Genomic DNA, 56915 nt, shown 5'->3' on the forward strand with positions numbered 1-56915 from the left:
GATAGAGGACGGAACCATGCTCGTCTACCTGAGACAACGCATCATCTCCAGCCTGCTGCCGCTCGTCGTCGTCGTCGTCGGAGTCTTCGCCCTCGCACGGTTGACCGGCAACCCGGCGAGCCTGTACCTGCCGCTGAATGCGACTGAACAGATGCGAGCGGATTTCATGGCCCGCGAGGGCCTGGACCAGCCTCTGCTGGTCCAGATGGCGGACTACTTCGGGGGCGTCCTCCGGCTCGATTTCGGTGAGTCACTGCGCACGGGAGAACCCGCCGCGGCCATGGCGCTCCGCGCTTTCCCGGCGACCCTTCAGCTCGCCGCGACCACGATGGTGATCGCCATCGTGGCCGCGGTGCTGGTGGGCTGCTGGGCCGCCCTCAAACCCAATGGGGTCGCGGACCGCATTTCCAGCTTCGTATCCATGGCGGCGGCGTCGATCCCCGACTTCTGGCTCGCCATCGTCGGGATCTGGATCTTCGCGATCACCCTGGGGTGGCTCCCCACCTCGGGTGTCAGCGGCCCGGAGGCGTGGATCCTGCCGATCGCGACGCTCATGTTGCGCCCGTTCGGCGTCCTCGTCCAGATCGTGCGGGGTGCGATGGTGTCGGCACTGTCGGAGCCGTACATCAAGCTCGCCCGCAGCAAGGGTGCCAGCGATGCGCGGGTCGTGACCCATCACGCCCTTCGCAATGCCGCTGCCCCCGCCCTGACCGTGGCCGGTGACCTGGCGGTCGGCCTGGTCAACGGCGCCGTCGTCGTGGAGACGATCTTCGGCTGGCCCGGCATCGGCAAGTTGATGATCGATTCCATCCTGCAGCGCGACTTCGCCGTCCTGCAGGCTGCCGTCCTCATCACGGCGATCGCCATCTTCATCCTGAACATCCTCATCGATATCGGCTACGCACTGCTCGACGCCCGCGTCCGCCCGACAGTCAAAGCCTAGGAGGAACCATGGCTACGCCACTGCTGCAGCCCGAGGGCCACCAGCACTCCGAGATCGACCGGTCGGGGACTGCTGCGACCCACACCCCGGACGCCCGACCACTCGAGGCTCCTCCCGTGCAGGACCTCGGGGACAAGAAACTCTCGCTGTTCAGGCTGCTGCTGCGCGACAAGTTCGCCACCCTCGCCGCGCTGGTCCTGATGTTCGTGGGCCTCGTTGCGGTCTTCGGCCCGATGCTCGTCGGTGATCTCGCCACCCGGCAGGATCTGCTGGCGGCCAACAAGCCACCGTTCTCCCTGGACGACGGCTGGGGATACGTCCTGGGCAGCGACTCCCTGGGCCGCAGCATGCTCGGACGGCTCGTGGTCGCGACCCGCACCACCATCTCGGTGGCGCTTCCCGCCGTCGGCATCGCCCTGGTCATCGGGTCACTGTGGGGGGTCTGGGCCGGATACCACCGGGGGCTCCGGGAGACCATCTCCATGCGGATCGCCGACGTGATCATGAGCTTCCCCTCGCTCCTGCTCGCCGTCGTCGTGCTGTACGTGTTCAACCCCAGCCTGGGCAACATCGTCCTGATCCTCGCGATCACCCGTATCCCCATCTATCTCCGGACGGCACGCGCCGAGTCGGCGGAGCTGCAGAGCCGCACCTTCGTCGACGCGGCCCGGACCTTCGGCTCCAAACCGACCGCGATCATCGGTCGTCACGTGATCCCGATCGTCCTGCCGACCCTGCTGACCCTGGCGACGCTCGAGTTCTGCTACGTCATGCTCGCCGAATCCTCCCTGAGCTTCCTGGGCATCGGCATCCAGTCGCCCGACGTCAGCTGGGGCCTGATGGTGTCCCAGGGGCGCCAGTACCTGCAGACCGCGTGGTGGCTCTCGATCCTCCCCGGCCTGGCGATCGTCGTCACCACGATCGCGGCGAACATCCTCGCCGCGTGGCTCCGCATCGCGACGGATCCCGCTCAGCGCTGGCGCCTCTCGCTACCCCGCAAACGCGGGGGCCGGCGCTTCGGTACCGCCCTGAAGGGAGCCACCAAATGACCGCTGTCGCAGCCGCATCAGGCCGGAGCGCCACCCACGACGTCGTCCTGGAGGTGAAGGGACTCTCCGTCACCCTCCGGACACCGCGCGGGACCGTCCGGGCGGTGAACAACATCAGCTTCCAGGCCCAGGCCGGGCAGACCCTGGCGCTCCTCGGTGAATCCGGGTGCGGGAAATCCATGACGGCCAAGGCCATCGCCGGCCTGCTCGATCCCGTCGCGGACGTCGACGGCGGCCAGATGATCCTCAACGGGCAGGACCTGGCCACCATGAACGCGCGGCAGCGCCGGAAGGTCGCGGGGCCGCAACTCGGCATCGTCTTCCAGGACGCGCTCACTGCGCTCAATCCCGTGTACAAGGTCGGAACACAACTGGGTGAGGCCTTCCGCATCCACCAGAAGCTCTCCGCCCGTCAAGCGCGTGCCAAGGCGATCGAACTGATGCACAGGGTCGGGATCCCGGAGCCGGAGTCGCGGGTCGACGCCTACCCGCACCAGTTCTCGGGCGGGATGCGCCAGCGTATCCTCATCGCGATGGCCGTCGCGCTGAATCCGAGCCTGCTGATCGCCGACGAGCCGACCACCGCCCTGGACGTGACCATCCAGGCCCAGATCATGGCGCTGCTGAAGAGCCTGCGCGAGGAGAACAATCTCGCCGTCGTCCTCATCACCCACGACCTTGCAGTCGTCGCCGAGGAGGCGGACACCGTCGCGGTCATGTATGCGGGAAACGTCGTCGAGACCGGTCCGGTGGCGGAGGTCTTCACCAACCCGCGCCATCCCTACACCAAGGGTCTGCTCGAGTCCGTGCCGGTGGACGCCGTACGCGGTTCGACCCTGTCCTCCATTCCCGGGAACCCACCTGAGCTGCACAACATCCCCTCGGGATGCGTGTACCAGTCACGCTGTCCCCTCGTGCAGGAGGTATGCAGGACCACCCGGCCCGAGTTGCTGCCTGTCCGTCCGCTCACGGCCACGGACCTGCCGGCCGGCGGCAGTGGGGCGGACGTCCGTCCCGCCGGTGTCGTCGAGCGGGCCGCGGCCTGCCATTTCAGCAAGGAGCTCGCACATGTCTGATACCCAGGTCGACGCAGCACGCCACCAGGACCGGCCCCTGCTGGAGGTCAAGGACGTGACCAAGACCTTCCATGTCGCCAAGAGCCCGTCCGGCAACAACCGCCTGCGCGCCCTGGACGGGATCAGCCTCACGCTCGGCCGGGGCGAGACCCTCGGGCTCGTGGGCGAATCCGGGTGCGGCAAGTCGACCCTGGCGCGGACCCTGATGATGCTGGAGCGGCCCGACGCCGGGACGGTCCTGTTCGACGGCACTGATCCGTTCGAGATGCACGGCAAGGAACTGCTGGCCTGGCGCCGGCGGGTGCAGATGGTCTTCCAGGACCCCTTCGCCTCACTCAATGCACGCATGACAGCGGGTGAGATCATCTCGGAGCCGTGGCGGGCGCATCGGGACATGTACCGATCCTCGAAGGATCGCGAGGCACGGGTCCACGAGCTGCTGCATCTGGTCGGCATGCGACCCTCGGATGCGCGGAAGTCACCCCAGGAGTTCTCCGGCGGCCAACGCCAGCGCATCGGCATCGCGCGGGCGCTGGCCCTGGACCCCGATGTCATCATCCTGGACGAGCCCGTCTCCGCCCTGGACCTCTCGGTCCAGGCGCAGGTCCTGAATCTGCTCAACGAACTCCAGGACCGTCTCGGCGTCTCCTACATCTTCATCTCCCACGACCTGTCCGTGGTCCGCTTCGTCGCCGACCGGGTCGCCGTGATGTACCTCGGCCGCATCATCGAGACCGGGACCGCCGAGCAGGTGTTCGACAGCCCCCGCCATCCCTACGCCGCGGCGCTCACCTCCGCCTCCCCCCGATTGGACCGATCCTCCGGGGGGAGGGAGAAGATCATCCTCCGCGGCGAGATTCCCTCACCGCTCGATCCGCCGTCGGGTTGTCGCTTCCGAACCCGGTGCTGGCAGGCGCAGGACATCTGCGCCGAGAAGGTACCACCGACCGATCAGGCGCCGGGCAGCCCGCTGCACCTGTCGGAATGCCACTTCCCACTCGACACCATCCGGGTGCGGAGTGGGGAACTGACCCCGACCTCGTGAGTTCTGCCGACTACGTGCTCATCGGCGCGGTGGTGTTCGCGGCGACCGCGCTTCAGGCCTCCATCGGCTTCGGGATGGGCATGGTCGCGGCACCGGTGATCGCGCTCGTCGATCCGCACCTGCTCCCGGGCACCGTCATCATGCTCGCGCTCCTGGTCACAGTGCTCGTCACGATCCGCGAGCGGTTGGATCTCGACCTGCGCGGGGCCGGATGGGCCCTGGTGGGGCGGGTCCCGGGCAGCATCGCCGGCGTCTTCCTCGTCGTCGCCCTCCCCGGACCCGGCCTGTCTCTGATGGTGGCGTTGGCCGTCCTGTCGGGGGTGGGGTTCGCCCTGCTGGGCTGGACGCCGTCGCCGAAGCGGCGGAACCTCATCGCCGCAGGCGCGGCGTCCGGAGTGATGGGCACCGCCACGTCCATCGGGGGTGCTCCCATGGCCCTGATCTGGCAGAAGCTCGACGGTGCCCGGCTGCGCGGCACCATGAGCGCCTTCTTCATGGTCGGCAGTGCCGTGTCCCTGGGAGGACTGGCCCTCGCCGGCACGATCACGCAGGACATCCTGCTGCTCGCCCTCTGGATGGTCCCGGTGGTGCTGGCCGGATATGTTGCCTCACGCTACCTCAACCAGTTTCTTCACCGGGGTCGACTACGGCTGATCGCGCTCATCGTATCTGCGGTCGGTGCCGTGCTGCTCCTGGGTCAGCTCATCATCGGATGACAGGGGCGCCGGCACGCACCACGTTCGTCAAGGAGGTGCCGTCGGCCAGGCGCTCGATGTTCGCTGCGATGTCGGCGGCCCGCCGCTGGAAGGTCACCAGCGCGTGCCCGGAGTGGTGCGGGGTGAGAACGACGTTGTCCAACGATGCGAAATCGTACCGGGTCGGCGGCATCCCCGCGCCGGGGGGCGCGTCCCACCACACATCGATTCCCGCGCCGCCGATGGATCGCTCCTGCAAGGCGCCGAAGAGGGCCGTCTCGTCCACGACAGGGCCTCGTGCCACGTTGATCAGCAGTGCCGAATCCTTCATGGCGGACAGCTCGGGGGAGCCGATCATCCCTCTCGTCGCGTCGTTCAAGGGCACGGTGATGGCCACGACGTCGGATGTCGCCAGTAACCGGGGCAACTCCGTCGTCGATCCGACCCAGTCGACGGCCAGGCCCGTCGGCGGTGGACGATGCGGATTGTCACGCACTGCTTGTACCCGCATGCCCAGTGCCGCCCCGAGGCGTCCGACTTCGGCCCCGATGGAGCCGAGCCCCACCAGGCCCAGCACTCTCCCCTCCAGCGTGGGATGGAACGGGACGTCCGGAGACGTCGCAATCGTCCTCCAGACACCCGAACGCACCTCCCGGTCCACCGACAGCACCCTGCGCGTCAGCATGAGCGCCACCATCAGGACGTGCTCAGCGATAGGGCGCGCATGATGGAAGGTATTCACCACCGTTGCTTCCGGCCGCAGTGCGTCGAGTGCGATCTTCTCGAAGCCTGCGCCCGTGACATGCACCATCTTCACGCTGCGGGCCGCGGAGGCCAGCTCCGCGGGCAGGCGGGAGCAGACGACCACATCCGCCTCCCTCAGGGCCTCGCGCTGCTGGTCAGCATCCCAGTCGGCCGCCCAGATCCATTCGTGCTTCCCTGCCGCCCGCAGGATCGCGTCGAACCGGCTGATGATCGGATCGGTCACCACGACTCTCAGCGGTGACGTGCGGTCGTTCACCACCGCGGACTCGCAAGCTCGTACTCCGGGTACAGGCTCTGCATGTACCCGGTATCGTCGCGGCTTCGCAGGCCGCACTCCAGGTACTGCTGGTGCAGGCGTTGCAGCGCGTCGTGATCGAGCTCGATGCCGAGCCCCGGCAGGGTAGGGACGGCGATGGCCCCGTCGACGAACTCGAGGGTGCCAGGGCGGATGACATCTTCCTCCGGATCCTTCCACGGCCAGTGCGTGTCACATGCATAGTCGAGATTCGGCGTCGCCGACGCGAGGTGGACCATCGCCGCCAGGCTGATCCCGAGGTGCGAGTTGGAGTGCATGGACAGTCCCAGACCGAAGGTCTCCGTGATCGAGGCCAGCCCCTGGGAGCGCCTCAGGCCGCCCCAGAAATGGTGGTCCGACAGGATGACGTCCACGGATCCCGCCGCCACGGCGGGCGCGACATCCGCGAAGCTGACGACGCACATGTTGGTCGCCAGCGGCATGGGAACCCGCCCTCGCACCTCGGCCATACCGGGAATCCCGGGGGTCGGGTCCTCAAGGTACTCGAGAACGCCCGCTAGCTCGGTGCCGACCATGACCGAGGTGTCGACGGACCAGGCGGCGTTGGGGTCGAGGCGGAGAGGCAGATCCGGGAACTCGGCGCGCAGGGCCCTGATCGCCGCTACCTCCTGTTCGGGTGCGAGGACGCCGCCCTTGAGCTTCAGCGCCTTGAAACCGTAGGTGTCGACCATGGTTCGTGCCTGCCGGACGATGCCGTCAGGGTCCAACGCTTCACCCCAGGAATCCGGGGCGGCTCCAGGGTGGTTCGCCCACTTGTAGAACAGGTACCCGCTGAACTCGACGTCGGTGCGGATGGCGCCGCCGAGCAGGTCGCTCACGGGGCGGCCGAGCAGCTTGCCCTGGATGTCGAGGGCGGCGACGTCGAAGGGAGACAGGACGCGGTCCGCGGTGCTCGATCCGGTGACCATTCCGCTCATGCCATGGCCACCCGTGGTGGTGTCCCTGGAGAGAGACGTCGCTACGCGGGCGCGCAGGTCGTTGATGTTGAAGACGTCGCACCCGACGATCGCCTCCGCAGCACGGTGAAGTCTGGCGAGATGTGCCTCATCCCCGTAGGTCTCACCGAGGCCGGTGACTCTTGCATCGGTGGTGACCTGGAGGATGGCGCGCAGCGCGAAGGGCTCGTGAACTCCGACCGTATTGAGCAGCGGCGGGTCCTTGAAGGCCACCGGGGTGATCTCCACGTGGGCGATGGACACCCGCCCGAGACGGGTTTCCTGGGGGATGTGCTGACTCACTGGGTCTCCTACCGATCGAAGCGACGCTGCTGCCCTGCCTCGACGCTAGGGCACGTCATCCATGCGCGTCCAAGCTAAGCTGAGCACCACCCGATGCGGAAAGGGTATCGATGTTCACGCTCATCCAACTCCAGTCGTTCGTCGCCGTGGCGGAGGAACTGCACTTCGGGGCGGCCGCCGATCGGCTGAACATGACCCAGCCTCCGCTGAGTCGCCAGATCCAGATTCTCGAGAGGGAAGTGGGGTCGCAGCTCTTCGATCGCAGCAGCCGTCGGGTCGAGTTGACGGCGGCGGGCAACGCGCTGCTTCCGAGTGCGCGGCAGATCCTCGACCTTGCCGCCAGGACCGAACTCGACGTCCGGCGGGTCGCCGACGGCGACGCCGGATCCGTGACGATCTCCTACACGGCCATCGCAGGCCAGACGGCCCTGCCACAGCTCCTGCGCCGGACGGCCGAGGAGCAGGCCGGGGTGTCCCTGGTGCTCCGGGAGCTGGTGTCGACGGATCAGATGGACGGCCTGGTGAACGGGAGTGTGGACATCGGCCTCCTCCGGCCCATCGTCGTCCGGCCCGGTGTCCGAAGCCGGCCGATCATGCAGGACCGCCTGATCATCGCCACACCGGCCGACAGCGGCTTCGCGCCGGAGGGCGAGTCCCTCCCCTTGGTGGCCTTGAAGGACAGCCCACTCATGATGTACTCGACCGCCGAGGCGCGCTATTTCCATGACCTCGTCCTGAGGCTGTTCTCCAGTGCCGATGTCCAGCCCCGGATCACCCAGTACGCAAGCCAGGTGCCGGCGCTGCTGGCGTTCGTGCAGGCGGGCCTGGGGGTGACCCTGGTGCCGGCGTCTTCGCGATCCTTCGCCCCGGCCGATGTCAGGTTCTACGACATCGAGGACTCACGCACGATCCGCAAACTCAATCGGGTCGAACTCGATGTGGCCTGGAACGAGAACACCACCAACCCCGCCGTGCTCAAGCTTCTCGAGCTCCTGCCGTGACCCGCGGACGTGGCACCGCGGGTCCTGCAGTGCCAGCCAAAGCGGCCGGACGGGGCGCGTGCGCGGCCAGCGGTCAGGTCCCGCAGTACGTCGTGTACTGCCCGAAGTCGTCCGGCGCGCCGGCGGCGTAGCGTTCCAGCCCCGGCCGCTCCTCGAAGGGGTTCGCGACGACGTCGAGGAGCCGCGTCAGCGGATCGAGGTCGCCCGCGGTCGCGGCCTCCAGGGCCTCCTCGACGAGGTGGTTCCGCGGGATGTACAGGGGGTTGACCCGGTCCATCGCGTCGGCGTCGGGCCCGAGGGTAAGCCACCGCTCGGCCCAGGCGTCGAACGCGGCGACGTCGAGCACCTTGTCGCGTGCGGGCCGGGCGTCGCCGCGCACCACGGAGCCGAGGCCCCGGAAGAAGGACGTGTAGTCGACGTGGTTCTCCTGCAGCAGGGTGAGGACGTCGTTCGCCAGCGGCGAGGCGACCTCGTCCTCGACGCCGTCGGGCAGCCCCAGCTTGGCCTTCATGCCGGCGAGCCAGTCGGCGCTGTACCGGGGGCGGAAGGATTCCAGCACGCCGACCGCCAGGGCGACCGCCTGCTCCTGGTCCTCGTCGATGAGCGGCAGCAGGGTCTCGGCGAGGCGGGCGAGGTTCCATTCGGCGATCAGCGGCTGGTTGGCGTAGGCGTAGCGGCCGCCGCGGTCGATGGAGCTGTAGACCGTCGCGTAGTCGAAGACGTCCATGAACGCGCAGGGCCCGTAGTCGATGGTCTCGCCCGAGATGGTCATGTTGTCCGTGTTCATCACGCCGTGCAGGAAGCCGACGAGCATCCACTGCGCCACGAGCGAGGCCTGCGCGGACAGCACCGACTCGAACAGCGCGAGGTAGGGGCGTTCGGCGGACGCGGCCTCCGGGTAGTGCCGGCTGATCGCGTGGTCGGCGAGGCGCGTGAGGAGGTCCTGGTTGCCGGTGGCGGCCGCGTACTGGAAACTCCCGACGCGCAGGTGACTGCTCGCGACGCGGGCCAGGACCGCGCCGGGCAGCATCGTCTCGCGGCGCACCTCGCGTCCGGTGGCGACGACGGCGAGGGAGCGCGTGGTCGGGACGCCGAGGGCGTGCATGGCTTCGCTGACGATGTACTCGCGCAGCATCGGGCCGATGACGGCGAGGCCGTCACCGCCGCGCGCGAAGGGCGTGCGGCCCGAGCCCTTGAGGTGGAGGTCGCGGAGCCGGCCGGCCACGTCGGTCAGCTCGCCGAGCAGCAGCGCCCGGCCGTCGCCGAGGCCCGGGTTGAAGCTGCCGAACTGGTGGCCGGAGTAGGCCTGGGCCACGGGCGCCGCGCCGTCGGGCACCGAGGTGCCGACCAGCAGGGCGAGGCCCTCGGGGGAACCGAGGAATCCCGGATCGAGTCCGAGTTCCGCGGCGACCGGCCCGTTGAGGGCGAGGAGGCGGGGCGCGGGGGCGTCGTCGGCCTGCCAGGCGACCGCCATCTCGGGCAGTTCCCGCGCGAACCGGCTGTCGAAGCTGACCCTGGAGTCCGTAGGCACGCTCATCCATCCACCGTACGCCGGGGCCCTCCGCCGGGGACACCTGCGTGCAGGGGTTGCACAGGAGCGGCGCAGTGACCCGGAGCGGGCCGGTCACCCCAGGCTGGCCAGCCCGCTGCGGGCTGCGACGGCGCGCTCCGCGAAGGCGGAGAAGGCGCGCGTCGCCGGTGAGAGGTAGCCGTGCTTCCGCTGGACCAGGGCGATCGTGTCGTAGAGCGGCTCCGCGAAGGGGAAGCTCCTCACGCCGTCCTCGCGGCGCAGGGATTCCAGGATGCCCCGCGCCATGAAGGAGTCCCCGGCTCCGGCGGCCACCAGCCCGTAGGCCGTCTCGGCGTGTTCGACCTCCATCTCCGCCTCGATGGACAGTCCCGAGAGATTGGCGCGGTCCCGCAACTGGCGGCGCGTCGGGTCCTTCCACCCGGCATGGGCGTCGTAGAGGACCAGTTTCGCGGCGGCCAGTTCCTCGATGGTGACCGCCCCGGCGTCGGGGTCGCGGGTGGACGAGATGAAGCGGACCTCGTCGCGCGCGAGGTGCCGGATGTCGAGGTTCTCGCTGTCCACCGGGAGCACGACCAGGCCGCACTCGATCTCCCCGCTGGCCACCGATGCCGCGACAACGTGCGAGTTGAGGCCGATCATGCGCACCCGCACGCCCGGATGCTTCTGGTGGAACTGCACCACGAGGTCGGCGAGATCGTAGTTGGCCGCGTACCGCAGCACCCCGAACGTCGAGACCCCGCCGCTGAGGGTCTGCAGTGCCTGCACGGCCTCGACGCCGCGGCGCGCGGAATTGACGCAGTCCCGGGCGTGGGTGAGCAGCTCCTCGGCCGCCGGCGCGGGGGACAGCCCCCTGGAGGTGCGGGTGAAGAGGGTCGAGCCCAGTTCCTGCTCGAGCCGGGAGATCAGCTCGGACGCGGACGCCTGCGTGATGCCGAGTTCCTTCGCCGCCGCGCTGAGGGACCGGCAGCTGTAGGCCGCGAGGAAGGCACGGAGCTGGTTGAGGGTCATAGGGCAAACCTATATCTTCCACTGGTAAAGGGTGGGTTCCCCTATGCTCCCTCCGGGTCCTACGCTTCGTGGATGGAACTGACAGCACACCGTGCCTCCTTCATCTCGGGCTCCTATGAATGCCTGAAAAGCGCTGCGATCGGCGGAGTGCCGGCGCAGCGCCTGCCCCAGGTCGTCGAGACGGTCTCGGAGATGCTCTCCGTCATCGAGAAGGGCGGGCGCGACGCCGTCACCGACTACTCGCGGAAGCTCGACGGCTGGGGCGGCGGCGACGTCGAGATGGACGCCGAGTCCCTCCGCCGGACCGGCGACGCCCTGAAGCCGGACCTGCGGGCCGCCCTCGAAGCCGGAGCCGAACGGACCCGGAAGTTCGCCGGTCTGCAGCTCGAACACCTGCAGGACTTCCATGCCGAGGTGATGCCCGGGGTGGTGGTGGGCCACCGGTACATCCCGGTCCAGCGCGTCGGCGCCTACCTGCCCGCCGGGCGGTTCCCCATCCTCGCGAGCGCCTTCATGACCGTCGGCGTCGCGAAGACGGCAGGAGTCCCCACGGTCGTCGCATGTTCACCCCCCACCTCCCCGACGGCCGGCAATCCCGCGGTGTTCTACTCCGCCTACCTCTCGGGCGTCGACCGGGCCTTCGTGGTCGGCGGCGTCCAGGCCCTGGCCGCGATGGCCTTCGGGCTGCTCGGCGAACAGCCGATGGACATGCTCGTCGGCGCCGGCAACGCCTACGTCACCGAGGCGAAGCGGCAGCTGTTCGGGCGGGTGGGCATGGACCTCCTCGCCGGCCCCTCCGAGGTCGCCGTGATCGCCGACGACACCGCCGACCCCGTCATCGTCGCCGCGGACCTCCTCGGCCAGGCGGAGCACGGCCCCCAGTCGCCCGCGGCCCTCGTCACGACGTCCCGGGACCTCGCCCTCGCCGTCATCGCCGAGGTGGACCGCCAGCTCGCGGACCTGAGCACGCGCGACATCGCCGGTCCGGCCTGGCGGGACTACGGGACGGTCTACGTCGCCGAGGACGACGCCACCGCCGTCGAACTCATGGATGTGCTCGCGCCGGAGCACCTCGAGGTCATCACGGCCGACGACGACTACTTCCAGCGGAACCTGACGAACTACGGGTCCCTGTTCCTCGGGCCCTGGTCCACGGTCGCCTACTCGGACAAGGGCATCACCGGGACCAACCACGTCCTGCCCACGGGCGGCGGCGCGCGGTCCTCGGCCGGCCTCTCCGTCTCGCGGTTCCTGAAGCCGCTCACCTTCCAGCGCATCGAGCGCTCGGCGACCATGCAGCTGGCCCCCCTCGTGTCCGAGATCTCCGCCTACGAGGAGATGGAAGCGCACCAACGCACGGCCGACCTCCGCATCACCCGATTCGAGTCCGACACGGCATCTACCAAGGAGCAACCATGAACAGCAGGCGTGCAATGACGTCCTTCGCAGCCGGGGCGATGGGGATCGCCCTCATGCTCACCGCGTGCGGTGGAGGGGACTCCGGCGGCAGTGAGGCCGGTGGCGGCGAGGACGGCGCCATCGAGACGATCACGATCGCCACCTCCAACGACGCCCCCTTCTCCTTCACGGACGAGTCCGGCGCCCTGCAGGGCATCGACGGCGAGATGATCAACTGGATCGCCGAGAAGAAGGGCTGGGAGGTCGAGGTCTTCGTCTCCGAGTTCGCCACCCTGATCCCGGCGATCCAGGCGGGCAAGGCGGACGCCGTCGTCGACGCCATGTACATCACGGACGTCCGCAAGGAACAGGTCAACTTCACGGACACCTGGTACCAGCAGGGCGAGGGCATGGTGGTCCCGGGAGACTCGACCATGACCAATCGCGACGACGCCAAGGGCACCGTGATCGGCGTCCAGACCGGCACCACGTTCATCGAGCTCGCCGAATCCCTCGAGCCCGAGGAGATCAAGTACTTCGACTCGCAGGCGGCACTCCTGACGGCCGTGGAGAACAAGCAGGTCGACGTCGTCTTCACCGACGCGGCCGTGGTCGCCTACAGCCTCGTGCAGAACCCGAACGACGCCATCAAGATCGTGGACCCCTACGAGCCCTACTTCCCGGGCCTCATCGGTGCCGCCGTGCCGAAGGAGAACACGCAGCTCCTCGAGGAACTGAACTCCGGCCTCGCCGAGCTGAAGGCGTCCCCGGACTACATGGAGATCCTCACGAAGTACGGACTCACCGAGAGCAACGCCGTCGACTGACCGTCCTTCGTTCTCCCGAGGTTGAAAGGAAGTCCGGCCATCGAGTTCATCGAAAGCACCCTCAGCTATTTCCCCCGCCTGCTGGCGGCCGCGCCGATCGTCATCCAGCTCGCCCTGGGGGCGATGGCACTGGCCCTCGTGCTCGGCCTGCTGGTGGCGCTGGCACGGATCTCGAAGTCGAGGTTCCTCCGCGGGATCGCCCTCGTCTACGTCGAGGTGATGCGCGGGACGCCCCTGCTGGTCCAGCTCGTCTACATCTTCTTCGTGCTGCCGGCGATCGGGGTCAACATCGATCCGGTGCCGGCCGGGATCCTGGGACTGGGGCTCAACTACGCGGCCTACCTGTCCGAGGTGTTCCGCTCCGCCATCCTGTCGGTGGAGGCGGGGCAGACGGAGGCGGCGCTCTCGCTGGGCTACACGCCGGGCAAGGCGCTGTGGAAGATCGTCCTGCCGCAGTCCTTCATCGTCTCGCTGGGGCCGATCGGCAACTACTTCATCGCGATGGTGAAGGACACGGCGCTGACCTCGGTGATCGCCGTGACGGAGATCCTGAAGACGGCGAACGTCATCAACGCCCAGACGTTCGAGACGACGCAGGTCTACACCGCCGCCGCACTGCTCTACCTGCTGATCAGCCTCCCGCTGTCCCGCATAGTGAGTGCCCTGGAGAAACGAGCGAGGGTCCATGTCTGACGAAGTGATCGTGAGCGTCCGGGACGTCCACAAGACGTTCATCGTGACCAAGACCCCGGGGCTGCTGCAGCGCCTGCGCGGCAAGCGGCGGGAGGTCAACCGGATCGAGGTCCTCAAGGGCGTCGACCTCGACGTCCACAAGGGGGAGACCGTCGTCATCCTCGGGTCGAGCGGTTCCGGGAAGAGCACGCTCCTGCGCTGCATGAACAAGCTCGAGACGATCGACAGCGGGCGCATCCTCGTCAACGGACACCTCGTGGGGTACGAGGAGCGCGGCGGGAAACTCGTCGACGAGAAGGCGGCCGTCACCGCCAGGAAGCGGACCGACCTCGGCATGGTCTTCCAGCAGTTCAACCTCTTCCTGAACAAGACGGCCCTGGGCAACGTGATGGCCCCGCTGCAGGACGTGAAGAAGATGTCCCGGGCCGAGGCCGAGGAGCACGCCCTGGCGAGCCTGGGCAAGGTGGGCCTCCTCGACCGGAAGGACAACTACCCCTCCAAGCTGTCCGGCGGGCAGAAGCAGCGCGTCGCGATCGCCCGGGCGCTGGCGATGGACCCGAGCGTGATGCTGTTCGACGAGCCGACCTCGGCGCTGGATCCGGAGCTCGTCGAGGAGGTGCTCGCGGTCATCAAGGCGATCGCCGCCCAGGGCACCACCATGGTGATCGTCACGCACGAGATGCAGTTCGCGCGCGACATCGCCGACGTGATCGTCGTGATGGACCAGGGGATCATCGTGGAGGCGAACACGCCGGACGAGGTGTTCTTCAGGCCGAAGCACGCCAAGACCTACGCCCTCCTGAAGCGTTCGGGACTGGCTGTGGAACCCCCGGGGGCGGTCTGACGCGCTCCTGATCTTGCGCCACCGCGTAAACTGGTAAGTCACCTGATATTTCTGGGTGCAGATGAGCAACCGAAGGAGATCATCATGGGAATCAGCAACAGGATCAAGACGGCGGCCAACCGCTACCTGAGCAAGTCGGGCACCGGAACGACGGGCAAGCCCGTCGGAGGGACCGCCGGCAGGCGCGGGACGCCCGTTCCCTCCGGCAAGGCCGGCGGGATCCTCCGCAACCTGCTCAACCGCAAGTAGCAGCGACGCTCAGGCCCTCCTCCGGGAATAGGGCCTGAGCGTTCCGCGGTTGCGCCAGGCATGCACATAGAGATCTGGTCCGACGTCAAATGCCCCTGGTGCTTCGTCGGCAAGCGCCGCTTCGAGAAGGCCCTGGCGGAGTTCCCCCACCGCGACAGCGTCGAGGTGACCTGGAAGAGCTACCAGCTCGACCCGTCCCTCCCCGATCATTACGACGGTACCGAGCAGCAGTACCTCGCCGAACGCAAGGGCATCGCGCCCGAGCAGGTCCGCGAGATGTGGCAGCACCTCTCGCGGCAGGCGGAGGGCGAGGGCCTCGACTTCGACTTCGACCGCGTGGTGGTGGGCAACAGCTTCACCGCGCACCGCTTCCTCCACCTCGCGAAATCCCATGGCCGGGGCGACGCCGCGAAGGAAGCCGTCATGTCCGCGCACTTCGAGCAGGGGCTGGATACCTCCGACATCGAGGTGCTCGTCGCCCTCGGCACGGGCATCGGCCTCGCAGGGGACGAGATCCGCGAGACCGTCTCCGGCGACCGGTTCGCGGACGACGTCCGCCATGACATCGAGGAAGCCCGGACCCTCGGGGTGCAGGGCGTCCCGTTCTTCGTCGTCGACCGCAAGTACGGTATCTCCGGCGCCCAGCCCGTCGAGCTGTTCCGGCAGGCACTCGACCAGGCCTGGCGCGAGTCCCATCCGCTGGTGTCGCTGACGCCGTCGCCCGACGGCCCGGCCTGCGGTCCCGACGGCTGCTGACCCCTACCCGCGCCGACGACGGCGGGACTCCGCCGTCGTCAGCGGCGCGGGCCGGCGGCCATCCTCCGCAGCTCGGCCTGCACGCGTGCGAGCTCCCGCCGGCGCTGGGCCTGGAGCTCCTCCGGGTCGACGCGCCGGTGCCGGACCGGCTCCGTGTCGGGCCCGGCGGTCTGCTCGGGCGCAGGCACGGGTGCCTGCGCGGGCGCGTCGTCCTCGACGTCGAGGGGATCGAAGAACAATCCGTCGCGGTGCATGGGCTTCTCCTTCGTGGGGTGATGCCCCGACCCTAGCCCCGCCGTGTTTCCGGCACTTTTCGGGCCCTCAGCCGCCCCCGGCCACGCGGGCGACCACCATCGCACCGTCGTCGAACCGCGTGACTGCCCAGCCGATACCGCCGAGCGCGTACAGCGAGACGGGTACGAGCAGGCACCACTCGCGGATGGATCCCGCGTTGCCGAGCACGGGTACCGCGATGTTCCCGTTGGGCCGCCACACCTGCGCGACCACGGGCACCTTCGCGAGGCTGCGCGGGCGGCGGAGCCGGAACGGGTACACCGGATTGCAACCCCCCGTCGTCAGCATGTCGCCGAGGATGTGGGCGACGACGCCGATCCCCACCGCGAGTGGGAACCAGAACTGCTCCTCGGGGGCGAAGGCCGTCACGAAGGCCCCAGCGGTCAGCCCCACGGCCCACGGGGAGCGCCGCATGCGGTCCGGGATGATCTTCAGGGCCTTCGCCGCGAAGGAGACGAGCAGCACCGTGAGGACGCCCGCGCCCGGGTAGACGGTCCCGAAGTCCGCCGTCTCCACGGTCCACAGCCCCGCGATGAACGCGACCGCCACGAAAGCGGCGACACCGAGCAGCGAATGCGTGCCGCGTCGGTGGCCGCCCGAGATGGCCCCGACGCCTGCGCACAGCAGGTTGGACAGCGGCGGCAGGGAGTGGGCGATCGTGGCACTGTGGTGGTCGGCGTCGGGCAGGAGCGCCGCGCCGGCGGTCACGAGTGCCCCCGTGACGACGCCGACGGGGCTGACGTCCAGCAGCCCGAACCCGAGGGTGACGGCGTCGGGCAGGACGGGCAGCAGGGAACCCGGGTGCACCTCGATCCGGGTGGTGGCGGCTACCCAGGCGGCGGCGCCGCAGGCAGCATGGTGGGCGCCCATCATGGCGGGAGTCCTTTCGGTGAGACCGCGCCGGCCCGCAGGATCACGGCCGACGAAGTCCCATCCTGACGCGTGCCACCGTCATTATCGGAAGGGGTGCCCCTTCCGCCGGTATCAGTGGGGGCGGAGCTGCCGGGCGCCGGTGCCGGGCGGAGTGGTGGTCGAGCGCAGCCATTCCTCGGCGTCGTCGCCCACGCAGTCCGGCAGCTCGATCCTCTCGAGGCGTTTGCGGAAGCTCGCGGTGATCTCGCGCTGGATACGCAGGCGTGCCTCGTCGCCCGGTTCCGCGCGGCCCGCGGCGACGCGGTCGGCGGTCAGCAGGAGCCGTGCCTGCGAGTGGGCGATGCTGTCCGCGAGGTAGAGGACCTGGCTCTCCGTGCCCGCGGTGGAGGCGGCCGGGACGGCCGGCTGCCCTGGATGACGACGGAACCTGGTGAAGATGCCCATGACGCTGACCCCGCTGGTGTTCTCGGCCGGCCGGACCCCGTTGTCCGGCAGGCTCGGGCGGCATCCCTGACGCCCGTGGCGCCACACTACCGGAATGGTGTGGCGTAGTCGCTGGTTCCACGGATATGACTTCCTTCGCCGGCGTGTCCGTCCTCGACCGGGCCCAGTCGCGCCTCGGGTCCTCCGACGCCGGGACCCTGCAGGCCGTGATCGGGCGGGCCCGCCGGGCCGAGGGGCTCGGGTACCGGCGCTTCTGGGTCGCGGAGCACCACGGCGTGCCGGGTATCGCGGGGTCGGCGCCCGCCATCCTCGCCGCGGCCGTCCTCGCGGGCACGACGACGATGCGCGTGGGCACGGGCGGGATCATGCTGCCGAACCACCAGCCCCTCGTCGTCGCCGAACAGGCCGCGACGCTGGCCGCCCTGTCCGGCGGCCGGTTCGACCTCGGGGTCGGCCGGTCGCTCGGCTTCACCTCCGCGGTGCGTACCGCGCTGCGGACGGGGAAGGAGGAGGCGGACCGGTTCGGGGAGGACATCGCCGAACTGCTCGCCTTCCTCGACGGCACGGCACCCGTGACGGCCCGCCCGCAGGACGCCGGCCGCACGCCCGTGTTCGTCCTCGCCACGGGGCAGGGCGTGGACATCGCGGCGCGGGCGGGCCTCGCCGTCGTGCTCGGCGGGCCGGCCCTGTTCCGGGACGGCCGGCCGGCCCTCGAGCGCTACCGCGCCGCCTTCCGCCCGTCCGCGTGGTGGGACAGGCCGCACGTCGTGGCCTCGCTCAACGTGGCGGTCGCCGGGACGGAGGCGGCGGCGCGGCGGTTGCTCCTGCCGGAGGCGCGGGCACTCGCCGTCTCGCGGACCAAGGGGTACTTCCCGCCGCTCGGGTCCGCCGATGAACCCCTGACCGCCCGGGAGGAGGGGCTCGTCGAGGAGTCCCTGGCGACGGCCGTGTACGGGACGGCGGCCGAGGTGGAGCTGCAGCTCGACGAACTGCAGGCACGCACCGGCGCCGACGAACTGCTGGTCAGCGGCGGGGCGTACGACCTCGAGGGACAGGCGGTCTCGGACGAACTGCTGGCCGGGATCACCGCACCCTGACGCGGTAAGGGTGGCCGTCGTCGGCGCCACCCCCACCCGGATAGTAAGCATGCTTGTTATGTGGGGCGGAATCGCTCTAGTCTGACGGGATGCGTCGCCTCAGGCGGGCGACACCGACGACAGGACCACCATGCTCACGATGCACGATCTCGACCCCCTTCTCGGCCACCGCAGTGCCGTCGTCACGGACCAGGGGGACAAGGTGGGCTCGATCGGGGAGGTGTTCCTGGATGACGCCACGGACACGCCGACCTGGGTCACCGTCCACACCGGCCTGTTCGGGACGAAGGAGTCCTTCGTCCCGCTCGAAGGGGCCACGGTCCGGGGCGGCGAGCTCGTCGTCGCCTATCCGCGGGACCTCATCCGGCACGCTCCCTCGACCGAACGCGACGGTCACCTGAGCCCCGAGGACGAGAGCGCGCTGTTCCGGCACTACGGCCTGCAGGCCCCCGCGACGTCGAACGACGACGACCACGCCGTCCAGCGGCCGGGCGACGCCCCCGTCCAGGAGGGCCGCGACGACGGCGAACCGTGGATGATCCGCTCGGAGGAGCGCCTCCGGGTCGGCACCGAGACGTACGAGGCCGCCCGGGTGCGGCTGCGGAAGTACGTCGTCACCGAGCAGGCCACCCTGACGGTGCCGTTGCAGAGGGAGGAACTCCTGATCGAGCGGGAGCCGATCACGACGTCCGGCGCCGTGTCCGAGGACTCGCTGTTCCAGGAGGAGATCGTCGAGTTCGTGCGACACGAGGAGCACGCCGTGGTGGTGGGCACGGAGACCGTCCCCGTCGAGCGTGTGAGGCTGGGCAAGGCGACGGTCACGGGCAGGACGACGGTCAGGGAGCAGGTGCGGAAGGAACGCATCGCCAGCAGCATCGACGGCGAGCCCATGAGCGATGCCGGTACCCGACGGTCCGGGGGCCGCACGCGCCGGACGACGACCGGCGGCACGGGCCGCGGCCGCGCCGTACCGGCCGAGGAGTCCGGGAGGACCGGGACGAACAGCCCCAACCCGCTCCTCAAGGGCAAGAACAAGCGGCGTTGAGCCCGAAACGGGACCGCCTCCGGCGAGGCGACAGTCCCGCGTGCCCCGGACCGGGAGCGCCCGGATGGCCCGTGAATCCGCTAGCGTCTGGGGAGAGGCGCAGGCGAGTACGTGGAGGAAGACATGACGAGTCCGATCGACCAGTCCGCAGGTACACCTGTCCGGGTGAGCCTCGGGTCCTGGCCCACGCCGCTCGAACCCGCGCCTCGCCTGTCCTCCGCCCTGGGTCTCGATCCGGACGACCTCCGGATCAAACATGACGACCTCATCGGCCTAGGTGGGGGCGGCAACAAGGTGCGCAAGCTCGAGTGGACCGCCGGCACAGCGCTCGCGCAGGGGGCCGATGTGCTGGTCACCAGTGGAGCGGCGCAGAGCAATCACGCCCGTCTGACCGCCGCGGCGGGCGCCCGGCTCGGGGTCGACGTCGTCCTCGTGCTGACCGGGACGCCCGCACCCGCCGGCAACATCGCCCTCGACACCCTGCTGGGCGCCTCCGTCCACTGGTGCGGCGACGTCTCGGACGGGGAACTCGCCGCCCGCGTGCAGGAGGTGGCGGACGGGCTGGCAGCGCAGGGCCGACGGCCCGCCATCATCCCCTTCGGCGGGTCGAACGCACTCGGCGCCACCGGTTACCGCACGGCGGGGGACGAACTCCTCCGTCAGGATCCCGCCGTGCAGCATGTCGTGGTGGCGGTCGGCTCCGGCGGGACCATGGCGGGTCTCGTCGCGGCTCTCGGAGCCGGGCGCGTCCTCGGGGTGGATACCGGAGCGTTGCCGGACCCGGCCTCGGCCGTCGCCGGGATGGCGGCGGAGCTCACGGGACAGCCCGCGGACCCGTCGACCCTGCGCATCGACGGAAGCCTGCTCGGGCCCGGCTACGGCTCCGTCACCGACGTCGTCCTCGAGGCGATGCGCCTCGCCGCGCACACCGAGGGCCTCGTCCTCGATCCCACCTACACGGCACGCGCCATGGCGGGGCTCATGGCGGCGGTCCGACAGGGTGACGTGACCCGGGGTCGACGCATCGTGTTCTGGCACACCGGGGGACTGCCGGGACTGATGGGACACACCACGGCACTCGAGAGGATCATGGCTGGATGAGCCCTTCCACGGAGCACGACGACGCCGCCGCCTTCGCGTCCTACACGGAGTCCTTCACCGAACCCCGCGGGTACCTGAACTTCGCGAGCTACGGGCCGCCGTCGCGTGCGGTCCGCGGGCGGGTCGCACACCTTCTGGAGGTTGCCGGTGACGCCGGCGCCGGCGCGAGCGAGGACCTGCACGCGGAGGACCTCCGTGCGCGCGAAGCCTTCTCGCGGCTCAGCGGGTTCCCCCTCGAGCGCGTGGGGCTGACCGGCAGCACCTCCCTCGGCCTGTTCCAGGTGGCGTTCGGCCTGCCCGGCGGGTCGGTGCTCGTCGGCGCCGGCGAGTTCCCGTCCAACGTCTATCCCTGGCTGCGGACGAGCGCCATGGGGCGGGCGCGCGTCGACCTGACCGGTGAACCCGGCACCCGCATGACGCCCGACGTCGTCGCCCGTGCGCTGACGGACGACACCGTCGCCGTGAGTGTCAGCGCCGTCGACTTCTGCACCGGCTACCGCGCCGACCTCGCGGGCATCCGCGAGGCGATCGGTCCCGACCGGCTGCTGCTGGTCGATGGCATCCAGGGCTTCGGCGTCGCGGATCTCGAATGGACGCTGGCCGATGTGCTCATCGCCGGCGCGCAGAAGTGGGTCCGCGGCGGCTGGGGTGCCGCCGCCCTCGCCCTGTCGCCGCAGGGCATGGAGCGGATCGAGCCGTTGCTCACCGGGTGGACGGGCGTCACGGACTCCCGCCGGTACGACGGCGAGGAGCATCCGCCCCTGCCCGGAGCGCAGCGCTTCTCCATCTCCAACCTCTCGCCCTACGCGACCGGCGCCTTCGCGGAGGCCCTCACACTGATCGAGTCCGTGGGCGTACCCGCGATCGACGGCATCGTCGCCACACACGCCCAGGCGCTCGTCGAGCAGCTCGACGCCGCCGGGGTGGAGGTCCTCTCGCCCCGGGAGCGTTCGGAGAGCGCTGGGATCGTGGTGGCGGGGCTTCCCGGGCGAGCGGCGGAGGCCCAGGGGGCGCTCGCGGCCGCAGACATCACCGCGACGCTGCACGGAGAGGACCGCATCCGCTTCTCCGTCCATGCGACCACCCGCTCCGAGGCGTTCGGCGACGCCGCGGAGGTGCTCGGGCGGTTCGCCTGAGGGCTGCGGCACCCGCCGTCGTTCCCCGGTTCTGCGCAAGCCGCGGTCGGAATGCGGCGTGTCCTGACGCGACACGCGTTTCCTGCTGCCGAAACCGGGAACGACGACGGGTGCGAACCCGGCAGCCCGACCGGGGGACAGGCGCCGCGGCACTATAGGCCTGCCGCTGCCGGTGCGGCAGACCGCGGCACGCCGATGGTTCGCAGAACGCAATCATTCCTCGAAGTGTCTGCCGACGGTGCTAACGTCCGAGCCAGAACATGTGACCTAGGCAACATGTTCGTAACCTCAGGCATCTAACCTGAGCATGTTTTGCATCAGCTGGGACATTTCACTAAGGAGAACCCTTGAATCTCACCACCCGAACCGGGGGGCTGCGGTGCGCGATGGCGCTCGCCGTGACCACCGCCGTCGTGCTCGCCCCCGTGAGCGCGCAGGCCACCACCGGCACCGCGGCGGGCTCAGCCGCCGCGACGTCGTTCACGTCCTCACCGAGCGCCGACGGCGCTGCCCAGAAGCTCGACGACCGTTCCGATCCCGCGGCCGAGGAACGCCGCGACCTCAACCAGCAGGGCGTGGCCAAGGTCCTCTCGGGTGAGGCGAAGGTCGAGGACCGGGGCGGATCCAAGGCCGTCAAGATCGCACCCGGCCAGTGGGCGCAATACGGCCTGCAGGACAGCGACCAGATCCTGTCCTTCCTCGTGGACTTCGGCGACAAGGCCGACCCCCGCTTCCCGACCGCGGCCCCGGGCCCCACGAACGGCGCGATCAAGGAGCCGAACCGCGCGGTGGACAACTCCACCTACTGGTCCTACACCTTCGACCGCGAGCACTACCTCGACATGTTCTTCGGCACCGAGGGCGAGTCGCTGAAGGGCGTCTACGAGGAGATGTCCAGCGGCCGCTACACGGTCGACGGCGACGTCAGCGACTGGGTCACCGTCCCCTACTCCTCGGCCAGCTACGGCGAGACCGAGAGCCAGGCCGACATGACCCGCTTCGTGCAGGACACCGCGAACGCCTGGTACGACTCGCAGGTCGCGGCCGGCAAGACCGCCGCCGAGATCGACGCGTACCTCGCCGGCTTCGACCAGTGGGACCGCTACGACTTCGACAAGGACGGCGACTTCGACGAGGCCGACGGCTACATCGACCACTTCCAGGCCATCCACGCGGGTGAGGGCGAGGAGGCCGGCGCGGCGTCATCGGCCATCTGGTCGCACCGCTGGGCCGTCGGACAGGCGGGACGCGGCACGGCCGGGCCCGCAGCCAACCCCTTCGGCGGCATCAAGATCGGCAAGTCCGACGTCTGGATCCGCGACTACACCACGGAGCCCGAGAACGGCGGCCTCGGCGTCTTCGCGCACGAGTACGGCCACGACCTCGGACTGCCCGACCTGTACGACACGAGCGGCGGCGAGAACGGCACCGGCTTCTGGACGCTCATGAGCTCCGGTTCCTGGCTCGGCCACGGCGACGGCTCGATCGGCACCACCCCGAACCACATGGGCGCCTGGGAGAAGCTGCAGCTCGGCTGGCTCGACTACGACGTCGCCACGGCAGGCGTGAAGTCGACCCACAAGATCGGCCCCTCGTTCCACGCCACGAAGGCACCACAGGCCGTCGTCGTGAACCTGCCCAAGGACGCTGCCGGCAAGAACCGCTTCTACATCGCGGAGAACCGGGTGTACGCGGGGTACGACGCCACGCTCGCCACCGGCCCGTACAACTTCGGCTGGGGCCTCACCGCGCCGGACACCGTGGAGCACTACAAGTACCAGGACGGCCTGAGCATCACGTACTGGAACACCGCGCAGGCCAACAACAACACGCGCCAGCACCCGGGCGCAGGCCTTGCCCTGCCCGTGGACGCGCACCCGAAGGCCCTCGCCTGGTCCGACGGCACCGTGCTCCGCAACCGGATCCAGAGCTTCGACGCCACCTTCGGCAAGGAGGCCACCGATGCGCTGAGCCTGCACCGCGAGACCGCGGCGGGCATGACGACGGCCACCGCTCCGTCACAGCCGGGCGTCGCGGTCTTCGACGACACCAACCCCAACGCCTACTACGACGCCACGAACCCGCAGGGCTCGGTCGTCGTCGCCGGGACCGGGACGAAGATCGAAGTGGTCCAGTCGAACTCGACGGGCATGCTGACCCTGCAGGTCCGCTAGTCCCTGTGTGAACACCAGAAGGAGCCGGGAGGTGACTCCCGGCTCCTTCTCACGTTCGGTGCCGGCTCGCTCCACGCCGTCGTCCCTGTGTTTCCCGCGCCCGGAGGGCGGAACACGGCGTGTCCCGGCAGGACATGCGGGATCCGGTGTGAAGGGCGGGAACGACGGTAGGCCGACCTGCGGGGCCCTCCTAGTGCGTGGGCTTCCGGCGTCTCGGCTGTGCGACGACGGCGATCGCGATGGCCAGCGCGAGGGCCACGATGCTGAGGACTCCGGCGGCGACGTAACGTCCCGACGGGGCGAGGCCCGCCTGCTTTCCGCCCGCGGCAGCGTCCTCCGCCTCCGCCTCCGCCTCCGCCTCTGCCTCGGGCGACGCCGTTCCGGGGGCCGCGGGTGTCGTGCGGACCGTGTCCGGGAGCGGGGCCGACGGCTGCCGGACCGGGGCCTGGAGGACCTCCACGCCGGAGGCGCCGTCGCCCGTTCCCCGAGGCGCGGGAACGGATGCGGACGTCGGGGGCGCGGGCGTCTCGGGGCCGGACGGCGAGGGCGTCGCTTCGGGAGTGGGCGGTGCGGTCTCGGCAGGGGCGGTGGACGGGGGAGGAGCTACCTCGGGCTGCACCACGGCAGGCGGATCCGACGGTGCAGGGACCTCCGGCGTCGGCGGGGCCGGAGGGGCGGTCGGCGGGTCGCTCGGTGGGTCACTCGGTGGGTCACTCGGGGGAGCCACGGGAGGCTCAGGCGTGCCGGGATCCGTCACAGGGGGAGCCGGCGGGGGCGCCGGCGGTCCAGGGGCGACGCGCGGTGGAGCGATGGCTTCCGCAGGAGGAGGCGGCGCGGGTTCCGTGGACGGGACGACCAGACCGGCCAGCCCGGGACCGACGGCGGAGGCGGTTGCAGGACTCGCGAGCAGGAGCCCGCTGCTCAGGGCCAGTGCACTGAGGGTGGTGGCGAGGCGCATGGCGGGGTCTTCTCCGAAGGGGCGGCGAGCGGCTGCGGGGACGATGAGACGGCCTCCCGCAGCATGCTGACGATCACCCTCCATCCTACGGGGCGCGTCTGCTCGACCCCGCGGGTCGCCGCACGGGTCGGGCGCTTGCCAGGCGGGGCCGGCCCCGGGTAGTGCCGGTCCCTGCGAACACCCGATCGGCTCAGGCGTGCTCGAGGACCACCGGACGGAAGACGAAGAAGCGGTACGCGATGTAGCGGAACACGTTGCCCAGGAGGACGCCCACGACATTCCCGGAGACGTTGTCGGCCAGCGGGCCCGTGAGGCCGAGGACGTAGTGCGAGACGAAGAGGCAGGCCGCCGCGATGCCGAGCCCCACGAGGTTCGTCAGGCCGAAGAGGAGCGCCTCCTCGTGCTTCGGGCGTCCGACGAACTGGCGGAACGTGACGTAGTGGCTCCCCAGCCAGGAGACCCCGGTGGCCAGGGCCACGGAGGCGACCTTCGACGTGATCGGCCCGACGCCGAAGCCCGAGGCGAGGATGTTGTAGACCGCGATGTCGACCATGAACGCGACGGTCCCGACGACGGTGAAGGAGCTGAGGCGCCGAACCGCACCGCTCATGGCCTTCCTCCCTCGTCGACAACGGCCCATGCTACTCCTTAGGTAGCCTAAGCAACTAATTGGAGGCCATGCCCCGAGGGCTTCGTCCGCGTGAGAGTGCAGGCTGTCGGCGGCTGCCTCTCCGACGTCCACCTGGTCGAGGGCCTGCGCGTGGTCCCGCAGGCGGGCTACGAGTACAAGGACGTCACCCCATGGGTGTCGACGACGACGGCGGGTGGGCCGACTACGTCGTCGTACCCGCCGGCGTGCTGGTGCCGTTGGGCGACGGCTTCCCGTCCGAGCGGGCCGCCATCATCCCGGACGCCGCCCCCACGCCCCGGGCCTCCAGCGTGTCCACGGGACGTGAGTGGGCCGCCGACGTCCCGTTCGACTCCGCCGGCGTCGACGCGGTGCGGGCGGAGGCCCTCGCCGGCCTCGGACTACAGGGCGGCCGGCTCGCCCGTCAGCCCATCATCGACCGGTCGTCCAGCCGATGGTACGAGCGGTTGTGGTAGACGAGCGGCGTCGCGGCGTCGGGCCGGCTCCGTTCGATGGACAGGACCTCCGCGGCGAGGATCATCGACCCGCCGACCGGCAGGCGGTGCAGGATGCGGCAGCGCAGGGCCCACGGGGCGTCGACCAGCAGCGGCTCGCCGGTGGGCAGCGGCCGCCAGGCGACGGCACCGCCGAAGCGGTCGGCGCCGCGGGTCGCGAACAGCTGGGCGGTATCGAGCTGGTCGGCGCCGAGCAGGTGCACCACGAGGGTGTCCGAGCGGACGAGGGCCGCAGCCGATGACGACGCCGTGGACACGGAGAACGCGAGGACGGGAGGTTCCGCCGAGACCGAGGACACCGACGACGCCGTCAGGCCCACCGGGCCGTCCGGTCCCTCCGCGGTGATGACCGCGATCCCTGCCGGGTGGGCGCGGAAGGCGTCCTTGAAGAGGTCGGCGGTGGGGAGTGCGTGGTCCGTGGGGGCTGTCATGCCGTCAACGCTAGAACCTCAACCGACGTTGAGGTCAAATCGGCGGGTCACGGGTCGAGGAGGGTGGAGGAGATGCCGCGCCGGCCGGCGTCGTCGTTCGGGTTGACGAAGCCGCACGTCGCCAGGGAGAGGCAGCCGCACCCGATGCAGCCGCCCAGCCGGTCCCGCAGGTGTTCGAGCTGCACGATGCGTTGCCCGATCTCCTGCTGCCACGCCGCGGACAGCCGCTGCCAGTCCTCCTGGTCGGGCACGCCGTCCTTCGGCAGTTCGGCGAAGGCCTTCGCGACCGTGGCGAGGGGGATGCCCGCGCGCTGCGCGGCCCTGATGACGGCGACGCGGCGCAGGATGGAGCGGTCGTACCGGCGCTGGTTGCCGGTGGTGCGGCGGCTGTGGATGAGGCCCTGGCGTTCGTAGAAGTGCAGGGCGGACACGCTCATGCCGCTGCGCGCAGCCAGTTGTCCCACGGAGAGATCCTGGTCCGGCATGGATCTCCTTCCTGCTGCGTCGGCGTCGTGCCAGCGTAGCGTCGGGCGCCACCCGCCGTCGTCGTCGTTCCCATGCCCGCCGTCGCCTTGAGCGGGTGGCGCACCCGGGCCGCCGCCCCGGAACCCGGCGCGGCGGCCCAGACCCGTGGGGGAGGTGCCCCGGGTCTGGGCACCCGGCGCGGCGGCCCCCAAAACAATGCAGCGCCCGGGACCCGGGACGGCGGTGCTCCGCTACCGGGCCAGCAACTCCGTGACGTACTGCTTCAGCGGCATCGTCGGGCGGCCGATGATGCGCGCCAGGGTGCCGTCGCCGTCGGCGAGGGCCCCGTCGGCGATGTTCGCGTCCAGGGCGGCCGTGAAGCGTGCCGCGCCCTCGTCGAGGCCTGCGGCTGTGAGCGCCGCGACGTACTCGTCACCGGAGAGCTTGTGCGCGGTGACGGGCGTGCCGCTGACCCCGGAGACCGTGGCGGCGAGCTCGTCGAACGTCCAGGGCTCGTCGCCGCCGAGCTCGAGGATCTCGCCCGCGTAGTCGTCGGACAGCAGGACGGCGGCGGCGGCCTCGGCGAAGTCGCGCCGCGGTGCGCTCGCGACCCTCCCGCCGCCCGCACCCGTCAGGAAGCTGCCCGTCGACGCGGCCTGACGGATGGTGTCGTCGTAGTTCTCCGTGTACCAGTTGTTGCGCAGCACGGTGTAGGTGAGGCCGGAGCCCTCGAGCAGACCCTCGGTGGCCTTGTGTTCCGGGGCGAGGACGAGCGGCGACGTCGTGGCCTTCGGCGCGCTCGTGTAGACCAGGGACGCATCCGCCTTCCGGGCCGCGTCGATGACGGCCTTGTGCTGCACGGTGCGCCGGCCCGGCTCGTTCCCCGAGATGAGCAGGATCTTCTCCGCACCCGCGAAGGCGGCGTCGAGCGTGGACGCGTCGGCGTAGTCCACGCGTGCCGTGCGGACGCCCTGCCCGGCCAGCCGGGCGAGGACCTCCTCGTTGCGCCCACCGGCCACGATGGTCGAGGGGTCCACCCCGCGTGCCAGCAGTTGCTCGACGACGAGGCGGCCGAGGTGGCCCGTGGCTCCGGTGATGGCGATGGTCATGGTGATCCTCCCGTTCGCGCACCCGTGCGGTGCGTCTACCAGCGGTAACGGGGCGCGACCGAAAAGACTTCCCGGGGCGCCGCGTGGACAGCAGCTGCGGCGAGCCGGTAGGACTACAGGGACAAGAAGGCGCCCACAGAGAAGGACCTCCGCCGTGCAGCACACCCCGTCCAGCCCGCAACGCCGCCTGAAGGTGGGGGTGGTGGGAATCGGCTGGGCCGGCCGGCAGCACCTCGAGGCGTACGCGAACAGCGCCGGCGTCGAGATCGTCGCGCTGGCCGGCATGGAACCGGACCTTCTCGCCGAGCTCCGCGACGAGTACGGCATCCCCCACGCCGTGGAGCGCTGGGAGGACCTGATCGCGCTCGAGGAACTCGACGCCGTCAGCGTCGCCGTCCCCACATTCCTGCACGCTCCGATCACCGTCGCCGCGCTCGAGCGCGGCCTCCACGTCCTCAGCGAGAAGCCGATCGCCCGGAACGGCGACGAGGGCCGGCGCATGGTCGATGCGGCCCGCAGCGCCGGTCGCGTGCTCGAGGTCGCGTTCAACCACCGACGCCGCGGCGACATCACCGCCCTGAAGCGCGTCATCGACGACGGCGGACTCGGCCGCCCCTACTACGCCAAGGCCTCCTGGCTGCGCCGCTCCGGTATCCCCTCGCTGGGCAGCTGGTTCACGAACCGTGAGATGGCCGGCGGCGGCCCGCTCGCGGACATCGGCGTGCACGTGCTCGACTACGCACTGCACCTGCTCGGCGAGCCGAAGGTCCTGTCCGTCTCGGCGTCGGCGTACTCCGAACTCGGGCCGCAGGGCCGTGGGGGCGGCGGCGGGTACGGTGCGCAGGCCATGGGCTCCGCGTTCGAGGTGGAGGACTTCGCCTCGGCGTTCATCCGGCTCGAAGGGGGCGCCACCCTGCTGATCGAGGCCGGTTGGGCCGCCTACCGGGACGCCGACGACCTGCTGAACTTCCGCATCTACGGGACCGACGGCGGAGCGGAGCTGACCCGGGTCGGCGGTCCGCGCGACGCCGTGGAGGCCCTGCACGTCTTCACCGAGGAGGGCGACTACGACCCGGAGGTCGGGCCGTCCCAGGGCCACCAGGGCGTCGTCGACGACTTCGTCGCCGCTGTCCGCGCCGGCGAGTCCGAGTGGGGCCGGCACGACGGCTCGCTCGCGCTGGGCCGCGCCCGCATCATCGACGCCTGCTACGCATCCGCAGCCCAGCACCGGGAGATCCAGCTCTGATGACGACCGCGACGAACGCCGGCGCCACCTTCGACGGCAAGCCCACCGTCGTCGTCTGGAACGAGGGCGTCCACGAGGCCCGCAACGAACCCGCCACGATCGGCGAGATGTATCCGCGGGGTATCCACGGGGCCATCGCGGAGTCCCTCGCCGGCTACTTCCCCGGAGCGGACATCACCACCGCGACCCTCGCCGATCCGGAGCACGGCCTCACCGAGGAGCGCCTCGCGGATCTTGACGTGCTGCTGTGGTGGGGGCACATCGCCCACGGTGAGGTGTCCGATGACGTCGTCGAGCGCGTGCACCGCCATGTCCTCGGCGGCATGGGCCTCGTGGTGCTGCACTCGGGCCATTTTTCGAAGATCCTCACGCGGCTCCTCGGGACCACCTGCTCGCTGATGTGGAGGAACGAGGGCGAGCGCGAACTGGTGTGGACGGTCAAGCCGTCGCATCCCATCGCCGCCGGCATCGGGAGTCCCATCGTCATCCCCGAGCAGGAGATGTACGGTGAGCTGTTCGACATCCCCGAGCCGGACGACCTGATCTTCATCAGCTCCTTCGAGGGCGGCGAGGTGTTCCGCTCGGGCGTGACGTTCTCGCGCGGCAAGGGCCGGATCTTCTACTTCAGTCCCGGCGACCAGGAGTACCCGGTCTACCACCACCCGCAGATCCGGCGCGTGCTCGCCAACGCCGTCGACTGGGTGGCGCAGCCCGGCGTCGACCGGAGGGCGCCCGGCGTGGAGAACCCCGCGCGGGACTGGTTCCTGGGCTAGCCGGCCAGGCGGGCCACGAGTGCTGCGGCGCCCTGCGTGTGCAGTGTGCCGAGGGCTTCGAGGCAGTCCTCCACGAACACGGGGTGCTCGGCGAGGTCGAGGGGGTCATGGCGGGCCTTCGCGCAGGGGCATTCAGGTGAGTTGCCACGCGGACACGTCCAGGACGCGGTCGGCGCGTTCCCGGCCGGCGGAGACGAGCGCCCCGTTGGGTTCGTCCACGCGACGCACCCACTCCTCCGCGGCGGCCGGCGACTTCCCGAACTGGATGTGCCGGGCGACGAGCCTCCGGCGGCGTACGTCCGGGTCGACGTCGATGAACCACACCTCGTCGAGGAGGTTCCGGGCGTCCTGCCAGCCGGGTTCCTCCAGCAGCAGGTAGTTGCCCTCGGTGACGAGGAGGGACGACGACGGCGGCACCGGCAGGGCATTGGCGAGCGGCTGCTCGAGGTCACGTTCGAAGGCGGGCGCGTAGACGGTGTGGTCCGGATTCGCGCGCAGCCGTGCCAGCAGGGCGGCATAGCCGTGGGCGTCGAACGTCTCGGGCGCGCCCTTCCGGTCGAGGAGCCCCAGGCCCGCGAGCGCCTGGTCTGCCAGGTGGAATCCGTCCATGGGCACCAGGGTGTGTGAGGCCGGGTCGAGCGCCGCGACAGCCGCGGCGACCGTGGACTTCCCGGCGCCGGGCGCACCGACGATCCCGAGCAGCGCCCGCCCGCCGTGGACGGGACGGGGGAGGATCCCGCGCAGCTCGGCGGCGTAGCTGACTGACCGACGGTCCACGTCAGTTCCTCCTGCGGTCGGGGGAGCGGTGCTGGGCCGTTCCTCCATCCATTCTGCCGTGCCGGGACGGTCAGTCCGCGGGGCGCAGCGACGTGATCATCCTCCTGATGTCCTGGTACTCCGGCGTCTCCATGTAGGCCTGGGGTGTGTCGATGTGCTGCGGCTTACCCGGGTAGACCAGGTACGGGTCGTAGATGCCGCCGAAGGCGGCACCGGACGGCGGCCACGAGAAGAAGTGGGCGAGAGGGCAGGCCGTCGGGCCCGTGGGTTCGGGCGCCGACGTGATGCCGTACGCGAGGGTCGAGGCTGCCACCGGGTCGGGGACGGCGGGGTCGGTGCGACCCTCGAACACGAACCTCGGCGTGGCCGAACCCTGCGTGAGGGCCGGCAGCGGCTCCGTGTCGAGCAGCGCGTAGGGGATCTCCGCCGGGCACACGGCGCCGGTGACGAGCCCCGTCCGAAGGGTGGCCAGCTGTCGGCCCGTCTCATCCCCGACGACGACGGACACCCCCTCGGGCGGGGGCTCCGGAGCCCCGGCGACGGTCCAGTCCGCGGGATGGTCGAAGGACAGGGCACCGTCCGACGTCGTGTAGGTCGACCATCCGTCCGCCGGCTCCGTGCCGTCGGCGGAGGGCTGCCCTGCCGGTGGCGATGCCGTCGGGCCTGCGGCCACGGGCTGGGGCTGCTGCGCTCCGGTGTCCCCGGGCGCGGGGCCCGGGCCGGGGCTGCAGGAGGAGAGGAGGAGGGCGAGGCCCACTGCCCCCGATGACATCACTACCCGCACGGTCAGGCGACCCATGGCTACTCCTTCGTATCGTGGGCGGATCGTTCCATGGTGCATCCTGCCCGGCATCGGGAACAGGGACGCAACCCAACTGTTGCCCGGGCCCGCGGATCGTTGCCGTTCCGTATGCGCGTCGTAGGCGATCCGTGACCTTCCGGGAAGCGCCGGAATCACTGGACCGGCCCCGTGCCCGGTGCGATGGTTGGTCCATGGTCAGCGAAGACGACGTCCGGTCCGCGTGCCTCGCCCTGCCCGGCACGACGGAGCGGCTGAGCTGGAACAGGCCGGCGTGGTTCGCCCGGACCCTCTTCGCGCGCATGTGGGACGACACCGTCCTGACGGTCAAGACCGACGAGCGTGCCGCGCTGCTCGCGACGCAGCCGGGCGTCTTCCTGCTCCACCCCCACCACGAGCGGTACGACTCCCTGGTCCTCGTGCGCCTCGGGCGCCTCGACCACGACCAGCTGCTGGAGCTGATCCAGGAGTCCTACGCGATCGCCAACGACGCGTCACCCCGGCGCTGACGCCCGCCGGGCGCCGCCTGTGGCGTTCGTCACGCGGGTCCCGGTGAGGGTCGGCGCCGCGCCCGCGCCAGGACAGGAAGGCAGGTAGTCCGGAGCGGACTCCGCGAGTAGGGCCCTACCCGCGGACAGGTATGCATCGGGTGGACGCGGCGCGGGTGACCTCGTGAGGTCGCGGGATCCGTACTCGTGAAGCGGTTCCCGTCCGATGGATACCTTGAACCAGGTGCTCGCTGGCAGAGCCGGCGACGACGCACCCTACCCCTTCGGGGTGGGCGGACGAACCGGCCCCGGCCACGGCACACAGCTACCGGGCGGCCTCCGCCGGCCCGCGGCTGGAAGAACTCCTGTCCTCCTTCCGTCTCACACGAGGCCGTCGATGCCGTCCCGGCTGCGACCGGCCCAGGGGAAACCATGACCTCTCTGCAGTCCCTCCTCCAGGATCCGTACACCCGACGCCGCACGGTGGCCATCATCGTCGCGCTCATCCTGACGGCGCTGGTGCCGCTCGCCGACACCCTCCTGCCCGCCGGCTGGTCCTCCGTGCTGCTGGCCGCGGGCGTACTGCTGCTGATGGCGACACTGCTGATGCTCGCGCGCCCCGGCTCCTCCGGCGGCATCGACCCGCGGCAGTCCGACGGCAGCAACCGCCGCGGCGCCGGACTGCTGCTGTACCTCTCGCCGGTCATCCTCCTGAACCTCGTGTACCCGCTCGTCAGCCCCGCCATGGCGGCGGTCGACGTCGGGGGCGTGCAGCTCACCCTCGTGGTGCTCGCATCCTCCATCACCGTCCCGTGGCTCGCGCAGGCCGCCTGCCTCCCCGCCTACCGCGCCATCGGCGACCTCATGGCGGAACGGGACATGGCCGCCATCACGCGCCGTTTCTGCACCACCTGGCCCGCCATGTTCGTCCAGTCGCTGCCGCTCGTCGTCGTGTTCGCCCTCCCGCTCTGGCTCGCCACGCGCTGGTCGCTCCCGGCCCTGGCCACCTACGCCGCCCTCTGCGCCCTCCACCTGCTCTTCGTGCAGTCGCTCATCCTCGCGAACGTCGGGGAGCGCCGCGGGCTGTGGGCCGTCGCCTGGGTGGCGTACGCCGCAGCACTCTTCGCAGCGCCCACCATCTGGTGGCTCCCGCCGCTGCTCGGGACCCTCACGCAGGTCGCGGCCATGGGACGCGGATTGGTGGCCGTCCGGCTCGCCCGCCGCCTCGATGCCCGTCACTTCTCGGCCGACCTCGTCCGCGGACTCCTGCTCGGCGCCGTGCTCTGGGCCGACAAGTTCGTCCTGTTCCTCGTCACGGACGGCGACTTCCAGGTGGTGATCGTGTTCCTGGCGATGCTGCCCGCCGTCATCGCCTACAACTACTACTTCGTGAATCTCGCCCCGCGCGTGGACCGGGCCGTGGCGACACTGCACCGGACCATCGCCGAGGAGCCGCTGACGGTCCTCGCGGCGAGGTCGAAGCGGCTGAGCCGGACCGTGGACCGCGCCATCCTCAGCACGGGCGCCGTCGGCATGATCCTCACCCTCGTCGTCGTGCTCCTCCTCGAGGGCATCCAGCCCGTCAACGTGCTGCTGGCCGTCTCGGTGGGCGTGGCGTCCTGGGCCTTCATGATCCTGACCCTCCTCAGCTACGAACTGGACTACATCGGGGAGAAGGTCCTCCCGCAGGTCCTGGGCGGTATCCACGTGGCACTGTGCGCCGCGGCCTTCCTGCTGGTCGGCGTGGTGCAGGGCTCCGCCGGAGCCGTGCTCGCGTACGGCTCACTGGTGGTGGCGGACCTCGTGCTCGTCGCCGTCGCCTGGGTGCTCTACAAGCGGCACTGGACCCAGCCCGAGTACACGCTGTTCTGGCGCCACGCCACTTCCTGGTAGCCCCCGCCACCCGACCCGCCACCCCGACCCGCTCCCAGCCCCAAGGAAGAACCATGTACGTGTTCAAGACCCCGAAAGCCCGCCGAGCCGCACTCGAGCAGTCCCCGGCCGCGCTCCATCCGGCCCAGGCGGCGGCGCAGGCCTCCTACGCGGACGTCGACGTCGCCATCGTCATGGAATCGACCTACCCGTACCTCAAGGGCGGCGTCTCGGCGGTGGTGCACGACATCGTGACGCACAACCCGGACCTCACCTACGGCATCATCCACATCACCTGGGACTCCACGTCGCCCCAGGACGACCTGTACGGCATGCCCGAGAACGTGGTCTGGGTGCGCCCCGTCTACCTGAGCATGCAGGAGCACCGGCACGACTTCATGGCCGTCTCCTCCCGGGACCTCGGCATGGGCCCGGCGGAGCGGGCGGCGCTCGCGGACCGCGTGTTCGACGCGCTGTACGCCCTGTCCGAGCGGCGCGAGGTGGAACCGCTGTGGCAGCTGATCGACGAGGGCTTCAACGAGCGCACCCGCACCTACCCGCTCTGGGCGCTGCTGGGGTCCAAGGAGTTCATGGAGGCGCTCTCCGTGCGGATGCCGCAGCTCGACCTGTCCCTGGCGGACTCCTTCTGGACGCTGCGGAACTTCCTCTCGCTCGCCTTCGCCATCCTCGGGGAGACCATGCCGAAGGCGCGCGTCTATCACGCCCACACCACCGGCTACGCCTCGCTCCTCGGTGCCGCCGCGGCCCGGGACCACGACACCTCCTTCCTGCTGACCGAGCACAACCTGTACGTGCGCGACACCGTGAACACCCTGCTGGACCGCAACATGGCGCTGTCCATCACCTCGGAGGACTACCGGACGTTCGACGTCACGCCGGAGCAGCGGGCATGGATGGCGTGGTGGACCGAGATGGGCCACTTCTGCTACCCGAGCGCCACCCTCATCACGTACCTCTACCCGACGGCGATCACGGAGGCCGCGCGTCTCGGTACCGACATCGACAAGGCCGTCGTCGTGCCCAACGCCATGGTCATCGAGGAGTTCGACGACAAGTACCGGGCGCGGCGTGCCGCACAGGAACTCCTGGAGCAGCGCGGTGACGACCACACCTGGAAGCTCGTCTACATCGCGCGCGTGGTCCCCATCAAGGGGCTGCTCGACCTCCTGTCGAGCATGGACCTCCTGCGTCGGCACGGCTTCCCGAACCTCCACCTCGACGTCCTCGGCCCCACCGAGCACGTGCCCGAGTACTACGAGGCGTGCCTCGCGAAGATCGAGAGCCTCGGACTCCACGACCACGTCACCGTCCACGGGACGGTCAACGTCCGCGACATGCTCGACCAGTTCGACCTGCTCGTGCTCCCGAGCTACAACGAGGGCCAGCCCATCGTGGTGCTCGAGGCGATGGCCGCCGGCATCCCCACCGTCGGCACCGACGTCGGCGGCATGCGCCAGCTGATCGGCGACGAGCTCCACACCCGGGACGGCCGGACGGTGGGTCCCTGCGGTGAACTGGTGGTCGCGGGCGACGTGGAGCAGATGGCCGACAACATCCGCGCGGTGATCGGCAGCCCGGAGCTCTACGGGACCTACGCGGAGAACGCCCGCACCCGGGTCCAGGAGTTCTTCCAGATGCACGAGATCATGTCCTCGTACAACGAGATCTACCGGACCGTCGGTGACATCACGGACCTCGGCAAGCTCACGACGACCGGACTCGGCGACCTCGCGCGGTCGGGCTCATGACGGGTGTCGGCGCCTGGATCCGGTACGGCGACCCGCTGCTGCCGGGCCAGCTCGAGTTCGCCGCCGAGCACTACCGGGTGGCGATCCTCCAGCCGTGGGAGGTGGACGCCGCGAAGGAGCTCAAGCGCCTCCGCCCGGACATGACGGTGCTCTGCTACAAGTGCCTGTCCTCCACGCGGAGCTACGAGCCCGGGCCCGTCTTCAGCTCCGGGATCTCCTCCCGGGAGGCGGAGGAGGCGGACGGGGACTGGTTCGCCCGGCGCCTCGACGGCACCCGCCTCGAGTGGGAGCGCTACCCGGGGCACTGGCAGATGCGGGTGTGGGACCCCGGGTACCAGCGCCGCTGGGTGGACAACGTCGTCGGGGAACTGGAGGATTCGCCCTTCGACGGCGTGATGGCCGACAACGACGTGTTCGACGACTACTACGGCCTGCGACTGCCCCTCGAGGGCCTGGCGGACATGGCCGCGCTGCGGGCGGCCCTCGGCGACCTCGTGGCCGCCGCGGGGACGGCGCTCAACGCCGTCGGCAAGATCCTCGTGCCGAACATCGCGGAATCGCGCCGCGAACCGGGCCGGTGGGAGGCGCACGCCGCGTTCGGCGGGGGCTTCGAGGAGGTCTGGCTCGGGTACAGCCCCGTGGACCTGTTCGACCCGGCCACGGCCGAGGCGCAGCTGTCGCAGGCCGCCGGGCCCGGGCTCGCCATTCTCCGCGTCCCCACGGACGGCGACGACCGGCACCCCAACTTCACCTACGGGCTCTCGGCGTTCTGGATCTTCGGGGAGGGGCGGGGAGCCTACAGCGCCACGGCCCACGACGACTACAGCCGGCTCCAGTACGCCCCGGAACTCGACTGGCAGCTCGGCGCCCCGCGGACCGCGCCGCAGGGCGGGAAGCACGCGTGGTGGCGGGAGTTCGACGGCGGATTCGCCGCAGTGAACCTCAACCAGGACGGCAGGCGCCGCCGCCGGGTGCGGATCCCGGCAGGCCTCGTGGATGCCGAGGGGCGGCCCGCGCCGACGTCGGTGGTCCTGCCGCCGCACCGCGGGGTGCTGTTCCGCCGCCCCGCCGCCTGACCACGGCCGGCCCACGCCGGTCCGGATCCCCGGACCACCCGGGGTGAGGGCCTTTTCGCAGGTTCTGCTCAGGATTGCCGACGGGCGGGCTCCTTCCCTGTTCCGGGAGTCCGGGGCGCGCCCATCATGTGGGTATGAAACCGAATGCCGCCGGGACGATGGTCGCGTCCACCGTGCTCGCCGTCGCCTTCGCCGTCAGCTCGCTCGTCGCCCCCGCGAATGCGGGCAGCGTGCCGGCGGGCACGGGCCAGCAGCTGCCCGCCTACCTCCAGGGCTACCGGCAGGGCCAGCTGCTCTGCCCGGGAGCGGCCCTCACCGGCAAGGTCTCGGTGGCGATCGTCGACCCCATGATGGCCACCACGGACGCGCCGGGGGACTGCACGCTCTCCGACATGAAGGCCGCCAATCCCGGCACCACGTTCCTCGCCTACCTGAACATCGGAGCCATGCGGGACGCCGAGCCCTGGAACGGGGTCTTCCAGAACTCCTGTGCCGATACGGCGACGGCGGCGGGGAAGCGGTTCGCCGTCACCACACCGAATCCGAAGGTGGCGCGGAACGAGGACGGCTTCGCCTCCTACCCGGGCTACTCGTACCTCACCGTGGCGGACCTCTCCCCGGCCTACGCCGACGCCTGCGCGGCGACGGCGCGCACGCTCCTCACCACGGACGCGCAGCGGGGCACCACGAACGCCGCTCCCGCCCGGTTCGACGGCATCTTCCTCGACGACGCCTCCATGTCCCCCTCGCACGGCCAGGACATGGTCGACGTCGGGCAGTGGGGTCCCTGGGCGAGCGACGACGCCTACGGCAGGGCCCTCATCTCCGCCGTGCAGCGCTTCGACGCGACGCTCACCAGCACCCTGGGGCGCGACGTCCCCGTGGCCGTCAACCTCGGCGTCTACCCGGCGTGGAGCAACCAGGTGGACCTCGCCCGGCAGCTCGCCGCCACGGGCAGCGTGGACTTCGCGGTCCGCGAGCACACCGTGGCCGGCGGCACGGGCCGCCCGCTGCCCCTCGTGGACCTGGAGCAGGCGACGGCGGCGCACCGGGCCATCACGGCCGCCGGGATGCCGGTGGTGGAACACGACTACTCGGTGCCCCTGCGCGAGCTCCCGACGACGGCGTACCGCCAGGGCGGCGACATCGGCTCCTCGGCCCCGTGCCTGCGCGACGGCTTCGGGTCGAGGGCGTCGGTCGTGGCGGCCGGCACGACGCGGCGCACGCTCGACCACCGGATGACGCTCGGGCACCTGCTGCAGGCCCGGACGGGCGAGGCACGGCAGATGACGGCCATGCTCTCGCAGGCCGAACCCACCTGCCAGGACAACGCCTGGGACGACGACGCGAACTTCGAGACCGTCACCACGGCCTCGGTGGACGCCGCGGACGCACAGGTGACGGCACTGACGAGGGCGGTGACGGGCGGGGCCCACGTGACGGCCGGCCCGCTGATGTTCAGCGGCGTGAGCGTGGTCAAGCTCTCCGACGGGACCGTCGTCGCGGTCAACACCACGACCTTCACCCGCTCGGTCACCGCCTACGGCAGGACGCTCAGCGTGCCGGCGCGGTCCGCGACCGCCGGCTGACGGAGCCTACGCGCGGTCGGCCGCCGGGTCGCCTGCCGGACCTGCCATCGGACCGCCCACCGGATCGGCCACCGGCCTCAGGTGGATGGGCAGGACGCTCCCCGGAGCCCGGCTGCGGATGAGGGCCAGGTTCCGTGCGTGCTCGTGCAGGCGGCGGTCCTCCTCCGAACGGGGCACCCACGGCGGCACCGGGACCGCCGAGCCCTCGTCGTCACGCGCCACCATGACCGTGAGGCACGTGGTGGTGAGGTCCATCTCCCGCGATCGCGGGCTGCCGGACCGCACGTGCACCGCGACGTGCATGCCCTTGAGTCCCGTGTACACGAGGCGTGCCTCCACCTCGACGACGTCCCCGATGTGCAGCGCCTTGAGGAACCGGACACCGCCGGAGAATACGGCGACCGTGTCCCGTCCGCAGTAGCGCGTGGAGCAGACGTAAGCGGCTTCGTCGATCCAGTCCATCACCGTACCGCCGTGCACCTTCCCGCCCCAGTTCACGTCGGTGGGTGCGGCGAGGAACCGCAGGACCGTCCGCTCCGCGGTGCCGGCGTCCGTGTAGACCTGGCGGCGCATCTCCTCGACGATCTCCTTGCGGACGTCGATGCGCGCCACCGCGTGCTCGCTCTCGACGCGCTCGGCGTCGGTCCGCGGTTCGAAGGGAGGGACGCGGACAGGTTTGCCGTCGGGGCCGACCGCCACGAAGATCACGAGGCACTCCGTGCGTTTCCCGGCGTCGTCCCCCGACACCGACCCGGAGGAGACGACGGTGCGGATGTGCATGGACGAGGTGCCGGTGTGCACGAGCGTGGCCTCGACCTCCACGAGGTCGCCCACGGTCACCGGGTCCGCGAAATGGATGTTCCCCACGTACGCGGTCACGCAGTACGTCTTCGCCCACCCGACGGCGGCGGCATAGGCGGCCTTGTCCACCCACTCGAGTACGGTGCCGGCGTCCACGGACCCGCTGTGGCCGAGATCGGTGGGGGAGGCGAGGAACCGCAGGGTGACGGAGTTCGAGGGGCGCATGACCCAGTATCACCACGTTCGCCGGGCATCCGGAAGCGCCCGCGCCCGGCGCCGGTCATCGGGCGGCCGTCCGGCGGTCCCGACGCCGCGTCGGCGGACGGCGGCGGCACCCGGGCCACGCAGGAGCTGCTCGGCCTCTGCTGCGAGCACGGCATCACCGCGGACGGTGCTGCCGGCGGTCCTGACGCCGCGCAGGACCGGCCGCGGCGCCACGACGAGCGCCACCGCTGCGTCCCCGACCGGGACGTGGAGGTCAGGCCCCGACGTCGACGACCGTCACGCCGCCGACGGAGCGGTCGCCGGCCATCGCGACGAGGGCGTCGGGGACGTCGTCGAGGGTGATCCTGCGCTCGATGAGGTCCTGCGGGCGCAGCCTGTCCGCGGCCACGAGGTCGAGCAGCCCCGGGTAGTCCCGCGCCGGCATGCCGTGACTGCCCAGGACAGAGAGTTCCCTGCCGATCACAGCGCCCATCGGGATCACCGGGTCGGAGGGGAAGAGCCCGATCTGCACGTGCCGGCCGCGCGGCCGCAGCGAGAGGATGCCCACGGCGGCGGTCTCCTCCCGCCCGAGGGCGTCCACCGAGACGTCGAAGCCGGACGGAGCGGCCTCCATCAGGGTGGCGAGCACGTCGGCGCGGGACAGGCCGGACGAGTCGATGGTGCGGGCGGCGCCGAACCGGGCGGCGCGCTGCAGGGCGGCATCGTCGATGTCCACCGCCACCACGTGGGCGCCGAGCGCCGCGCCGATCATGACGGCGCTCAGTCCCACCCCGCCGCACCCGACGACCAGGAGGGATTCCCCACCCTCCAGGCGTGCCTGGTGGACGAGGCCGCGGTACGACGTCGCGAAGCGGCACCCGAGGAGCGCGGCGGCGCCCGCGTCGAGGGAGTCGGGGACGGCGATGAGGTTCGTGTCGGCGTCGTGGAGCGCCACGGACTCGGCGAACGAGCCCCAGTGCGTGAAGCCGGGCTGGGTCTGGTTGCGGCACACCTGGCCGTTGCCGGACACGCATTCGGGGCAGCGCCCGCACGCGCACACGAACGGCGTCGTCACGCGGTCGCCGACGGAGAAGAGCCGGACGTCGTCGCCGACCGTCGCGATGGTGCCCACCAGTTCGTGGCCGGGTACGTGCGGGAGGGTGATGCCGTCGTCGTGTCCCAGCCAGCCGTGCACGTCGCTGCGGCAGAGGCCGGTGGCCTCGACGCGGACGACGACACCGCCCGGGGAGGGGGAGGGGGCGGGGACGTCACGGAGGACAGGGCGGGCGGAGAACCCGTCGAAGCAGACAGCGCGCATCGCACCATTCTGCCCCGCGCGTTCCCCGCCCGGTGCATCGCCCCCGGGGGCCGTTAGCCCCGGGTCGGTGCGGCCTTCCGTGCCGTGCGCGACCCGGTGCGCCGGGCGCCGGTGATGATCGGGTCCTTCGAGAGGTCCATCATGAGTGCCACGCACAGCCCGATCATCACGAGCAGGAACGGTGCCGCGGCGATGATGGTGAGTGTCTGCAGTGCCTCGAGGCTTCCGACGGAGAGCAGGACGGCGGCCACGCCACCGGTCAGTGCTCCCCACAGGATGGTCAGCCATTTGCGGGGGACTGCCGCACCGAAGGAGGACAGCGACCCGAGCACGATCGAGGAGGCGTCAGCACCCGAGATGAAGAAGACGGCCACCAGGATGACCACGAGGATCGAGGTCACGGAGGCCAGCGGGTACTGGGCGAGGAGCGCGAACATCGCGGACTCCTGGCTCTCCGCAGTGGCGGCGGCGATGTCCACCCCGTTGTCCTGCAGGTTCAGGGCCGAGCCGCCCCACACGCCGAACCACATGACGCTGATGACGCTGGGTACGGCGACGACGCCGACGACGAATTCGCGGATGGTCCGCCCGCGTGAGATCTTCGCGAGGAAGGAGCCGACGAAGGGCGTCCAGGAGACCCACCACGCCCAGTAGAAGATGGTCCATGCGGCAAGCCACTCATGGCCGCCGAAGGCGCCCGTGCGGGACGACATCTGGGGCAGGCCGATGAGGTAGTTGCCCGCCGACGCCGGGATGAGTTCGAGGATGAACACCGTGGGCCCGACGACGAACAGGAAGAACAGCAGGGCCAGGGCGAGGATCATGTTGCCGTTGGACAGCCACTTGATGCCGCGGCTCACTCCGCTGACGGCGGAGAGGACGAAGCAGACCGTCAGGATCGCGATCAGCGTGATCTGCAGGGACAGGCTGGTGCCCACGCCGAAGACCTTGGAGAGTCCGCCGTTGATCTGCAGGACGCCGAGGCCGAGGGAGGTGGCCGATCCGAAGAGGGTCGCGAAGATCGCGAACACGTCGATCGCCCGGAGGGCCTTGGGTGCGGGGCGGCCGCGGAAGAGGGCTGTGAACGCACCGCTGAAGCCGGCGCCGCGGCCCTTCCGGAAGGCCGAGTAGGCAAGGGCCAGGCCGACGACGGCGTAGATGGCCCAGGGGTGGATGGCCCAGTGGAAGAGCGTGTAGTTCATGGCCTGCCGGGCGGCCTCCGAGCTGCCGGGCTCGATGCCCTCGACGGGCGGGGCGAGGTAGTGGGAGATGGGCTCGGTGACGCCGTAGAACATGAGCCCGATACCCATGCCTGCGCTGAACATCATCGCGATCCAGGACGCCCGCGAATGCTCGGGCTTCTCGCCGTCCTGCCCGAGGGGGATCCGGCCGTACTTGCTGAAGGCCAGGAACAGGGCGAACACGACGAACCCGGTGGCGGTGAGGACGAACGCCCACCCGAAGTTCGCCACGAGACCGTTGAGGACGGAGGTGGTGAACTCCGAGAAGCCGGTCGGGAAGACGACCGCCGTGAGCATCAGCAGGATGACGATCGACAGCGACACGAAGAGGACGGGCTTGTCCAGCGCAGCCTTCGCGGGAGCGTCTCCGGGAGGGACCTCGAAGGGTGTGTCCTCGCTGGGCGGTGATCCTTGGATGGGCTCGGTGGAATTAGACATACGCCATACGGTACGCGGGCCACGAGTGCCGGGTCCGGGCGGATCGGGGCGAGAAGCCGCTTGCAGGGGCCTCGCGCCGGTGGTTCGGGCCGCACGGCGGAGCCTTCGGGGCGGCATCGGCCTTGCGGGTCCGGCGAGCCCTGCTTCCCAGTAGCTGCGGCGATCCCGGCGTCCCCGCCAGGCGCCTTCGGGGCGGCGGCTGCGCCGTCGGGAGGCCGCGCTCGGAGGCCCCGCCGACCCCCGTGGCCGAACCCTGCCGGGACCTCCGACTGTGACCAAGGACCCATCCGGTGGGCCCGCAGGCATGCGAGGATGCCCCGAAGCGCGTCAGGCCGTGTGGAGCCGGCGGCGTTCCCGGCGGTCCTTCACGGTGTCCGTGGAGAGGCTCAGTCCGAGGCCCGCGGCCACGAGCAGGATCATCACGAAGGGCAGGACGTCGAGGCCGATCCCGTCGAGCAGGAGCCCGCCGAGGAGAGCCCCGCCGCCGATGCCCACGTTGAACGCCGTCGTCTGCAGGGCCGCCGACAGGTCGCGGGTCCGGAAGGAGGCGGTGCGCAACATCCTCGTCTGCAGCATGGCCGGGATGCCGCCGAAGGCCGCGCCCCAGACGATCACGGCGATCAGGACCACCACGGTGTGGGCGGTGAAGAGCGCGAGCGTGAGGACGGCGGCCATGACCAGCAGCACGACGCCGGCGAAGGCCTTCCGGGGGAAGCGGTCGGCGGCGTAGCCCGCCCCGACGAGCCCGATGATGCCCGCACCGCCGTAGAGGAACAGGACCAGGGCCACGGAGCCGGGCTCGAAGGACGAGACGTCGGTCAGCCAGGGGGCGATGTACGTGTAGAACGTGTTCTGGCCCGTCAGCAGGATCAGGATGACGGTGCACAGGAGGAGGACACCGCGGAAGCTGGGGTCGCGGCGCAGCGGGACGTGCGTCTCGCCGGCCTTCCGTTCCACGTGGTGGTTCACGGGCGGCAGGAACTTCACGATCACGAGGGCGAGGACGGCGACGACCACGCCGATGATGGTGAACGCGGCGCGCCAGCCGAGGGCGTTGCCGATCGCCGTACCCACCGGGACGCCGAGCACGAAGGCGGCCGTCCCGCCGCCGGCCGTGATGGCCACCGCCTTGCCGAGCTGGTGGGCCGGGACGAGGTGCGCCGAGTAGGCGGCGACGACGGCCCAGAACAGGCCGTGCGCGAGTCCGCCGAGGATGCGCGCCGCGACGAGGATGCCGTACGTCGGGGCGATGGCCGCGAGGACGTTCGCCAGTGCGATCACCAGGAGGACGACGACGATCAGGGACTTGCGCGAGAAGCGCTGGGTCACGGCGGCCAGCGGTGTGGTGGCCACGACGACGGTGCCCGCGAAGATGGTCACGAGGTACCCGGCGGTGGAGATCCCGACGTCCAGGTCGCGGGCCATGGCGGGCAGGAGGCCGGTGGGCAGGAATTCGCTGGTCACGGAGACGAAGATCGCCCCCGCGAGGGACAGCAGCCCCACGTAGGGGAACGGTGCGGCTTTCGCCGGGGTCTTCGGCGCGGAGGAGACAGACAAGGGGTACCAATCATCGGGAGTGCCGGCGGTCGTCGCCCCGGTTGCGCCGTTGAGAACCGGAAGGCGTGGCGGAGTCAGCGCCCGGTGGCGCGACTCCATGGGTGGGTAACGCGGAGGAGCCGTGCCGCATTCCTGCACCCCCGTTGTGGCTCCCCGTTGTGCCTCGCCGTCGGGCCGCCGCGCCGGTCGCCCGGACCCGCGGGGTCTCCCCCGCGGGTCCGGTGGCCCGCCCCGGGTCTGCGGCGAGGAACACCGCCCGCCCCGGGTCTGCGGCGAGGAACACCGCCCGCCCCGGGTCTGCGGCGAGGAACACCCCCCGCCCCGGATCTGCCGCGGGCAGCGCTGCCCACTTCCGCGCAACTACCTGCGGCGCGGTTCCGGGTCCGGGGCGAACTCGGCGAGGGCGGGAAGCGCCCGTCCGTCGAAGTCGAACATCGCCTGGTTCTCCCACGCGTTGCCGCTCGCCGGGTCCGCCGGGTCCCAGCCGTTGCCCTCGACGGCGGTCCACGCCGGCTCCCAGCTCACGACGCCGATGCCGCGGCCACCCGGGGCGGAGGCGACGACGTCCTGGATCGCCCGGAAGTTCGCCGCCTGACCCTCGGGGGTCGCCGGGTAGCCCGGCACCAGCTGTGACTCGAGTGCGACGACGTTCTCCCACGGGTCCACGGGGTCATCGGCCAGGGTGAAGGGGTAGGAGTTCTCGACGACGAGCACCTCCCGGTCGTACCGCGCGGACAGCGTGGTGACCGCATTCTGCAGGTCGGCCATCGACCCGTGCCAGAAGCCGTAATAGGAGAGCCCGATGGTGTCGAACTGCACGCCGCGCGCCGTCACCTCGTCGAACCACCAGGTCAGCCCGCCGACGCCGTTGTTGATGTTGGTCAGGTGCAGGATCACGTCGGTGGACGCGTCCACGTCCTTGACGGCGCGGGAACCGGCGGACAGGAAGAGTGCCAGGTCGTCCCACTGCGCGCCGTCGACGCCGTCGCCCGGGATCACGTCCCAGGTCTGGCCGAGGGGCCAGAGCATGCCCGGGTTGATCTCGTTGCCGACCTGCACGGCGTCCGCCGTCGCCCCGGCGTCCTTCAGGGCGGTGAGCACCTCGGAGGTGTGCCGATAGACCTCGTCGGCCACCGCCTGCGGGGCGAGGCCCACCCAGGCAGCCGGCATCCCCTGGGCCCCGGGATCCGTCCAGCGGTCGCTGTAGTGGAAGTCGACGAGCACCTGCATGCCGGCGGCCTTCGCGCGCTTCGCCGTCGCCACGACCTCGTCGGTGGTGTTGTACCCGTCGGCCGGATCGACCCACACCTTCAGCCGCACCACCGTGGCACCCGCGTCCGCGAAGGCCCGGACGGCGTCGACGGGGCGTCCGGCGGCGTCGAGGTACACGGCGCCCAGGTCCTCGTTCTTGGCCAGGTTGGAGAGATCGGCACCACGGACCGCGCGGGACACCCCGCCGGGCGTGAGGGTGACGTCGTCGACCACCACCCAGTCCCCGGCGGTGCCGCGCGTCTCGACGACGACCTCGCAGGAAGCCCTGGTCACGTAGGCGTCCGCGGCGATGGTCAGCCACGCCCCGTCCTGGGCAGTGGACGGGATGACGGTCTCGCCGTCGGTCCCGCAGTTCCGCAGACCGATGCGGGACGCCGCCAGGGAGCCCTCCGACTTCACGCGGGCGGACCCCGTCCACCAGCCCTCCGCCAGCCGGCCCGTCTTCTGCCGCGCGGAGACGGTCCCGTCCCCGGAGAGGCGCTGGGTGAGGTGCGCACCCTCGGCGTCGGTCTCGACGGTGGTCGAGCGCGGGGCGCCCGTGGTCTTCCAGCCGGTCAGGCCCTCGTCGAAGCCGGGGTTGACCAGGCCGGATCCGGCAGATGGGGTGGCCCCCGCCGCGGGGACCCCCGCCGACAGCGCGAGGGTCGCGAGCACCGAGGCCGCGACCACCGTCCTCGCCCGGGGGGCCATGCGCGTGCGTGCTCGGGTGTTCTTCATGCGTCCTCCTCGACGTGGTTCCCCGGGTGGGGCTTGCGGTGCTGCGGTCTGCGGTGCTGCCTACTGTGCGGTCTGCTGCCGGTGCTCGACGACGGCGGATCCGCCCGCCGCGAGCGGATCGCCTGCCGCGACGGTCGCACCGCTGACGAGGTCGGTCCCGCCGACGGGGAGCGGTGCATCCGCGTCGGTGTGGTTGAGCACGAAGGTGAACGCGGTGCCGTCCGCGGTGCGGCTGACGATCTCGACGCCGTGCCCGGACGGCCCGTCGGGGATGCCGGCGGCGGCGAGGGCCTCACCCAGCAGTGCGTCGAGGGCCGCGGCGGCGGGGCGCGTGGAGATGTACCACGCGGTGCCCCTGCCGTAAGCATTGACGGTCACGGCGGGCTTGCCGGCGGCCGGACCGGACCTGTAGGCGGTGTGCGGCTGCGCCCCGTGGAGTTCCAGGTCCTCCGCCCAGACATCGGCGGTGGAGCCGTCGTCGAGGGTCACGGTCTCGTGCTCGCGCAGGGGGAGCCACTCGGCGACCGTCAGGCCGAGGACGTCCCGCAGCTGGCCGGGGTGACCTCCGGCGGGGACGGTGTCGTGGTCGTCGACGATGCCCGAGAAGAAGGACACCACGAGGTTGCCGCCCTCCGCCACGTAGGACTCCAGGTTCAGGCGCGCCGTGGGCGAGACGGCGTAGAGGGCGGGCGCGAGCACGAGGTCGTACCGGCCGAGGCCCTGCTCGGGGTGGGCGAAGTCGACCGTCACGTTCCGCTGCCACAGGGCCGTGTAGTAGGCCTCGATGCGCTCGCGGTGGTCCAGGTCCACGGAGGGCCGCCATTCCAGGTCCTGTGCCCAGAAGGACTCGGTGTCCCACAGGATGGCCACCCGGGCCGGGACGGTCGAGCCGCGGACCGCGGAGGCGCGTCCGAGAGTGCGCCCGAGTTCGGTCACCTCGCGGAAGATCCGCGAGTCCGTCCCCTGGTGCGGGACCATCGCGGAGTGGAACTTCTCGGCGCCGAACCGGGACGCCCTGAACTGGAAGAACATGACGGCGTCCGCGCCGCGGGCCACGTGGGCGAGGCTGTTGCGGAGCATCTCGCCGGGCCGCTTGGCGATGTTGCGGGGCTGCCAGTTCACGGCCGACGTCGAGTGTTCCATGAGCATCCACGGCCTGCCCCCGGCGAGGGACCGCGTGAAGTCCGCGTCGAGCGCGAGGAGCACGTGGTTGTCCGTGCGCTCGGCGGTCAGGTAGTGGTCGTTGGCGACGACGTCTACCTCGCGCGCCCAGGACCAGTAGTCCAGCGAGGGGCAGCTGGTGGCCATGAAGTTGGTGGTGACCGGCAGGTCCGGGGTGTGCTGCCGGATGACGTCGCGCTCGAGGACGTAGCACTCGAGCAGCGCGTCGGAGGTGAACCGCTTGAAGTCGAGGCGGTGGGCCGGGTTGACCACGGTGGCGCTGAGCCGCGGGGCGTCGACCTCGTCCCAGGCGCCGTAGCGCTGACCCCAGAAGGTGGTGCCCCAGGCGGCGTTGAGCGCCTCGAGGGAGCCGTAGCGCTTCGAGAGCCACCGGCGGAAGGCCAGGACCGACTGCTCCGAGTAGCACTCGCTGATCGGTGCTCCGTACTCGTTGTGGACGTGCCACATGCGCAGCGCCGGGTGGCCGGCGTAGCGACGGGCGAGTTCGCCGGTGATGCGCACTGCGTGGCGGCGGTAGTCGGGCGAGCTCGGGGACGCCATGCCGCGGGATCCATGGCCGAGCGTCACCCCGTCGCGGGTCACGGGCCGGGCCTGCGGGTACTTCGCCCAGAACCAGGCGGGCGGCGCGGCCGTCGGGGTACCGAGGTCGACGTCGATGCCCGAGGAGGCGAGCAGGTCCAGGATGTCGTCGAGGAAGGTGAAGTCGAACTCGCCGTCGCGCGGCTCCAGCAGGGCCCAGGAGAAGATGCCGATGCTGACCAGGTTGATGCCCGCCTGCTGCATGAGGGCGATGTCCTCGAGCCACACGTGCCGCGGCCACTGCTCCGGGTTGTAGTCCCCGCCGTAGCGGAGCTGCCGGGTGCCGCCGGGCCAGGACCGGGTGGCGGGAGCGGCGCTGGGAGCTGGAACGGCGGTGCCCGCGGAGGCGCCCCGGGTGGTGACCTCGGACTGGTCAAGCGACATGAGAAATCCCCTTCGACTGTGTGCGCTCCCAGTTGTAGCACGGACCGGAGATGCAGCGGTAGCTCCATCAGCCTTTCTTGACAGCCCTACGGTGCCCGTGCGCTACTGGAACCGCTCACAGTCTGGCGCCGTTCTCGTTCGAGGGGCGTACTGGATTGCTTTCGACAAGGAGGACGAAATGCGTTCAATTCTTCGCGTCGGTGCCATGGCTACCGTCGCTGCCACCGCCCTGCTGACCGCGGGGTGCTCGAGCCCCGCCGCGGACGAACCCGCCGCCGAGGGGCCCGTGGAGCTCAGCTTCTGGGCCTGGGCCCCGAACATCGAGAAGGTGGTGGAGCTGTGGAACGAGGAGAACCCTGACATCAAGGTCACCGTCAGCAAGCAGGACGGCGGCGATCCCGCCATCACCAAGCTCCTCACCGCGATCAACGCCGGCAGCGGTGCCCCGGACCTGATCCAGGCCGAGTACCAGAAGATCCCCACCCTCGTGGCCTCGGACGCCCTGGCGGACATCTCGGCGGACGCCGGTGACCTCGAGGAGAAGTTCCCCGAGGGCGTCTGGGATTCGGTGACGCTCGGCGGGGACGCCCTCTACGCGGTGCCGCAGGATTCCGGGCCCATGATGTTCTACTACCGCGAGGACATCCTGAAGGAGCTCGGCCTCGAGGTACCCACCACCTGGGAGGAGTACGCCGACGTCGCCCGCGCCGTCCACGCCTCCGACCCGAAGCGCTACCTCGGCACGTTCTCCGCGAACGACGCAGGCTGGTTCGCGGGCATGGCCCAGCAGGCCGGTACGTCCTGGTGGAGCATCGACGGCGATTCCTGGGGCGTCGACATCGACAGCGAGGCCACCGAGAAGGTCGCGTCGTTCTGGGGCGGCCTCGTCGAGGAGGGCGCCATCGACAACAAGCCGATGTACACGCCCGAGTGGAACGCCGGCCTGAACGACGGCAGCCAGGTCGGCTGGCTCAGCGCGGTCTGGGCTCCCGGAGTCCTCTCCGGCAACGCCGCCGACACCGCGGGCCTGTGGAAGGCGGCGCCCATGCCGCAGTGGGAGGGGGAGGATGCCACGGGGAACTGGGGCGGATCCTCCACGGCCGTCACCTCGCAGAGCGAGCATGCCGCGGCGGCCACCGAGTTCGCCACGTGGATGAACACCGACCCGGAGGCCGTGCAGGCGCTCGTCACGGAATCCGGCATCTACCCGGCGGCGAGCGACGAGGCCGAGGCGTCCCTCTCGACGGCTCCCGAGTTCTTCAGCAACCAGCCCGACTTCTACGACGTCGCCGCCGACGTGGCCCAGACGGTCAGCCCGTTCACCTACGGACCGAACGTGAATGTCGCCTTCAGCGCCTACAACGACGAGTTCGCCAAGGCAGCCGACGCGAAGACGGAGTCCGCCTTCGTCGACGCCCTGCAGGCCATGCAGGAGATCACGGTCACCGACCTCGAGGACAACGGCTTCAACGTCAAGTAGGAGCAGTCCAGCAGGAGCACCAGTACCAGCGGTGCCGCCGCCTCCCGGGCGGGAGGCGGCGGCACCGACGTTCGAAGGGGAACACCGTGAGCGTTCAGCCAGCAGTATCCGGTAGCACCGTCGTCCGGAGCGGGGACGGCCAGGCCGGCCCGCCGTCGTCCGCGCGCGGTGGCCGCAGTCCCGGGCGACCCCGGTCGCACCGCTTCAGGTCACGCGTCCTCACGCCGTACCTGATGCTCGCTCCCGGCATCGTCCTGTTCGCCGTGTTCATGGCGGCACCCATTCTCTACACGCTGTACCTCAGCTTCCAGCGCGTGGAGGTCTCCGGCCTCGGGCTCGGCTCGGGCGCGCGCAAGCAGGTCTTCGCGGGCCTGGACAACTACGCGGCCGCCCTCGGCGACCCCGAGTTCGGCGCAAGTGTCGGCCGGGTCCTCACGTACGGCGCCATCCTGATCCCGTGCATGCTGGGGCTCGCGCTGCTGTTCGCCCTCCTGCTGGACTCGCGGAGGTCCAGGGCCACCACGTTCTCGCGCGTCGCGATCTTCCTGCCCTACGCGGTGCCCGCGGTCATCAGCTCGCTGCTGTGGGGTTTCCTCTACCTGCCGTCCGTCAGCCCCTTCTACTACCTGACCGAGCGGCTCGGCATCGAGATGCCCCAGATCCTCTCCTCGCAGCTCATCATGTTCGGGATCGCGAACATCGCCCTGTGGGGTGGCGTGGGCTTCAACATGATCGTCATCTACACCTCGCTGAAGGCCGTCCCGAACGACATCTATGAGGCGGCACGGCTCGACGGCGCCTCCGAGACGCAGATCGCCCTCCGGATCAAGATCCCCATCGTGACACCGTCGCTCATCATGACGGCCCTGTTCTCCATCGTCGCGACGCTCCAGGTCTTCGCCGAGCCGACGACGCTGCGGCCGCTCACCAACACGCTCTCCACGAGCTGGACGCCCCTCATGAAGGTCTACCGCGACGCGTTCACGCGCGACGACATCTACTCCGCCGCGGCGAGCTCGATCGTCATCGCCGCCGCGACGCTCCTGATCTCCTTCGTATTCCTCCGCGTGGTCCAGAAGCGCGCCTTCGGACAGGAAGACTGACATGGCCGACACTCTCACCCCGCCCCTCACGCCGTCGCTCCGACCCCGCCGCGACAGCGTCCACGGCCACGAGAAGCCGAGTGCCGTCGCCACCGCACTGCTGCTCCTCGGTGCGCTCTACTGCCTGCTGCCGGTGTTCTGGGTCGTCATGGCCTCCACCAAGGACGGCTCGGAGCTCTTCTCCACGTTCACGTTCGCCCCCAGCACGCACCTGTTCGACAACATCGCGGAACTGAGCGCGTACCGGGACGGGCTCTTCTGGCGGTGGATGGCGAACACCGCGCTGTATGCCGGCGCGGGCGCCATCGCCTCCACCTTCGTCTCGGCACTCTCCGGCTACGTCCTCGCGAAGTTCGCCTTCCCCGGCAAGGGGGCCGTCTTCAACATCCTGCTCATGGGTGTGCTGGTCCCCGGCGTCATCCTGGCGATCCCTCAGTACTTCCTGATGGCGCAGCTCGGCCTCACCAACACCTACTGGGCCGTGTTCCTGCCGCAGATCATCAGCCCCTACGGCATCTACCTGGCACGCATCTACGCCGCAGCGGCCGTGCCCACCGACGTCGTCGAGGCCGCCCGGACCGACGGCGCCAGCGAGATGGGGATCTTCGCCCGCATCGCCATGCCGATGATGCTGCCCGGGCTGGTGACCATCTTCCTGTTCCAGTTCGTCGCCATCTGGAACAACTTCATGCTGCCGTACATCATGCTGGGCGACGACACCCTCTTCCCCATCACGGTGGGCCTCAACGGCCTGCTGAACCAGGGGGCGTCCGCGCCCGCGCTCTACACGCTCGTCGTGACCGGCGCGCTCCTGTCCATCCTGCCGCTCATCCTGATGTTCCTGCTCCTGCAGCGGTTCTGGCGCGTGGATCTGGCCGCGGGCGCCGTCAAGGCCTGAACACGCCGGGATACGCTATGTCGGTGACCAGCACCCGGGGCCCGAAGCGGCCCACCATCGACGATGTCGCGAAGGCGGCCGGCGTCTCGAGGGGCACCGTGTCGCGGGTCCTCAACGGCGGCCACTGGGTCAGCCCCGACGCGCTCACCGCCGTCGAGCTGGCCATCAAGAGGACCGGCTACCGCATCAACCCGCACGCCCGCAGCCTGGCCACGAGCAAGGCCAACACGGTGGCGTTCCTGCTGAGCGAGACGCAGGAGCGGCTCTTCGAGGACCCGAACTTCTCCATCCTCATGCGGGGTGCGTCGGAGGCCCTCGGTGAGCACGACGTCTCGCTGGTCCTCATCATGGCCGGTACCAAGGACGAGCAGCGGCGCGCCCGCGACTTCATCACGGCGGGGCACGTGGACGGCGTGCTCCTCGTCTCCTCCCACGCACGCGGCCAGTCGATCGTCGGGGAGATCCACCGCTCCGGCGTCCCGATGATCGCCTGCGGGATCCCGCTCGGCTTCGAGGGCAAGATCGGCTACGTCGCAGCCGACGACGCCGCCGGGGCGCGGGACATGGTCGCGCACCTGCGCGGGCTGGGCCGGACGTCGATCGCCACCATCACGGGACCGATGGACACCTCCGGTGGTGTCGGGAGGCTGCGCGGATACCGTGAGGAGATGGGTGGCTCGTTCGACGAACGCCTCGTCGCTCCCGGCGACTACAGCCGGGAGAGCGGACGGCAGGCCATGCGGCAGCTCCTCGACCAGGCTCCGGGACTCGACGCCGTCTTCGCGGCCAACGACCTCATGGCGGCGGGTGCGCTCGACGTCCTCCGGGCCGAGGGCCGGCGCGTCCCCGAGGACGTCGCGGTCGCCGGCTTCGACGACTCCCCGGTGGCCGCCTCCACCGAACCGCCCCTGACCACCATGCGGCAGCCCTTCGGGCGGATCAGCCACGAGATGGTGCGAATCCTCCTCGGTGTGATCCGCGGCGAGGACCCGGCGGCGATCATCCTGCCGACGCACCTCGTGGAGCGGGCCTCGACCGGCGGGGTCACGGTCTCGGCCTGACCCGCAAGCGAATGGGAAGCGTTTTCCCGAAACCCTTGCCCAAGGCACGCACCGCCGTTAGGCTGACGGCACGTCTTCCGCTGATCCGCCCCAGGATGCCGCCGTACCCGGTTCCTGGGAGGGCGGTCGACGCCACTCACCGTTTTCGATGATGAAACGAGAAGGTACCTCCCCATGCCACCATCCGGTCTCAAGCGCGCCCTCTTCCGCTCACCACTCCTGGCGGGGGTGACCGTCCTCGGCGTCTCGCTCGCAGGGACTCCCGCCCTCGCCGTCGACCCTCCGCCCCCACCCGCCGCCGCCGAGGCGGCATCGTCGCTCCCCGTGCCCACCAATGTCCGCCTCGCGCGCCTGACGGACTCCGCAGTGATGCTCCGCTGGAACGAGGTACCGGGCGCCACCGGGTACGTGGTGTCCCGCTCGGACACGGTCGACGGTGACTACGTCCAGGTCGCGGAGACCTCGGGCGACGTCTTCGCGACGGACGCGGCCGTGGACACCTCCTCACCCCGCTTCTACCGCGTCAGCACGCGCGGCGCCGACGGCATCACCGCACCCTCGGCCGCGACGGCGTCGAGCCCGTTCGGCAACCCGCCCCCGCTGCCCGACGGCGGCGTCTCCCTCGATCTCGGCCCCGGAGCCGTGGCGCCGGGGGCGACGGCGATCACCGCGACCACGGGCTACGGTCCCGGAACGCGGGCAGGGTTCGTCGACCCGTCGAAGGTCACGGGCACCGACCGGGGGACGGCCGATGCCACCCGGTCCGACTTCGTCACGATCGGCGACACCGAGCTCGTGGTGGACCTGCCGAACGGCGACTACACCGTCGGCGTCATCGCAGGTGACGCCGCCGGACCGACCGACGTCGCGCTGATCGCCGAGCAGATCACCAAGGTGCAGCCCACCACCCGGCCCGCGGGCCAGTACCTGGAGATGTCCTTCGACATCGCCGTCGTGGACGGGCAGCTCAACCTCGACCTCGCGGGCACGGCCGCGAACCTCAACGCCCTGACCATCACCCGCCAGGCCGACCGCGCCCAGGCCCCCTCACCGACGGTCTGGCTCACCGGGGACTCGACCGTCCAGACCTACCGCTCGGACGTGGCACCGCAGGCCGGCTGGGGCCAGATGATCGACCGCTTCATCGCCGACGACGTCACGGTGGACAACAGGGCGATCGGCGGACGCAGCTCCAAGAACTTCATCAGCCAGGGACGCCTCGACGAGGTACTCCGCGGCATCCGCCCCGGCGACTACCTCTTCGTGCAGTTCGGCCACAACGACAACAGCTACGGCGTGGACGACCGTTTCGCGGCACCGGCCGACTACTACGAGTACCTCCGGACCTACGTGGACGGTGCCGAGCAGCGAGGGGCCACGCCGATCCTGGTCACGCCCGTCTCGCGGCGCGCCTTCGGACCGGACGGGAAGGCGGCAGTCTCCTTCCCCGCCTACGTCGAAGCCGTGCAGAAGCTGGCCGCCGAGACGGGGACGCCGCTCGTCGACCTGGCGGCCTCCAGCCGGGGGTACCTGGACGAGATCGGCGCCGAGACCGCCAAGTCCGTCTACCTCCACGTGCCGGCCGGGGTCTACCCGAGCCGGCCGACAGGCACCGTGGACGACACCCACTTCCAGGAGTACGGAGCCATCCAGATGGCGCGGCTCGTCGCGGGCGGCGTGGCCGGTCTCGACATCCCGCTGGCCGCGGAGATCGAGGAGGCGGAGCCTCCGGCAGCCGTCCCCGCGGCACCCGCCGGCGTCGTCGTGGCCAGCGTCTCCAACGCGAGCGCCCAGCTCACCTGGAAGGCCGTGGAGGGGGCCGATATCTACCGGGTGTTCCGGAAGGACGCCGGCGCGGGGGACGCCTACACGCTCGTGGCCACCTCGACCCTCCCGCAGGCGACCGTCCCGGGCCTCGAGGAAGGCGCGGAGTACGACGTGCGCGTCGTCGCCGTCAACGGCCGCGGCGAGTCCGCGCCGTCGGACGCCGTGCGGATCGCCACGAAGTCGCCGCTGTACCGCTTCGACGTGCAGCTCGCCGGCTCGCCCGTGATGCCGGGCTACACCGAGGCCAACCAGACGAGCGCCTACACGGTGCAGCGCGGCTGGGGCTTCCTCAGCACCACGGGCCTCACCGGCCGTGACCGCGGAATCGCCTTCACGCCCCCGCCCACGGACCTCGAGCGCGACTTCCTGCTGCCGACGCCGGCCCACGAGTTCGCCGTCGACGTCCCCAACGGCTCCTACGCCGTCCGCACCTACACGGGCGACTGGATCGGCAGCAGCAGGTCGAACGTGCAGCTCGAGGGCAAGGACTTCGGCTCGGCCAATGCCGGCCGCGCCGCCGTCGCGCAGAAGACGAGCGAACCGGTCCTCGTCACGGACGGCCAGCTGAACCTCGTCATGACGGGCACGTCCTCCCGCCTCAACGGCATCGAGGTCACGCCGCTGCAGCTCGCACCGTCGGCCCTCACACTGCAGGACCTGACGATCGACGGGACGGGAGTAGCGGTGTCCCTCGCCTGGCAGGCCGCCGACGGCGCCGCCGGGTACCGGGTCTACCGCACGGCGACCGGCTCCCCCGAGCGCATCGCCGTCGGCGACACCACCGTCCCGGTACTGACGGACACCACCGCCGACGTCGGACTCGAGTACACCTACACCGTGGTGGCCCTCACCGCCGGCGGGACGGAATCCGTCGCGTCCGACCCGCTCGTCCTCACCACCGTGGACCCCGACGTCGCCCTGGCGGCCGTCCCGACAGGACTCTCCCTGGGTGCCGTCAACAAGAACGACGTGACGATCGGCTGGACGCCGTCGGACGGCGCCCTGTTCTACCAGGTGTACCGGGCCGAGCCGAAACCCGATGGATCACTCGGGGATGCCGAGCTGGTCGGTCGGGCGGACGGCGCCTCCTTCACGGACACGGAGGTCCTGACGACCATCGAGTACACCTACTCCGTCGCCGCGGTGAACGCAGGCGGGGCGTCGGAACGGTCCTCGACCATCACCTCGCCCGCCGCCACGACCCTGCAACGGCAGGCCGAGCGCCTGGACCGCGCCCCCGTCGCCGTCCAGGGCCAGGGAGGCGTCTACCTGGGCTGGCGCATGCTCGGCCTCGACGAGGACGGCATCGCCTTCCATGTCTACCGCGACGGCGAGCGGGTCACCGAGGCGCCGCTCAGCTCGAGCACCAACCTGCTCGACGCCGAAGGGACCGGGGGGTCCGTGTACCGGGTGAGCTCCGTCGCCGACGGCGTGGAGCGCTGGGCCACCGAGGACTTCACGGTCTGGGACCAGCAGTACCTCGACGTCCCGCTCGAGAAGCCGGCCGATGCCGTCACCAAGGACGGTCAGCCTTATTCCTACCGGGCGAGCGACGCCTCCGTGGGTGACGTCGACGGCGACGGCGACTACGAGATCATCCTCAAGTGGGACCCGAGCAACAGCCGCGACAACTCCCAGGCGGGCTACACCGGCACGGTCTACGTGGACGCCTATGAGATGGACGGCACGCGCCTGTGGCGGATCGACCTCGGGAAGAACATCCGGGCCGGCGCCCACTACACGCAGTTCCAGGTCTTCGACCTCGACGGCGACGGCCGGGCCGAGGTGACCATGAAGACCGCCGACGGCACCGTCGACGGTCCGGGCACCGTGATCGGGGACGCGGCGGCGGATCACCGGAACTCCTCCGGCTATGTCCTCAGCGGACCCGAGTACCTCACCGTGTTCGACGGGGCGACGGGCGCCGCGATCGACACCATCGACTACGTCCCGGCGCGCGGCGACGTCGGAGTCTGGGGCGACACCTACGGCAACCGCGTGGACCGGTTCCTGGCGGGCGTGGCCTATCTGGACGGCGAGAAGCCCAGCGTCGTGTTCAGCCGCGGCTACTACACGCGTGCCGTGATCGCGGCCTTCGACTTCGACGGCACGAACCTCACCTCGCGGTGGACCTTCGATTCCGACGAGGACGGCAGCCAGTACCGCGGCCAGGGGAACCACGAGTTCTCGGTGGCGGACGTCGACGGCGACCAGAAGGACGAGATCGTCTTCGGGTCCATGACCATCGACGACGACGGCGAGGCGCTCCACACCACGGGCCTCGGACACGGTGATGCCCTGCACGTCTCCGACTTCGATCCCACGAACGCCGGACTCGAGGTCTTCGCCGCCCACGAGGACATGGGGGCGTCCGGCAATCGCGGGGCCACCTTCCGCGATGCGGCGACGGGCGAGATCATCTGGTCGATCCCGGCGGCCCGGGATACCGGTCGCGCAGCGATGGCCGATATCGACCCCGACCACCCCGGAGCGGAGGGCTGGGCGATCGGTGGCGACGCCGCCTACAACTCACCCGTCGGGCAGCTCCGCTCCTCCGCCGGTGAACTCCTGTCCGAGAAGATCCCGGCGGCGAACTTCGTCACCTGGTGGGACGGGGACCTGCTCCGCGAGATCACGGACAACGACTACGACGCGGCGTCCGCCGCCGGAGTCCCGACCGTCTCGAAGTGGAACCCGCAGTCGCAGGCCGCCGAGGAGATCTACCGCGCGGAAGGCACCCTGAGCAACAACACCACGAAG

General features: G+C 70.6%; 51 protein-coding genes (1 of these 51 only partly in view). 30 read left to right on the forward strand and 21 right to left on the reverse strand.

The window, feature by feature from the left end; translation table 11 throughout:
• Positions 1-16 precede the first annotated feature (16 nt).
• Genes CXQ97_RS08545 through CXQ97_RS08565 form a run of 5 tightly spaced genes read left to right on the forward strand, consistent with a single transcriptional unit; the run spans position 17 to position 4829 of the window.
• A complete protein-coding gene (locus tag CXQ97_RS08545) occupies positions 17-943 on the forward strand; it encodes an ABC transporter permease (RefSeq protein WP_104180444.1) in 927 nt (308 codons plus the stop codon).
• 8 nt (positions 944-951) lie between these two features.
• The gene (locus tag CXQ97_RS08550; protein ID WP_104180445.1) at positions 952-1992 is read left to right on the forward strand and encodes an ABC transporter permease; all 1041 of its coding nucleotides are present in this window, start codon (positions 952-954) and stop codon (positions 1990-1992) included.
• Positions 1989-3068, forward strand: coding sequence for an ABC transporter ATP-binding protein (locus tag CXQ97_RS08555; RefSeq protein ID WP_104180446.1), 1080 nt, complete (start codon positions 1989-1991; stop codon positions 3066-3068). The genes CXQ97_RS08550 and CXQ97_RS08555 overlap by 4 nt, the downstream gene beginning before the upstream one ends.
• On the forward strand, positions 3061-4113 hold the full coding sequence (locus CXQ97_RS08560; RefSeq protein ID WP_104180447.1) for an ABC transporter ATP-binding protein: 1053 nt from the start codon (positions 3061-3063) through the stop codon (positions 4111-4113). Before CXQ97_RS08555 ends, CXQ97_RS08560 begins: the two co-directional genes overlap by 8 nt.
• Positions 4110-4829 (forward strand): sulfite exporter TauE/SafE family protein, encoded by a 720-nt coding sequence (locus tag CXQ97_RS08565; RefSeq protein ID WP_104180448.1) that lies wholly within the window; start codon positions 4110-4112, stop codon positions 4827-4829. The genes CXQ97_RS08560 and CXQ97_RS08565 overlap by 4 nt, the downstream gene beginning before the upstream one ends.
• On the opposite strand, the gene CXQ97_RS08570 is transcribed toward CXQ97_RS08565, so the two are convergent.
• A complete protein-coding gene (locus CXQ97_RS08570; RefSeq protein ID WP_258062435.1) occupies positions 4819-5796 on the reverse strand; it encodes a 2-hydroxyacid dehydrogenase in 978 nt (325 codons plus the stop codon). The two genes, CXQ97_RS08565 and CXQ97_RS08570, sit on opposite strands and share 11 nt — an antisense overlap.
• A 29-nt stretch (positions 5797-5825) precedes the next feature.
• On the reverse strand, positions 5826-7127 hold the full coding sequence (locus CXQ97_RS08575) for a glucarate dehydratase family protein (RefSeq protein ID WP_258062436.1): 1302 nt from the start codon (positions 7125-7127) through the stop codon (positions 5826-5828).
• A 110-nt stretch (positions 7128-7237) separates the two neighbouring features.
• On the opposite strand from CXQ97_RS08575, the gene CXQ97_RS08580 reads away from it, so the two are divergent.
• Entirely contained in the window at positions 7238-8128 is an 891-nt protein-coding gene (locus tag CXQ97_RS08580) for a LysR family transcriptional regulator (RefSeq protein ID WP_104180450.1), read from the forward strand.
• 73 nt (positions 8129-8201) lie between these two features.
• On the opposite strand, the gene CXQ97_RS08585 is transcribed toward CXQ97_RS08580, so the two are convergent.
• On the reverse strand, positions 8202-9665 hold the full coding sequence (locus CXQ97_RS08585) for a YdiU family protein (protein ID WP_104180451.1): 1464 nt from the start codon (positions 9663-9665) through the stop codon (positions 8202-8204).
• Positions 9666-9752: 87 nt separating this feature from the next.
• Positions 9753-10667: a LysR family transcriptional regulator gene (locus CXQ97_RS08590; RefSeq protein ID WP_104180452.1), complete on the reverse strand. Its 915-nt coding sequence runs from the start codon at positions 10665-10667 to the stop codon at positions 9753-9755.
• Between the two features lie 72 nt (positions 10668-10739).
• On the opposite strand from CXQ97_RS08590, the gene hisD reads away from it, so the two are divergent.
• The 6 genes from hisD to CXQ97_RS08615 all read left to right on the forward strand — a co-directional run bounded on the left by hisD (position 10740) and on the right by CXQ97_RS08615 (position 15434).
• Complete coding sequence (gene hisD, locus CXQ97_RS08595; protein WP_104180453.1) at positions 10740-12086, forward strand: histidinol dehydrogenase; 1347 nt, start codon at positions 10740-10742, stop codon at positions 12084-12086.
• Entirely contained in the window at positions 12083-12892 is an 810-nt protein-coding gene (locus CXQ97_RS08600; protein WP_104180454.1) for an ABC transporter substrate-binding protein, read from the forward strand. The genes hisD and CXQ97_RS08600 overlap by 4 nt, the downstream gene beginning before the upstream one ends.
• Before the next feature lie 21 nt (positions 12893-12913).
• Positions 12914-13585: an amino acid ABC transporter permease gene (locus tag CXQ97_RS08605; RefSeq protein ID WP_104180455.1), complete on the forward strand. Its 672-nt coding sequence runs from the start codon at positions 12914-12916 to the stop codon at positions 13583-13585.
• The gene (locus CXQ97_RS08610) at positions 13578-14429 is read left to right on the forward strand and encodes an amino acid ABC transporter ATP-binding protein (RefSeq protein WP_104180456.1); all 852 of its coding nucleotides are present in this window, start codon (positions 13578-13580) and stop codon (positions 14427-14429) included. Before CXQ97_RS08605 ends, CXQ97_RS08610 begins: the two co-directional genes overlap by 8 nt.
• Positions 14430-14513: 84 nt before the next feature.
• Positions 14514-14678, forward strand: coding sequence for a hypothetical protein (locus CXQ97_RS19810; RefSeq protein WP_181035025.1), 165 nt, complete (start codon positions 14514-14516; stop codon positions 14676-14678).
• Positions 14679-14738: 60 nt separating this feature from the next.
• Positions 14739-15434, forward strand: coding sequence for a DsbA family oxidoreductase (locus CXQ97_RS08615; RefSeq protein WP_104180457.1), 696 nt, complete (start codon positions 14739-14741; stop codon positions 15432-15434).
• A gap of 38 nt (positions 15435-15472) precedes the next feature.
• Here CXQ97_RS08615 and CXQ97_RS08620 read toward each other — a convergent pair whose 3' ends face one another.
• From CXQ97_RS08620 to CXQ97_RS08630, 3 genes are all read right to left on the reverse strand, one after another.
• On the reverse strand, positions 15473-15688 hold the full coding sequence (locus CXQ97_RS08620) for a hypothetical protein (RefSeq protein ID WP_104180458.1): 216 nt from the start codon (positions 15686-15688) through the stop codon (positions 15473-15475).
• Between the two features lie 67 nt (positions 15689-15755).
• The gene (locus CXQ97_RS08625; protein ID WP_104180459.1) at positions 15756-16601 is read right to left on the reverse strand and encodes a metal-dependent hydrolase; all 846 of its coding nucleotides are present in this window, start codon (positions 16599-16601) and stop codon (positions 15756-15758) included.
• A 111-nt stretch (positions 16602-16712) separates the two neighbouring features.
• Complete coding sequence (locus CXQ97_RS08630) at positions 16713-17045, reverse strand: hypothetical protein (RefSeq protein ID WP_146069610.1); 333 nt, start codon at positions 17043-17045, stop codon at positions 16713-16715.
• 125 nt (positions 17046-17170) lie between these two features.
• Here CXQ97_RS08630 and CXQ97_RS08635 point away from each other — a divergent pair, with 125 nt between their 5' ends.
• From CXQ97_RS08635 to CXQ97_RS08655, 5 genes are all read left to right on the forward strand, one after another.
• Positions 17171-18142 (forward strand): MsnO8 family LLM class oxidoreductase, encoded by a 972-nt coding sequence (locus tag CXQ97_RS08635; RefSeq protein ID WP_104180461.1) that lies wholly within the window; start codon positions 17171-17173, stop codon positions 18140-18142.
• Positions 18143-18272: 130 nt separating this feature from the next.
• Positions 18273-19187, forward strand: coding sequence for a PRC and DUF2382 domain-containing protein (locus CXQ97_RS08640; RefSeq protein ID WP_104180462.1), 915 nt, complete (start codon positions 18273-18275; stop codon positions 19185-19187).
• A gap of 123 nt (positions 19188-19310) precedes the next feature.
• On the forward strand, positions 19311-20288 hold the full coding sequence (locus CXQ97_RS08645; protein WP_104180463.1) for a D-cysteine desulfhydrase family protein: 978 nt from the start codon (positions 19311-19313) through the stop codon (positions 20286-20288).
• Entirely contained in the window at positions 20285-21424 is a 1140-nt protein-coding gene (locus CXQ97_RS08650) for an aminotransferase class V-fold PLP-dependent enzyme (protein ID WP_104180464.1), read from the forward strand. Before CXQ97_RS08645 ends, CXQ97_RS08650 begins: the two co-directional genes overlap by 4 nt.
• Before the next feature lie 347 nt (positions 21425-21771).
• Complete coding sequence (locus tag CXQ97_RS08655; RefSeq protein ID WP_258062437.1) at positions 21772-23598, forward strand: immune inhibitor A; 1827 nt, start codon at positions 21772-21774, stop codon at positions 23596-23598.
• A 190-nt stretch (positions 23599-23788) separates the two neighbouring features.
• On the opposite strand, the gene CXQ97_RS19475 is transcribed toward CXQ97_RS08655, so the two are convergent.
• Both CXQ97_RS19475 and CXQ97_RS08665 read right to left on the reverse strand, forming a co-directional pair.
• Complete coding sequence (locus CXQ97_RS19475; protein ID WP_146069611.1) at positions 23789-24217, reverse strand: hypothetical protein; 429 nt, start codon at positions 24215-24217, stop codon at positions 23789-23791.
• A 529-nt stretch (positions 24218-24746) separates the two neighbouring features.
• Positions 24747-25166, reverse strand: coding sequence for a GtrA family protein (locus CXQ97_RS08665; protein WP_104180467.1), 420 nt, complete (start codon positions 25164-25166; stop codon positions 24747-24749).
• A 191-nt stretch (positions 25167-25357) separates the two neighbouring features.
• On the opposite strand from CXQ97_RS08665, the gene CXQ97_RS08670 reads away from it, so the two are divergent.
• Complete coding sequence (locus tag CXQ97_RS08670; protein WP_104180468.1) at positions 25358-25660, forward strand: hypothetical protein; 303 nt, start codon at positions 25358-25360, stop codon at positions 25658-25660.
• Here the strand turns inward: CXQ97_RS08670 and CXQ97_RS08675 are convergent.
• From CXQ97_RS08675 to CXQ97_RS08685, 3 genes are all read right to left on the reverse strand, one after another.
• On the reverse strand, positions 25609-26130 hold the full coding sequence (locus CXQ97_RS08675; RefSeq protein WP_104180469.1) for a flavin reductase family protein: 522 nt from the start codon (positions 26128-26130) through the stop codon (positions 25609-25611). The two genes, CXQ97_RS08670 and CXQ97_RS08675, sit on opposite strands and share 52 nt — an antisense overlap.
• Before the next feature lie 47 nt (positions 26131-26177).
• A complete protein-coding gene (gene soxR / locus CXQ97_RS08680) occupies positions 26178-26615 on the reverse strand; it encodes a redox-sensitive transcriptional activator SoxR (RefSeq protein WP_104180470.1) in 438 nt (145 codons plus the stop codon).
• Between the two features lie 231 nt (positions 26616-26846).
• Complete coding sequence (locus CXQ97_RS08685; protein ID WP_104180471.1) at positions 26847-27704, reverse strand: SDR family oxidoreductase; 858 nt, start codon at positions 27702-27704, stop codon at positions 26847-26849.
• Positions 27705-27858: 154 nt separating this feature from the next.
• Here CXQ97_RS08685 and CXQ97_RS08690 point away from each other — a divergent pair, with 154 nt between their 5' ends.
• Positions 27859-28950 (forward strand): Gfo/Idh/MocA family protein, encoded by a 1092-nt coding sequence (locus CXQ97_RS08690; RefSeq protein ID WP_258062438.1) that lies wholly within the window; start codon positions 27859-27861, stop codon positions 28948-28950.
• Positions 28950-29723: a ThuA domain-containing protein gene (locus CXQ97_RS08695; RefSeq protein ID WP_104180473.1), complete on the forward strand. Its 774-nt coding sequence runs from the start codon at positions 28950-28952 to the stop codon at positions 29721-29723. The genes CXQ97_RS08690 and CXQ97_RS08695 overlap by 1 nt, the downstream gene beginning before the upstream one ends.
• 132 nt (positions 29724-29855) lie before the next feature.
• On the opposite strand, the gene CXQ97_RS08700 is transcribed toward CXQ97_RS08695, so the two are convergent.
• Both CXQ97_RS08700 and CXQ97_RS08705 read right to left on the reverse strand, forming a co-directional pair.
• Entirely contained in the window at positions 29856-30500 is a 645-nt protein-coding gene (locus CXQ97_RS08700) for a nucleoside/nucleotide kinase family protein (RefSeq protein ID WP_258062439.1), read from the reverse strand.
• Positions 30501-30570: 70 nt separating this feature from the next.
• Positions 30571-31299, reverse strand: coding sequence for a hypothetical protein (locus CXQ97_RS08705; protein ID WP_104180475.1), 729 nt, complete (start codon positions 31297-31299; stop codon positions 30571-30573).
• Positions 31300-31493: 194 nt separating this feature from the next.
• On the opposite strand from CXQ97_RS08705, the gene CXQ97_RS08710 reads away from it, so the two are divergent.
• The 5 genes from CXQ97_RS08710 to CXQ97_RS08730 all read left to right on the forward strand — a co-directional run bounded on the left by CXQ97_RS08710 (position 31494) and on the right by CXQ97_RS08730 (position 38093).
• Entirely contained in the window at positions 31494-31808 is a 315-nt protein-coding gene (locus CXQ97_RS08710; protein ID WP_104180476.1) for an MmcQ/YjbR family DNA-binding protein, read from the forward strand.
• A 411-nt stretch (positions 31809-32219) separates the two neighbouring features.
• Complete coding sequence (locus tag CXQ97_RS08715; protein WP_104180477.1) at positions 32220-33680, forward strand: hypothetical protein; 1461 nt, start codon at positions 32220-32222, stop codon at positions 33678-33680.
• A gap of 53 nt (positions 33681-33733) precedes the next feature.
• Entirely contained in the window at positions 33734-35428 is a 1695-nt protein-coding gene (gene pelF / locus CXQ97_RS08720; protein ID WP_104180478.1) for a GT4 family glycosyltransferase PelF, read from the forward strand.
• A complete protein-coding gene (locus CXQ97_RS08725; RefSeq protein ID WP_104180479.1) occupies positions 35425-36504 on the forward strand; it encodes a putative glycoside hydrolase in 1080 nt (359 codons plus the stop codon). Before pelF ends, CXQ97_RS08725 begins: the two co-directional genes overlap by 4 nt.
• A gap of 134 nt (positions 36505-36638) precedes the next feature.
• Positions 36639-38093: a hypothetical protein gene (locus CXQ97_RS08730; protein ID WP_104180480.1), complete on the forward strand. Its 1455-nt coding sequence runs from the start codon at positions 36639-36641 to the stop codon at positions 38091-38093.
• A 6-nt stretch (positions 38094-38099) separates the two neighbouring features.
• Here the strand turns inward: CXQ97_RS08730 and CXQ97_RS08735 are convergent, their stop codons facing one another.
• The 7 genes from CXQ97_RS08735 to CXQ97_RS08765 form a co-directional block, all read right to left on the reverse strand.
• On the reverse strand, positions 38100-39119 hold the full coding sequence (locus tag CXQ97_RS08735) for an acyl-CoA thioesterase (protein ID WP_104180481.1): 1020 nt from the start codon (positions 39117-39119) through the stop codon (positions 38100-38102).
• Between the two features lie 9 nt (positions 39120-39128).
• Positions 39129-39344, reverse strand: a complete 216-nt coding sequence (locus CXQ97_RS08740) for a hypothetical protein (protein WP_104180482.1) — start codon at positions 39342-39344, stop codon at positions 39129-39131.
• A 28-nt stretch (positions 39345-39372) separates the two neighbouring features.
• Entirely contained in the window at positions 39373-40416 is a 1044-nt protein-coding gene (locus CXQ97_RS08745) for a zinc-dependent alcohol dehydrogenase family protein (protein ID WP_104180483.1), read from the reverse strand.
• Positions 40417-40469: 53 nt separating this feature from the next.
• Entirely contained in the window at positions 40470-42095 is a 1626-nt protein-coding gene (locus tag CXQ97_RS08750; RefSeq protein ID WP_104180484.1) for a BCCT family transporter, read from the reverse strand.
• A gap of 327 nt (positions 42096-42422) precedes the next feature.
• Complete coding sequence (locus CXQ97_RS08755; protein WP_181035026.1) at positions 42423-43652, reverse strand: MFS transporter; 1230 nt, start codon at positions 43650-43652, stop codon at positions 42423-42425.
• A 360-nt stretch (positions 43653-44012) separates the two neighbouring features.
• The gene (locus CXQ97_RS08760) at positions 44013-45641 is read right to left on the reverse strand and encodes a glycosyl hydrolase 53 family protein (RefSeq protein ID WP_104180486.1); all 1629 of its coding nucleotides are present in this window, start codon (positions 45639-45641) and stop codon (positions 44013-44015) included.
• A gap of 60 nt (positions 45642-45701) precedes the next feature.
• The gene (locus CXQ97_RS08765) at positions 45702-47786 is read right to left on the reverse strand and encodes a beta-galactosidase (protein WP_104180487.1); all 2085 of its coding nucleotides are present in this window, start codon (positions 47784-47786) and stop codon (positions 45702-45704) included.
• Positions 47787-47964: 178 nt separating this feature from the next.
• On the opposite strand from CXQ97_RS08765, the gene CXQ97_RS08770 reads away from it, so the two are divergent.
• The 5 genes from CXQ97_RS08770 to CXQ97_RS20550 all read left to right on the forward strand — a co-directional run.
• Positions 47965-49266 carry an ABC transporter substrate-binding protein gene (locus CXQ97_RS08770; protein WP_104180488.1) on the forward strand — a complete coding sequence of 434 codons (1302 nt, stop codon included), beginning with the start codon at positions 47965-47967 and terminating at the stop codon, positions 49264-49266.
• A 233-nt stretch (positions 49267-49499) separates the two neighbouring features.
• On the forward strand, positions 49500-50369 hold the full coding sequence (locus CXQ97_RS08775) for a carbohydrate ABC transporter permease (RefSeq protein ID WP_104180489.1): 870 nt from the start codon (positions 49500-49502) through the stop codon (positions 50367-50369).
• A 1-nt stretch (position 50370) separates the two neighbouring features.
• Positions 50371-51267, forward strand: coding sequence for a carbohydrate ABC transporter permease (locus tag CXQ97_RS08780; protein ID WP_104180490.1), 897 nt, complete (start codon positions 50371-50373; stop codon positions 51265-51267).
• Between the two features lie 17 nt (positions 51268-51284).
• A complete protein-coding gene (locus tag CXQ97_RS08785) occupies positions 51285-52328 on the forward strand; it encodes a LacI family DNA-binding transcriptional regulator (RefSeq protein WP_104180491.1) in 1044 nt (347 codons plus the stop codon).
• Positions 52329-52502: 174 nt separating this feature from the next.
• A protein-coding gene (locus CXQ97_RS20550) for a fibronectin type III domain-containing protein (RefSeq protein ID WP_306739667.1) crosses the window boundary here: on the forward strand, positions 52503-56915 show its 5' portion. 600 nt of this gene lie beyond the right edge of the window; only the first 4413 of its 5013 coding nucleotides appear in the window; the start codon lies at positions 52503-52505; its stop codon lies off the right edge, out of view.

Source organism: Arthrobacter sp. B0490, from assembly GCF_002929355.1.
GTDB lineage: Bacteria > Actinomycetota > Actinomycetes > Actinomycetales > Micrococcaceae > Arthrobacter_D.

What these genes read in the sequence shown, in the direction of transcription:
- CXQ97_RS08545 (WP_104180444.1), top strand. Translation starts at nt 17, where the DNA reads ATGCTCGTCTACCTGAGACAACGCATCATCTCCAGCCTGCTGCCGCTC.
- CXQ97_RS08550 (WP_104180445.1), top strand. Translation starts at nt 952, where the DNA reads ATGGCTACGCCACTGCTGCAGCCCGAGGGCCACCAGCACTCCGAGATC.
- CXQ97_RS08555 (WP_104180446.1), top strand. Translation starts at nt 1,989, where the DNA reads ATGACCGCTGTCGCAGCCGCATCAGGCCGGAGCGCCACCCACGACGTC.
- CXQ97_RS08560 (WP_104180447.1), top strand. Translation starts at nt 3,061, where the DNA reads ATGTCTGATACCCAGGTCGACGCAGCACGCCACCAGGACCGGCCCCTG.
- CXQ97_RS08580 (WP_104180450.1), top strand. Translation starts at nt 7,238, where the DNA reads ATGTTCACGCTCATCCAACTCCAGTCGTTCGTCGCCGTGGCGGAGGAA.
- CXQ97_RS08585 (WP_104180451.1), bottom strand. Translation starts at nt 9,665, where the DNA reads ATGAGCGTGCCTACGGACTCCAGGGTCAGCTTCGACAGCCGGTTCGCG.
- CXQ97_RS08590 (WP_104180452.1), bottom strand. Translation starts at nt 10,667, where the DNA reads ATGACCCTCAACCAGCTCCGTGCCTTCCTCGCGGCCTACAGCTGCCGG.
- hisD (WP_104180453.1), top strand. Translation starts at nt 10,740, where the DNA reads ATGGAACTGACAGCACACCGTGCCTCCTTCATCTCGGGCTCCTATGAA.
- CXQ97_RS08600 (WP_104180454.1), top strand. Translation starts at nt 12,083, where the DNA reads ATGAACAGCAGGCGTGCAATGACGTCCTTCGCAGCCGGGGCGATGGGG.
- CXQ97_RS08610 (WP_104180456.1), top strand. Translation starts at nt 13,578, where the DNA reads ATGTCTGACGAAGTGATCGTGAGCGTCCGGGACGTCCACAAGACGTTC.
- CXQ97_RS19810 (WP_181035025.1), top strand. Translation starts at nt 14,514, where the DNA reads ATGGGAATCAGCAACAGGATCAAGACGGCGGCCAACCGCTACCTGAGC.
- CXQ97_RS08615 (WP_104180457.1), top strand. Translation starts at nt 14,739, where the DNA reads ATGCACATAGAGATCTGGTCCGACGTCAAATGCCCCTGGTGCTTCGTC.
- CXQ97_RS08620 (WP_104180458.1), bottom strand. Translation starts at nt 15,688, where the DNA reads ATGCACCGCGACGGATTGTTCTTCGATCCCCTCGACGTCGAGGACGAC.
- CXQ97_RS08625 (WP_104180459.1), bottom strand. Translation starts at nt 16,601, where the DNA reads ATGATGGGCGCCCACCATGCTGCCTGCGGCGCCGCCGCCTGGGTAGCC.
- CXQ97_RS08630 (WP_146069610.1), bottom strand. Translation starts at nt 17,045, where the DNA reads ATGGGCATCTTCACCAGGTTCCGTCGTCATCCAGGGCAGCCGGCCGTC.
- CXQ97_RS08635 (WP_104180461.1), top strand. Translation starts at nt 17,171, where the DNA reads ATGACTTCCTTCGCCGGCGTGTCCGTCCTCGACCGGGCCCAGTCGCGC.
- CXQ97_RS08640 (WP_104180462.1), top strand. Translation starts at nt 18,273, where the DNA reads ATGCTCACGATGCACGATCTCGACCCCCTTCTCGGCCACCGCAGTGCC.
- CXQ97_RS08645 (WP_104180463.1), top strand. Translation starts at nt 19,311, where the DNA reads ATGACGAGTCCGATCGACCAGTCCGCAGGTACACCTGTCCGGGTGAGC.
- CXQ97_RS08650 (WP_104180464.1), top strand. Translation starts at nt 20,285, where the DNA reads ATGAGCCCTTCCACGGAGCACGACGACGCCGCCGCCTTCGCGTCCTAC.
- CXQ97_RS08665 (WP_104180467.1), bottom strand. Translation starts at nt 25,166, where the DNA reads ATGAGCGGTGCGGTTCGGCGCCTCAGCTCCTTCACCGTCGTCGGGACC.
- CXQ97_RS08670 (WP_104180468.1), top strand. Translation starts at nt 25,358, where the DNA reads ATGGGTGTCGACGACGACGGCGGGTGGGCCGACTACGTCGTCGTACCC.
- CXQ97_RS08675 (WP_104180469.1), bottom strand. Translation starts at nt 26,130, where the DNA reads ATGACAGCCCCCACGGACCACGCACTCCCCACCGCCGACCTCTTCAAG.
- soxR (WP_104180470.1), bottom strand. Translation starts at nt 26,615, where the DNA reads ATGCCGGACCAGGATCTCTCCGTGGGACAACTGGCTGCGCGCAGCGGC.
- CXQ97_RS08685 (WP_104180471.1), bottom strand. Translation starts at nt 27,704, where the DNA reads ATGACCATCGCCATCACCGGAGCCACGGGCCACCTCGGCCGCCTCGTC.
- CXQ97_RS08695 (WP_104180473.1), top strand. Translation starts at nt 28,950, where the DNA reads ATGACGACCGCGACGAACGCCGGCGCCACCTTCGACGGCAAGCCCACC.
- CXQ97_RS08705 (WP_104180475.1), bottom strand. Translation starts at nt 31,299, where the DNA reads ATGGGTCGCCTGACCGTGCGGGTAGTGATGTCATCGGGGGCAGTGGGC.
- CXQ97_RS08710 (WP_104180476.1), top strand. Translation starts at nt 31,494, where the DNA reads ATGGTCAGCGAAGACGACGTCCGGTCCGCGTGCCTCGCCCTGCCCGGC.
- CXQ97_RS08715 (WP_104180477.1), top strand. Translation starts at nt 32,220, where the DNA reads ATGACCTCTCTGCAGTCCCTCCTCCAGGATCCGTACACCCGACGCCGC.
- pelF (WP_104180478.1), top strand. Translation starts at nt 33,734, where the DNA reads ATGTACGTGTTCAAGACCCCGAAAGCCCGCCGAGCCGCACTCGAGCAG.
- CXQ97_RS08725 (WP_104180479.1), top strand. Translation starts at nt 35,425, where the DNA reads ATGACGGGTGTCGGCGCCTGGATCCGGTACGGCGACCCGCTGCTGCCG.
- CXQ97_RS08730 (WP_104180480.1), top strand. Translation starts at nt 36,639, where the DNA reads ATGAAACCGAATGCCGCCGGGACGATGGTCGCGTCCACCGTGCTCGCC.
- CXQ97_RS08735 (WP_104180481.1), bottom strand. Translation starts at nt 39,119, where the DNA reads ATGCGCCCCTCGAACTCCGTCACCCTGCGGTTCCTCGCCTCCCCCACC.
- CXQ97_RS08745 (WP_104180483.1), bottom strand. Translation starts at nt 40,416, where the DNA reads ATGCGCGCTGTCTGCTTCGACGGGTTCTCCGCCCGCCCTGTCCTCCGT.
- CXQ97_RS08750 (WP_104180484.1), bottom strand. Translation starts at nt 42,095, where the DNA reads ATGTCTAATTCCACCGAGCCCATCCAAGGATCACCGCCCAGCGAGGAC.
- CXQ97_RS08760 (WP_104180486.1), bottom strand. Translation starts at nt 45,641, where the DNA reads ATGAAGAACACCCGAGCACGCACGCGCATGGCCCCCCGGGCGAGGACG.
- CXQ97_RS08765 (WP_104180487.1), bottom strand. Translation starts at nt 47,786, where the DNA reads ATGTCGCTTGACCAGTCCGAGGTCACCACCCGGGGCGCCTCCGCGGGC.
- CXQ97_RS08770 (WP_104180488.1), top strand. Translation starts at nt 47,965, where the DNA reads ATGCGTTCAATTCTTCGCGTCGGTGCCATGGCTACCGTCGCTGCCACC.
- CXQ97_RS08775 (WP_104180489.1), top strand. Translation starts at nt 49,500, where the DNA reads ATGCTCGCTCCCGGCATCGTCCTGTTCGCCGTGTTCATGGCGGCACCC.
- CXQ97_RS08780 (WP_104180490.1), top strand. Translation starts at nt 50,371, where the DNA reads ATGGCCGACACTCTCACCCCGCCCCTCACGCCGTCGCTCCGACCCCGC.
- CXQ97_RS08785 (WP_104180491.1), top strand. Translation starts at nt 51,285, where the DNA reads ATGTCGGTGACCAGCACCCGGGGCCCGAAGCGGCCCACCATCGACGAT.